General features: G+C 59.9%; 57 protein-coding genes and 1 pseudogene (2 of these 58 running past the window's edge). 32 read left to right on the forward strand and 26 right to left on the reverse strand.

Annotation, left to right across the window (positions count from 1 at the left end):
- Positions 1–207, reverse strand: the 5' portion of a protein-coding gene (locus PSJ8397_RS01655; RefSeq protein ID WP_085862817.1) for a DUF1127 domain-containing protein. It extends 21 nt beyond the left edge of the window; 207 of the gene's 228 nt are visible here — the first part of the coding sequence; it begins with the start codon at positions 205–207; its stop codon lies off the left edge, out of view.
- A 96-nt stretch (positions 208–303) separates the two neighbouring features.
- On the opposite strand from PSJ8397_RS01655, the gene PSJ8397_RS01660 reads away from it, so the two are divergent.
- The 4 genes from PSJ8397_RS01660 (at position 304) to PSJ8397_RS01675 (ending at position 3,583) form a co-directional block, all read left to right on the forward strand.
- Positions 304–1,707, forward strand: a complete 1,404-nt coding sequence (locus PSJ8397_RS01660) for an aminotransferase-like domain-containing protein (RefSeq protein ID WP_085863447.1) — start codon at positions 304–306, stop codon at positions 1,705–1,707.
- A gap of 148 nt (positions 1,708–1,855) precedes the next feature.
- On the forward strand, positions 1,856–2,317 hold the full coding sequence (gene rplM / locus PSJ8397_RS01665) for a 50S ribosomal protein L13 (protein WP_085862818.1): 462 nt from the start codon (positions 1,856–1,858) through the stop codon (positions 2,315–2,317).
- Entirely contained in the window at positions 2,317–2,802 is a 486-nt protein-coding gene (rpsI, locus tag PSJ8397_RS01670) for a 30S ribosomal protein S9 (protein ID WP_085862819.1), read from the forward strand. The genes rplM and rpsI overlap by 1 nt, the downstream gene beginning before the upstream one ends.
- 106 nt (positions 2,803–2,908) lie before the next feature.
- Positions 2,909–3,583 carry an FAD-binding oxidoreductase gene (locus PSJ8397_RS01675; protein ID WP_085862820.1) on the forward strand — a complete coding sequence of 225 codons (675 nt, stop codon included), beginning with the start codon at positions 2,909–2,911 and terminating at the stop codon, positions 3,581–3,583.
- A 117-nt stretch (positions 3,584–3,700) separates the two neighbouring features.
- Here PSJ8397_RS01675 and PSJ8397_RS01680 read toward each other — a convergent pair whose 3' ends face one another.
- The 7 genes from PSJ8397_RS01680 to PSJ8397_RS01710 all read right to left on the reverse strand — a co-directional run bounded on the left by PSJ8397_RS01680 (position 3,701) and on the right by PSJ8397_RS01710 (position 10,356).
- Complete coding sequence (locus tag PSJ8397_RS01680; protein ID WP_085862821.1) at positions 3,701–4,318, reverse strand: TetR/AcrR family transcriptional regulator; 618 nt, start codon at positions 4,316–4,318, stop codon at positions 3,701–3,703.
- Positions 4,311–5,186, reverse strand: coding sequence for a polyphosphate kinase 2 (ppk2, locus tag PSJ8397_RS01685; RefSeq protein WP_085862822.1), 876 nt, complete (start codon positions 5,184–5,186; stop codon positions 4,311–4,313). The genes PSJ8397_RS01680 and ppk2 overlap by 8 nt, the downstream gene beginning before the upstream one ends.
- A gap of 25 nt (positions 5,187–5,211) precedes the next feature.
- Positions 5,212–6,210, reverse strand: a complete 999-nt coding sequence (locus PSJ8397_RS01690; RefSeq protein ID WP_085862823.1) for an alpha/beta fold hydrolase — start codon at positions 6,208–6,210, stop codon at positions 5,212–5,214.
- Positions 6,211–6,274: 64 nt separating this feature from the next.
- Positions 6,275–7,240: a homoserine O-succinyltransferase gene (locus PSJ8397_RS01695; protein WP_085862824.1), complete on the reverse strand. Its 966-nt coding sequence runs from the start codon at positions 7,238–7,240 to the stop codon at positions 6,275–6,277.
- A 52-nt stretch (positions 7,241–7,292) separates the two neighbouring features.
- The gene (locus PSJ8397_RS01700; protein WP_085862825.1) at positions 7,293–8,150 is read right to left on the reverse strand and encodes an ATPase; all 858 of its coding nucleotides are present in this window, start codon (positions 8,148–8,150) and stop codon (positions 7,293–7,295) included.
- Positions 8,151–8,242: 92 nt separating this feature from the next.
- Complete coding sequence (locus PSJ8397_RS01705; protein WP_085862826.1) at positions 8,243–9,352, reverse strand: OmpP1/FadL family transporter; 1,110 nt, start codon at positions 9,350–9,352, stop codon at positions 8,243–8,245.
- A 149-nt stretch (positions 9,353–9,501) separates the two neighbouring features.
- On the reverse strand, positions 9,502–10,356 hold the full coding sequence (locus tag PSJ8397_RS01710) for a DMT family transporter (protein ID WP_085862827.1): 855 nt from the start codon (positions 10,354–10,356) through the stop codon (positions 9,502–9,504).
- 75 nt (positions 10,357–10,431) lie between these two features.
- Here PSJ8397_RS01710 and PSJ8397_RS01715 point away from each other — a divergent pair, with 75 nt between their 5' ends.
- Positions 10,432–11,040: a neutral zinc metallopeptidase gene (locus PSJ8397_RS01715; RefSeq protein WP_085862828.1), complete on the forward strand. Its 609-nt coding sequence runs from the start codon at positions 10,432–10,434 to the stop codon at positions 11,038–11,040.
- Here the strand turns inward: PSJ8397_RS01715 and PSJ8397_RS01720 are convergent.
- The 5 genes and pseudogenes from PSJ8397_RS01720 to PSJ8397_RS17415 all read right to left on the reverse strand — a co-directional run.
- A complete protein-coding gene (locus tag PSJ8397_RS01720; protein WP_085862829.1) occupies positions 11,037–11,387 on the reverse strand; it encodes a hypothetical protein in 351 nt (116 codons plus the stop codon). The two genes, PSJ8397_RS01715 and PSJ8397_RS01720, sit on opposite strands and share 4 nt — an antisense overlap.
- Before the next feature lie 22 nt (positions 11,388–11,409).
- Entirely contained in the window at positions 11,410–12,069 is a 660-nt protein-coding gene (locus PSJ8397_RS01725; protein ID WP_085862830.1) for a YdcF family protein, read from the reverse strand.
- Between the two features lie 221 nt (positions 12,070–12,290).
- Positions 12,291–13,868, reverse strand: a complete 1,578-nt coding sequence (gene guaA / locus PSJ8397_RS01730) for a glutamine-hydrolyzing GMP synthase (RefSeq protein WP_085862831.1) — start codon at positions 13,866–13,868, stop codon at positions 12,291–12,293.
- 107 nt (positions 13,869–13,975) lie between these two features.
- Positions 13,976–14,152 (reverse strand): NUDIX hydrolase, encoded by a 177-nt coding sequence (locus PSJ8397_RS17155; RefSeq protein WP_235000539.1) that lies wholly within the window; start codon positions 14,150–14,152, stop codon positions 13,976–13,978.
- Positions 14,153–14,165: 13 nt separating this feature from the next.
- Positions 14,166–14,441: pseudogene (locus PSJ8397_RS17415) on the reverse strand (NUDIX domain-containing protein); the annotation flags it as partial.
- 126 nt (positions 14,442–14,567) lie between these two features.
- On the opposite strand from PSJ8397_RS17415, the gene PSJ8397_RS01740 reads away from it, so the two are divergent.
- Positions 14,568–16,124: a trimethylamine methyltransferase family protein gene (locus tag PSJ8397_RS01740; RefSeq protein ID WP_085862833.1), complete on the forward strand. Its 1,557-nt coding sequence runs from the start codon at positions 14,568–14,570 to the stop codon at positions 16,122–16,124.
- Positions 16,125–16,161: 37 nt separating this feature from the next.
- Here PSJ8397_RS01740 and PSJ8397_RS01745 read toward each other — a convergent pair whose 3' ends face one another.
- Entirely contained in the window at positions 16,162–16,476 is a 315-nt protein-coding gene (locus tag PSJ8397_RS01745; protein WP_085862834.1) for a DUF6477 family protein, read from the reverse strand.
- A 297-nt stretch (positions 16,477–16,773) separates the two neighbouring features.
- Between PSJ8397_RS01745 and PSJ8397_RS01750 the strand changes: the two genes are divergently transcribed.
- Positions 16,774–17,721, forward strand: coding sequence for a DUF6456 domain-containing protein (locus PSJ8397_RS01750; protein ID WP_235000541.1), 948 nt, complete (start codon positions 16,774–16,776; stop codon positions 17,719–17,721).
- A 95-nt stretch (positions 17,722–17,816) separates the two neighbouring features.
- A complete protein-coding gene (lipA, locus tag PSJ8397_RS01755; protein WP_085862835.1) occupies positions 17,817–18,803 on the forward strand; it encodes a lipoyl synthase in 987 nt (328 codons plus the stop codon).
- Between the two features lie 116 nt (positions 18,804–18,919).
- Here the strand turns inward: lipA and PSJ8397_RS17085 are convergent, their stop codons facing one another.
- Both PSJ8397_RS17085 and hpt read right to left on the reverse strand, forming a co-directional pair.
- Positions 18,920–19,096, reverse strand: coding sequence for a hypothetical protein (locus tag PSJ8397_RS17085; protein WP_200811273.1), 177 nt, complete (start codon positions 19,094–19,096; stop codon positions 18,920–18,922).
- Positions 19,093–19,629: a hypoxanthine phosphoribosyltransferase gene (gene hpt, locus PSJ8397_RS01760; protein ID WP_085862836.1), complete on the reverse strand. Its 537-nt coding sequence runs from the start codon at positions 19,627–19,629 to the stop codon at positions 19,093–19,095. Before hpt ends, PSJ8397_RS17085 begins: the two co-directional genes overlap by 4 nt.
- Before the next feature lie 84 nt (positions 19,630–19,713).
- On the opposite strand from hpt, the gene PSJ8397_RS01765 reads away from it, so the two are divergent.
- Together PSJ8397_RS01765 and PSJ8397_RS01770 are read left to right on the forward strand one after the other, a co-directional pair.
- Positions 19,714–20,157: a type II toxin-antitoxin system RatA family toxin gene (locus PSJ8397_RS01765; RefSeq protein ID WP_085862837.1), complete on the forward strand. Its 444-nt coding sequence runs from the start codon at positions 19,714–19,716 to the stop codon at positions 20,155–20,157.
- Between the two features lie 24 nt (positions 20,158–20,181).
- Positions 20,182–21,516, forward strand: coding sequence for an MmgE/PrpD family protein (locus tag PSJ8397_RS01770; protein ID WP_085862838.1), 1,335 nt, complete (start codon positions 20,182–20,184; stop codon positions 21,514–21,516).
- A 60-nt stretch (positions 21,517–21,576) separates the two neighbouring features.
- Here PSJ8397_RS01770 and PSJ8397_RS01775 read toward each other — a convergent pair whose 3' ends face one another.
- The 4 genes from PSJ8397_RS01775 to PSJ8397_RS01790 form a co-directional block, all read right to left on the reverse strand.
- Complete coding sequence (locus PSJ8397_RS01775; protein ID WP_085862839.1) at positions 21,577–22,758, reverse strand: ammonium transporter; 1,182 nt, start codon at positions 22,756–22,758, stop codon at positions 21,577–21,579.
- A gap of 157 nt (positions 22,759–22,915) precedes the next feature.
- Positions 22,916–23,383 carry a CinA family protein gene (locus PSJ8397_RS01780; protein ID WP_085862840.1) on the reverse strand — a complete coding sequence of 156 codons (468 nt, stop codon included), beginning with the start codon at positions 23,381–23,383 and terminating at the stop codon, positions 22,916–22,918.
- Positions 23,380–23,880, reverse strand: a complete 501-nt coding sequence (locus PSJ8397_RS01785) for a phosphatidylglycerophosphatase A family protein (RefSeq protein ID WP_085862841.1) — start codon at positions 23,878–23,880, stop codon at positions 23,380–23,382. The genes PSJ8397_RS01780 and PSJ8397_RS01785 overlap by 4 nt, the downstream gene beginning before the upstream one ends.
- Positions 23,877–25,007 carry a bifunctional 2-C-methyl-D-erythritol 4-phosphate cytidylyltransferase/2-C-methyl-D-erythritol 2,4-cyclodiphosphate synthase gene (locus tag PSJ8397_RS01790; protein WP_085862842.1) on the reverse strand — a complete coding sequence of 377 codons (1,131 nt, stop codon included), beginning with the start codon at positions 25,005–25,007 and terminating at the stop codon, positions 23,877–23,879. Before PSJ8397_RS01790 ends, PSJ8397_RS01785 begins: the two co-directional genes overlap by 4 nt.
- A 160-nt stretch (positions 25,008–25,167) precedes the next feature.
- On the opposite strand from PSJ8397_RS01790, the gene dusB reads away from it, so the two are divergent.
- The 9 genes from dusB (at position 25,168) to hflX (ending at position 37,000) form a co-directional block, all read left to right on the forward strand.
- Positions 25,168–26,145: a tRNA dihydrouridine synthase DusB gene (gene dusB / locus PSJ8397_RS01795; protein ID WP_085862843.1), complete on the forward strand. Its 978-nt coding sequence runs from the start codon at positions 25,168–25,170 to the stop codon at positions 26,143–26,145.
- Positions 26,142–27,236 carry a two-component system sensor histidine kinase NtrB gene (locus PSJ8397_RS01800; RefSeq protein WP_085862844.1) on the forward strand — a complete coding sequence of 365 codons (1,095 nt, stop codon included), beginning with the start codon at positions 26,142–26,144 and terminating at the stop codon, positions 27,234–27,236. Before dusB ends, PSJ8397_RS01800 begins: the two co-directional genes overlap by 4 nt.
- Entirely contained in the window at positions 27,236–28,594 is a 1,359-nt protein-coding gene (locus tag PSJ8397_RS01805; protein WP_085862845.1) for a response regulator, read from the forward strand. The genes PSJ8397_RS01800 and PSJ8397_RS01805 overlap by 1 nt, the downstream gene beginning before the upstream one ends.
- Before the next feature lie 93 nt (positions 28,595–28,687).
- Positions 28,688–30,946: a sensor histidine kinase NtrY-like gene (locus PSJ8397_RS01810; protein WP_407691734.1), complete on the forward strand. Its 2,259-nt coding sequence runs from the start codon at positions 28,688–28,690 to the stop codon at positions 30,944–30,946.
- Between the two features lie 7 nt (positions 30,947–30,953).
- Positions 30,954–32,363 carry a nitrogen assimilation response regulator NtrX gene (gene ntrX / locus PSJ8397_RS01815; RefSeq protein ID WP_085862846.1) on the forward strand — a complete coding sequence of 470 codons (1,410 nt, stop codon included), beginning with the start codon at positions 30,954–30,956 and terminating at the stop codon, positions 32,361–32,363.
- Positions 32,364–32,435: 72 nt separating this feature from the next.
- Complete coding sequence (gene trkA / locus PSJ8397_RS01820; RefSeq protein WP_085862847.1) at positions 32,436–33,812, forward strand: Trk system potassium transporter TrkA; 1,377 nt, start codon at positions 32,436–32,438, stop codon at positions 33,810–33,812.
- Positions 33,813–33,816: 4 nt separating this feature from the next.
- A complete protein-coding gene (locus PSJ8397_RS01825; protein WP_235000542.1) occupies positions 33,817–35,334 on the forward strand; it encodes a TrkH family potassium uptake protein in 1,518 nt (505 codons plus the stop codon).
- A 133-nt stretch (positions 35,335–35,467) separates the two neighbouring features.
- Complete coding sequence (gene hfq, locus PSJ8397_RS01830) at positions 35,468–35,701, forward strand: RNA chaperone Hfq (protein WP_085862848.1); 234 nt, start codon at positions 35,468–35,470, stop codon at positions 35,699–35,701.
- Between the two features lie 3 nt (positions 35,702–35,704).
- Positions 35,705–37,000, forward strand: a complete 1,296-nt coding sequence (gene hflX / locus PSJ8397_RS01835) for a GTPase HflX (RefSeq protein ID WP_085862849.1) — start codon at positions 35,705–35,707, stop codon at positions 36,998–37,000.
- A 195-nt stretch (positions 37,001–37,195) separates the two neighbouring features.
- Here hflX and PSJ8397_RS01840 read toward each other — a convergent pair whose 3' ends face one another.
- On the reverse strand, positions 37,196–39,661 hold the full coding sequence (locus PSJ8397_RS01840; protein WP_085862850.1) for a penicillin acylase family protein: 2,466 nt from the start codon (positions 39,659–39,661) through the stop codon (positions 37,196–37,198).
- Positions 39,662–39,773: 112 nt separating this feature from the next.
- Between PSJ8397_RS01840 and PSJ8397_RS01845 the strand changes: the two genes are divergently transcribed.
- Positions 39,774–40,643 (forward strand): NAD(P)-dependent oxidoreductase, encoded by an 870-nt coding sequence (locus tag PSJ8397_RS01845; RefSeq protein WP_085862851.1) that lies wholly within the window; start codon positions 39,774–39,776, stop codon positions 40,641–40,643.
- Here PSJ8397_RS01845 and PSJ8397_RS01850 read toward each other — a convergent pair.
- Genes PSJ8397_RS01850 through PSJ8397_RS01860 form a run of 3 tightly spaced genes read right to left on the reverse strand, consistent with a single transcriptional unit; the run spans position 40,640 to position 42,469 of the window.
- Positions 40,640–41,023 (reverse strand): hypothetical protein, encoded by a 384-nt coding sequence (locus tag PSJ8397_RS01850; RefSeq protein ID WP_085862852.1) that lies wholly within the window; start codon positions 41,021–41,023, stop codon positions 40,640–40,642. The genes PSJ8397_RS01845 and PSJ8397_RS01850 overlap by 4 nt on opposite strands.
- Entirely contained in the window at positions 40,999–41,439 is a 441-nt protein-coding gene (locus PSJ8397_RS01855; protein WP_085862853.1) for a hypothetical protein, read from the reverse strand. Before PSJ8397_RS01855 ends, PSJ8397_RS01850 begins: the two co-directional genes overlap by 25 nt.
- A 28-nt stretch (positions 41,440–41,467) precedes the next feature.
- Positions 41,468–42,469 carry a GlxA family transcriptional regulator gene (locus PSJ8397_RS01860; RefSeq protein WP_085862854.1) on the reverse strand — a complete coding sequence of 334 codons (1,002 nt, stop codon included), beginning with the start codon at positions 42,467–42,469 and terminating at the stop codon, positions 41,468–41,470.
- 197 nt (positions 42,470–42,666) lie between these two features.
- Here PSJ8397_RS01860 and PSJ8397_RS01865 point away from each other — a divergent pair, with 197 nt between their 5' ends.
- On the forward strand, positions 42,667–44,037 hold the full coding sequence (locus PSJ8397_RS01865; RefSeq protein ID WP_085862855.1) for a class II 3-deoxy-7-phosphoheptulonate synthase: 1,371 nt from the start codon (positions 42,667–42,669) through the stop codon (positions 44,035–44,037).
- Positions 44,038–44,085: 48 nt separating this feature from the next.
- Here PSJ8397_RS01865 and PSJ8397_RS01870 read toward each other — a convergent pair whose 3' ends face one another.
- Positions 44,086–44,763 carry a PAS domain-containing protein gene (locus PSJ8397_RS01870; protein WP_085862856.1) on the reverse strand — a complete coding sequence of 226 codons (678 nt, stop codon included), beginning with the start codon at positions 44,761–44,763 and terminating at the stop codon, positions 44,086–44,088.
- Between the two features lie 205 nt (positions 44,764–44,968).
- Between PSJ8397_RS01870 and PSJ8397_RS01875 the strand changes: the two genes are divergently transcribed.
- From PSJ8397_RS01875 to phoB, 11 genes are all read left to right on the forward strand, one after another.
- Positions 44,969–45,859 (forward strand): YicC/YloC family endoribonuclease, encoded by an 891-nt coding sequence (locus PSJ8397_RS01875; RefSeq protein WP_306372128.1) that lies wholly within the window; start codon positions 44,969–44,971, stop codon positions 45,857–45,859.
- Positions 45,860–45,862: 3 nt separating this feature from the next.
- The gene (gene gmk, locus PSJ8397_RS01880) at positions 45,863–46,510 is read left to right on the forward strand and encodes a guanylate kinase (RefSeq protein WP_085862857.1); all 648 of its coding nucleotides are present in this window, start codon (positions 45,863–45,865) and stop codon (positions 46,508–46,510) included.
- Entirely contained in the window at positions 46,500–47,024 is a 525-nt protein-coding gene (locus PSJ8397_RS01885) for a gamma carbonic anhydrase family protein (RefSeq protein WP_143515319.1), read from the forward strand. Before gmk ends, PSJ8397_RS01885 begins: the two co-directional genes overlap by 11 nt.
- Positions 47,017–48,213: a trans-sulfuration enzyme family protein gene (locus PSJ8397_RS01890; protein WP_085862859.1), complete on the forward strand. Its 1,197-nt coding sequence runs from the start codon at positions 47,017–47,019 to the stop codon at positions 48,211–48,213. The genes PSJ8397_RS01885 and PSJ8397_RS01890 overlap by 8 nt, the downstream gene beginning before the upstream one ends.
- Before the next feature lie 3 nt (positions 48,214–48,216).
- Positions 48,217–49,269: an ATP-binding protein gene (locus tag PSJ8397_RS01895; RefSeq protein WP_085862860.1), complete on the forward strand. Its 1,053-nt coding sequence runs from the start codon at positions 48,217–48,219 to the stop codon at positions 49,267–49,269.
- Positions 49,270–49,423: 154 nt separating this feature from the next.
- Positions 49,424–50,452: a PstS family phosphate ABC transporter substrate-binding protein gene (locus PSJ8397_RS01900; protein ID WP_085862861.1), complete on the forward strand. Its 1,029-nt coding sequence runs from the start codon at positions 49,424–49,426 to the stop codon at positions 50,450–50,452.
- 100 nt (positions 50,453–50,552) lie between these two features.
- Complete coding sequence (gene pstC, locus PSJ8397_RS01905) at positions 50,553–52,031, forward strand: phosphate ABC transporter permease subunit PstC (RefSeq protein ID WP_085862862.1); 1,479 nt, start codon at positions 50,553–50,555, stop codon at positions 52,029–52,031.
- Positions 52,028–53,335: a phosphate ABC transporter permease PstA gene (gene pstA / locus PSJ8397_RS01910; protein WP_085862863.1), complete on the forward strand. Its 1,308-nt coding sequence runs from the start codon at positions 52,028–52,030 to the stop codon at positions 53,333–53,335. The genes pstC and pstA overlap by 4 nt, the downstream gene beginning before the upstream one ends.
- A 25-nt stretch (positions 53,336–53,360) precedes the next feature.
- Entirely contained in the window at positions 53,361–54,122 is a 762-nt protein-coding gene (gene pstB, locus PSJ8397_RS01915) for a phosphate ABC transporter ATP-binding protein PstB (RefSeq protein WP_235000579.1), read from the forward strand.
- 10 nt (positions 54,123–54,132) lie between these two features.
- A complete protein-coding gene (gene phoU, locus PSJ8397_RS01920; protein ID WP_085862865.1) occupies positions 54,133–54,840 on the forward strand; it encodes a phosphate signaling complex protein PhoU in 708 nt (235 codons plus the stop codon).
- 1 nt (position 54,841) lies between these two features.
- Positions 54,842–55,528, forward strand: a complete 687-nt coding sequence (gene phoB / locus PSJ8397_RS01925; protein WP_085862866.1) for a phosphate regulon transcriptional regulator PhoB — start codon at positions 54,842–54,844, stop codon at positions 55,526–55,528.
- 52 nt (positions 55,529–55,580) lie between these two features.
- On the opposite strand, the gene PSJ8397_RS01930 is transcribed toward phoB, so the two are convergent.
- Positions 55,581–56,018, reverse strand: partial view of an ABC transporter permease gene (locus tag PSJ8397_RS01930; RefSeq protein ID WP_085862867.1) — the 3' portion only. Its footprint extends 378 nt past the window's final position; 438 of the gene's 816 nt are visible here — the last part of the coding sequence; its start codon lies beyond the right edge, outside the window; the stop codon is at positions 55,581–55,583.

Genomic DNA, 56,018 nt, shown 5'->3' on the forward strand with positions numbered 1-56,018 from the left:
GGCGGCCTCACGGGCGGCGGTGACCGGATCGAGGCCGACGTCCGACAGCAGATGGTGTGGCATTTTCGACAGATGTTTGCGCGTGCGGTGGCGGGCATCCCATTTCGTCACCGCAACCGCGACGACCACCGCCCAATTGGCGAGCGCGGGGAGGCGGTCGGCATTGGACAGAACGGACAGGCGGATATCGGTGAGAGCGTGTGACATGGGATGTTCCTTTTCGGTCACGGGTTGATTGTATGGATACAAATTGGCATTGTGCCTGATATAGAGATACAAAGCCGCAAAGCGTGGGTAAACGAAATGATTGTACCTGATACAAAATGGCTCCCGAAGATCGAAGGCACTGGCCGATCCAAGTATAAGGCGCTGGCTGAAACCATCCGTGCGGGCATTGTATCGGGACAATTGCAACCCGGTGTAAAACTGCCCCCGGTGCGAGAGTTGGCCTATCAGATCGGCGTGACCCCGGGCACGGTCGCGCGGGCCTATCAACTTATGACAGATGAGGGCCGATTGACGGCTGGCGTCGGGCGCGGCACGTTTGTGGCGGATCGCACGGCGCCGCCCCATCACGCCCCTGACGTGCCGCTGATCAACACCGTTGACGAAACGATCGCAGATTTCAGGTCAAGTCGCGTGCCGGATGTTGGGCAGGGGCGGGCCATTGATGCGGTGATGATGGAGGTCGCGGCGTCTCATCGACGGCGGCACATCAACTACCCCACGCAAGAAACGGATCTTGAGGCGCGAGAGGCCGTGATCGATTGGATGGCCGGAACGGATTTAGGGGCCGTGGATGCCGATCATATCGTTCTGGCCAATGGCGCGCAGAACGCGGTTGTCTTGTCTCTTCTGAATATCCTCAGCGGGCCTGCGCCTGTGATCCTCACCGAAGAGTTGGCCTATCCCGGCGTGCGCCATGCCGCCCGTTTGCTCCGCGCCAAGGTCGTTGGTGTGGCAATGGATGAGGATGGCATTATACCGGAGGCTCTGGCCGCGGCTTACCGTGAGCACGGCGGGCAGGTCCTGATTACCTCGCCGTCGGTGCATAGCCCTACGGTGATCCGGACGCCTTTGGCCCGTAAGCTCGAAATTGCAGAGGTTGCGCGGTCCTTGAACCTGTCGATCATTGACGATGATTGCCATGCCTCGCCCAAGGCAGACGTGCCCAGCTACCGCGCCATTTTGCCGGAACAGACCTATTACGTGTCGTCGCTTACGAAATCGGTCAGCGGCGCATTGCGGTTCGGATTTGCGGTGGCCCCGCTGGGGCAGGGGGTGGCCCTGCGGCAAGTGGCGCAAAGTGCCCATTACGGCGTGTCACAGCCCATCACCGATATTTGCGCGGCCCTGATCCAGAACGGGCAAGCGGCGCGCATCCGAGGCCAGGTGGCACAGGCCATCGCCAAACGGGTGCGCATCGCTGTCAATATATTGGGCCGTTGGGACATCCGTTGGCGCGAAGACGCGCCGTTCATCTGGCTGAGCCTGCCAGTGGGGTGGCGTGCCTCGCGGTTTATGTCGGCGTGTGAGGCCCAAGGGATCGAAGTGAAACCTGCGGATGAATTCGCTTTGCCAGACGATCGCGCGCCCAATGCGGTGCGGCTTGCCATTGGCACCTGCGTGTCGGATGCTCTTTACACCCAAGCCTTGCGCCAAATGGACACTTTGCTGGCAAACCCGCAAGGGGGGATGGAAAGTTGATGGGGTAAAATAATACCTTTTTTATAACCCTTTGAAATTGCAGTATTCTTTCATGTTCGGTCCTGTTGACCACGCCCCCGCAGCCCCCTAAAAGCAGCCCATCGCATGCGGGCCCCTTTTGGGGTCCTTACTCCACTAGGACAGATACATGAAAACTTTCTCTGCTACTCCGGCGGATATTGACAAGAAATGGATCCTGATCGACGCCGAGGGTGTCGTGCTGGGCCGTCTTGCCTCTATCATCGCCATGCGGCTGCGCGGCAAGCACAAGCCGTCCTTCACGCCCCATATGGACATGGGCGACAACGTCATCGTCATCAACGCCGACAAGGTACAGCTGACTGGCAACAAGCGCGAAAAGCCAAACTACTGGCACACGGGCACTGTGGGCGGCATCAAGTCGCGCACCACAGGTGAGATCCTTGAGGGTGACCACCCTGAGCGCGTCGTCATGCAGGCCGTCAAGCGCATGCTGCCTGGCAACCGTCTCTCCCGTAAGCAGATGACGCACCTGCGCGTCTTCGCGGGCACCGAGCATGGCATGGACGCCCAGAAGCCAGAAGTTCTCGACGTCAAAGCGATGAACAAAAAGAATACGAGGACCGCATAATGGCCGATCAAGTGAACTCCCTCGAAGAATTGGGCGCGGTCGCTGAAGGCGCTGCCCCAGAGGCCGTGACCATCAACCGTGAGCCCGTCAAGGACGATCTCGGCCGGTCCTACGCCACCGGCAAACGCAAAGACGCTGTGGCCCGTGTCTGGATCAAGCCGGGCTCCGGCAAAGTGACCGTGAACGGCAAGGATCAGGACGCGTATTTCGCACGTCCCGTTCTGCAGATGATCCTGCGTCAACCGTTTGACGTTGCAGGTGTGTCTGGTCAGTTTGACGTGGTTGCCACCGTCAAAGGCGGCGGCCTGTCCGGTCAGGCCGGTGCGGTCAAGCACGGCATCTCCAAGGCGCTGCAGCTGTTCGATCCGTCCTTGCGCGCAGCCCTGAAGGCCGCAGGCTTCCTGACCCGCGACAGCCGTGTGGTTGAACGTAAGAAGTACGGTAAAGCCAAAGCCCGTAAGAGCTTCCAGTTCTCCAAGCGTTAATCCGCTGGACATCAGAATTGCGAAAGGGCGGCCCACCCGGGTCGCCCTTTTTGGTTGGCGGAACAGGGATGGGGTGCTGGGCGTTGGATGATCAAAGGAGACAAGAATGCCCTATGACATCATCCTGCGCCACGTCGAACAGGTGACGCCCGACACCCGTAAGTTGACATTTTCCAAACCAGATGGCTTCACCTTCACTCCAGGCCAGGCCACAGACATGGCTGTCCTGCGCGAGGGGTGGGAAAACGAACAACGCCCCTTCACCATGACGTCCTTCCCCGACGATGATCACCTTGAATTCGTCATCAAAAGCTATCCTGACCACAACGGTGTCACCGAACAGATCGGCGCGTTGCAGGTGGGCGAACATGTACGCATCACGGATCCATGGGGCGCGATCAAGGACAAAGGCAATGGTGTTTTCTTTGCGGGGGGCACCGGCATCACACCGTTCATTCCCATCCTGCGTCAACGCGCGAGAGAGGGCACACTGAAAGGGTGTACCTTGGTGCTTGCGGCCAAAACCGAAGACGGCCTGATCCTCAAAGACGAATGGGACGCCATGACGGACCTCGATACGGTCTACGTGCTGAGCGATGAAAACAAACACCCCTTCGACCATGGACGGATCTGTCTCGAGGTCGCCAACGAATTCGTCGCCGGCCATGGTGAGGGCACCCACATGTTCTACATCTGCGGCCCATCTGGAATGGTGTCGAACGTCAAAGACAATTTGACCTTCATGCGCGTCGCCCCGGAGCGGATCGTCACCGAAGGATAAAGTGCCCCGTTTCTTTGGGTCACAAATACCTCGGGGGGCAGACCGCAGGTCTGCGGGGCAGCGCCCCCACTGCGCCCCGACAGGGGCGCGGATCGGATGAGCAAAGCTCATTCGAACTCATTTATCCGGCGGCACCAGCCCCAGCCCGCGCAAATACACCCCGATCCCCGTTTCCAGCAAATCTTCCGGCGGGAAGGGGGACTTTGTGCCAGGGGATCCACGGGCAAACAATTCTACCACACCATGGGACATGGCCCAAATATGCGCACTGAACATCTGGGGCGGCGGGCGTTTTTCTTCGGGAATATGCTCTGACAACTCGACCGCCGCCCGTTCAAGCACCCCCATGGCGCGGGTCGCCACATCGTTCAGTTCGGGCGTGCGTTGGATGGAAATGCCACTTTCAAACATCGCCACATAGTGGCCTGGATATTTGCGGGCAAAGGCCAGATAAGCGCGGCCCGTCGCCTCGAACGACGCCAACGCCGAAGGTTGCCCCTTGTCATAGGCGTATTCCATCAGATCGGCGAAAATCTCATACCCCTGACGGGCGGCTTCCGCGATCAGATCGTCGCGTCCGTCGAAATGGCGGTACACGGCGGCGGGGGTCACGCCGGCCTCCCGGGCGGCCTCGGACAAAGTGAACCCAGTCGGGCCCTTGTCCTCGATCAGGCGCAGGGCGCCGTCGACCAAGGCCCGTTTCAGGTCGCCGTGATGATAGCCGCGTTTAGCCACCCAGCATCTCCGGCCCGCCCAAAATGGCCCGATCAATCTTGCCTAGGGCGTCCGCGTCCTTGCCGGTGTAATCCAGTTGCGACAGCACGCAGCGGATCGCATTCACGCGGGCGCGGCGTTTGTCGGCGCTGCGGATCACATGCCACGGGGCGGCGGTGGTATGGGTACGATCAAGGGTTTCGGTGATGGCGGCTGTGTAATCGTCCCACTTTTTCAGGCCCTCAACATCAATCCAAGAGAGCTTCCACTGTTTCAGCGGATCCCCCTCACGGTCCAGAAACCGCGACAGCTGCGCTGCCCGGTCCACGTTCAGCCAGACTTTGAACAGCTTGATCCCTTCATCCACCAACATCTGTTCAAAGGGGTTCACCTGTTCGAACCACTTGGCCCGCTGCCGATCGTCGCAAAAACCAAAAACCTTTTCCACGACACCGCGATTGTACCAACTGCGGTCAAAAAAAGTGATCTCACCCGCTGTGGGAAAATGCTGGATGTAGCGTTGAAAATACCACTGGCCTTGTTCCGTCTCCGTGGGTTTGGACAGGGCGACAACCCGTGCGCCGCGCGGGTTCAGGTTTTCGCGAAACCGCTTGATCGTTCCGCCTTTGCCAGCAGCATCGCGGCCCTCGAACACGATTGCCACGCGTTGACCGGTGTCTTTCACCCAAGCCTGCATTTTGACCAATTCGATCTGCAGCCCGTCCAGCGCGGCCTCATACGCGCTGCGTTTCCAGCGTTTGTCGTAAGGAAAGCCTGAGGCCGAGAGGATTTCACCCTTCTTTGCTGTTTCAATCTCTTTGCGGACGGCATCGGGCGCGTCTTCGCGAAAATAGCGGGTGATTTCACCGTCAAAGGGCAGGTTGGGCATAGGGCTCTCCTTTTGGGCTGCCGCGTCAGCCTAGGTCGGCTGCGACGGCAATGCGATCAATCGCTTGTTCGACCAAGTCAGGGGCTGCGTGGTGTGGCATATGCCCCACGCCCTCCAGGACAGTCAAAGTCGCATTGGGTGCCACCCGTTCCAGCGGGATGGAGTGGATGTCGAGGGGGACGGTTGTGTCCTTGTCGCCGTGTAAAATTTCAATCGGCATCGTCAGCTCCTCCGCGTAGCGGCGGGACATTTCCACAATATGGGGCCGCAGGGTGTTCACCTGCCGTGTGTTGGCGCGGAAGCTGTCAGGGCGGATCGTGAGCGTCGCCCCGATGTGATCAATATACCCCTCAGGCACCGGCTGCGGGGCGAAGATGCCTGCCACGGCGTCCTCAATTCGCGCGTCCGACGCAAAGGCCGCGATCAAGGGGGGCACGACCGCGCCCCCGACGGCAGAGCCGTTGACCGTATAATAGGCCCCCAAATCCCCCGGCCAGGGGTGGGAGACACCGGCCAGATTGACGACGCCCGCGGTTTGCTCGGGGTGGTTCAATGCCCACGCCAGCGCAACGGCGCCACCGTAGGAATGGCCGACCACAATCGCGCGTTCTATGCCCAGCTGACGCGACGCTGCGTGCAGCATGGCGGCCTGTTCTGCAGGGCTTTCGGCGGCGGCGGTGAACGCGCCTTCGTAGTCGGCCGATGCCCGGTCGGTGTAGCCCATGCCAGGCCGGTCAAAGACGGTGACACGGTATCGGTCTGTCAAACGGTCCATGAAACTAAAGGTAAATTCACGTGTGTTGCCGCCCGCACCGTGGATCAAAATGACATCCGGGCCGCGGCCAGCAACCACCGCATGGACCTGTCGACCGTCCACATTGATGAACTGGCCTTCGGGCGGGAATTCAGTTTCAGCCGCTTGCGTGCGGGACGAGGCCTGACGGTCCGTCAGAACCGCACAGCCCGCAAGGGCAGCAACAGAGAGTGTAGCAATAAGTTTCAGGGCCAATGTGCGCACCTTCATGATGTGTCACCTTTTAACATAAGGGTGGAAGGAAAGAACGCAAAGGGCCCGCCACAAGTTTCACTTATTCCGCTACGGCACCCGTTTTTCGCAGATCCGTGCTGCTGAGGCCGATCTGGTCGATGTCATAGGGCGTCGTCAGATAAATTTCGCTGATCCAGTTGCCGTACAGAAGGTGCGCATGGCTGCGCCACCGGTTGGGCGGCGTTTGAGACGGATCATTGTTCGGGAAATAATCCACAGGCAGTTGAATTTCAGCGCCCTCAATCTGGTTTGAAGCCAGATCACGTTCGTATTCCTGCGCCAGCGTGTCACTGTCGTATTCGAAGTGGTTGAAGACATAGATCGCGCGGTGGGCTGGGTCTTCAACCAAGGCGGGACCGACATCGCCGGAATGCAGAAGGATCGGAAGGCCCGCAGCCTCAATCTCGTCTCGGCGCATTTCCGTCCAGCGACTGACGGGCATGGCCAATTCATCAGAAAACCCCCGCAAATAAGGGCTTTGCGGCGCAAAGTTCATGTGGCGGTAACAGCCGAACAACTTATGATCGAGGACGTATTTCTTGACACCGTGGAAGTGGTTGATCATCGCCATGCCGCCCCAGCAGACGCCGAAGGTGGAATGCACGTTGGTCTGGGTCCAGTCCATGACCTCGGTCAATTCATCCCAGTAGGTCACATCCTCAAAATCCAGATGTTCGATGGGGGCACCTGTGATGATCAGCCCGTCAAATTTCTGATCCTTCACCTCTTGAAAGGTGCGGTAGAATTCTTCCATGTGCGACGCTGCGGTGTTGCGGCTTTCGTGTTCAGACATGCGGATCAACGTCAGTTCAATCTGCAATGGCGTGGCCCCGATCAGCCGCGCAAATTGGTTCTCCGTCTGGATCTTTTTGGGCATCAGGTTCAGCAGGCCAATGCGCAGCGGACGGATGTCTTGTTGATCCGCCGCAGACTGGCCCATCACCATCACACCTTCATCCGACAGGACGTTATAGGCGGGCAGGGATCGGGGCAGGCGGATGGGCATTGATTTGGGTCCTGTGACTGACGTGAGAGAGAGGGATGTAGGCCTTTGCGCGCTACCCCTCAAGGGCTGCGGCGATGACTTGGGTAAAGTCTGCTTGATCGCGCACAGTGGCCATATCGGCGGCCTCAACAGTGATGCCCCAGTTTTGGGCGATGGCAGCATACAAGGGGTCGCGATGGGCAAGCGCGCGCGCATAGGTCCAGCGGACGAAGGCATCAGGATCGACATCCGCCTCGGCCTGTCCGGTCTCGTCCAGATAGGTTATCCAGCCGGTTTCCAGAAAGTCTGGGCGGTAGGCCATGGGTTTCGGGGCCTTGTCAAAGCGGCGGATCAGGTCGGCGGTATGGGCGTCGGACCCTTTGATCCAGACCATCAGGCAACGGTCGGACAGATGGGTCAACACCGGATCCTTAGGGTCGGCAGGATCCACCCATTCGCACAGGGACCCGCCGGTGTCGCAAACAAAATGCGGATAGCCATAAAGCGCCTGCGCGCGGTCGATGAAATAGCCGGTGTCCATCAACGCGTTGATTTCGGCCTGTTCGAACTGCTGTTGGCGGCGTGTATATTCCTGCATCGGAAGCCCGCCCAGATCCGGATTGCCCGGCTTGCCCAGATAGGTGCTGACAGGCGTCAGGTTGTCGAAGCTGATGTTGGATTTGATGTCGATACTGTCCGACATCAGCAAATCGCGCAGGAACGGGTTCTTCATCGCCTCACGCTTGGCATTGTCGGCGATGTATTCGCCCATGTAACGCGTGCCGATGCGGTAATCGACGGAGTAGTGAAACCAGTCGCCCGTGTCGCGCAACATGTTGGACACATGGGTTTTCCCAAGGCCCGACATGGCGAAAATCACGACACGTTTTTGTGCGGCTGCGGTCCAGTCAGAGGCGGAAGAATACAACATATCCCCTGCTACGGCGGCGCGAAGGTGAGGGCAATAAAAAACCCCGAACGCAATGTTCGGGGTTCTTTAAGTGTGGATTTTCGGGCGACGACTTAGAAGTTGTAGCCGATGCGGAAGCCTGCGCCGATGGCGGAGTTGTCTTCGAAGTCAAAGGCCAGCGTCTCGCTTGCGTTCACGACCTGATCGCCCAGCTCAACGTAGGAGATACCGCCGGTCAGTTCCAGCTGGCCCATGGTGTAGGTTGCGCCGATGCCCACGCTGCGCGTCCCTGTGGTGGGGGCCAAGGCTGTGGTGGACGGGCGCACGCCCGCATCTTCAAAACCGATGGTCGCAAAGACAGACAGGCTGTCGGACAGGCGACGGCCAACGCCCACGGAATACGCTGTGGTGTCGTCCGCAAAGCTAACGAATTCAGCATTGTCCGTCGTCAGGTTATAGCCGTCATACATCGCGTGACGGATAGAGCCGAACAACAGCGTGTCTGCGGCGATACCTGTCTGGAATTCCAGATTGATGCTTTCCGGTGAGGTCACCGTGAACGCTGTCCCGACCGTCGCTGTTGGATCCGCTGGCGTGTTGTTTTCGATCCCGGTCAGGTCGTTGTCGATTTCGCTGTTGTAGGTCACAGCGATGCGCAGCGCGATGTCGGGACGCTCATAGGCGGCACCGACCAAATACCCGAAATCAAAATCGGATTCAGCGCGCAGGAAACCAGCGCCCGCCAGGATTTCACCACCAATTTCCTGGGCACGAACACCGCCGTGCACCGAGAAGCCGTTGTTCAGTTTATAGCGCAGAACGCCCGTCACAGCGGTTGACCCGATGTTGGCGCGGCCGTTGTCCAGATCGGTCAGCGGGCTACCGCCAAAGGCGCCGTCAGTATATTCGACGTTCACGCCGAAGGGCTCATCGATGATCAAAGCCGCGGACAGCTGATCGCTCAGATCCGTTTTGTACGCAAAGCTCAGCGATGAATAGGACGACAGCGGATCGCTGGGCACAAAAGCGCTCGCTGGACCTGGAATGTCGTTCGCGTTCGCCTCGGGGCTGACGTAACCGAATGAGAATTGGAAATAGCTTCCGGTTTCGCCGCCTTCTTCGAACAATGGGCCCAAGAACTGGCCCGACCGGTCGATCCCGCCGGCAACGGCAGCTGTGGTTGTCAAAAGCAGTGCTGCGCCTGCCGTCATATACGTTTTCATTACCCTATCCCTTATCCATGAGTGTTGGACGTCTCCTGCCCGCACCCTATGAAGGGCGGTCCAAACCGGTCAATTCTTTCCCTACGTCACTTAAGCATCGGGCCGAGTACTGCGTCTCATTTGTGACACAGATCGGGGCGACGCCTGCCTCAGCGGGATCCGAACCGGATGTTCATGTAATTCGCCCCGAAAATCAGCGCAGCGCCAGCAAAAACAAGAGGATCCAGCGGTTCGGCATAAACCTGTGCTGCGACGATGGCAATGACTGGAAGGCGAATGAAATCAATCGGCATCACAATGGAGGCCGGGGCCAAGGACAGGGCCGTCGTCAGACAGAAATGCGCCAACAGCCCCGCGCAGCCGATCAAGACCAGCCATGGAACCGAGGCCGCGGACGGCACCGCGATATCGCCGTCATAGCCCGCAGCGATCAGCCCGAACACCGCCTGCATAGTGGTCAGCCAGAACAGAATGCAGGTGATGGTCTGGGTGCGGGTGAGTTTGCGGGTGAAAATCGCCGTCAGGGCAAAGCCGATGGCGGCAGTCGCAGCAGCGATCGTGCCGCTGGATATCGCGGTGGCGCCCGGCTGGGTCACAATCATAACGCCTGCGAACCCTAAGGCTGCGGCCACCGCGCCAATGGCCGTGATCCGTTCCCCGAGAAGCAGCGGGGACAGCAGGATAACCCAGATGGGTGTGGTGAATTCCAACGCGAAGACCTGCGCCAGTGGAATGACCGTCAGGGCGTAAAACCACAGGTTTTGGCCCGTGAAATGCGCCAGATTGCGGATTCCGTGCAGGCCCAATTGGGCGCTGTTGACTTGGCGCAAGGTGCCCGCAAAGGTCCCCACGGCCAGAACAATGACGATCCCTGTCAGCGACCGGAACAACATAATCTCAAAGGTATCGAGCTCAAAACTCACCGCGCGGCCCGCAATCGCCATGGAGGTGAAGGACACAATCGCCCCGATCATCCAGAACGCCGCACGCAGTGTGTTTGACATGAAATGAAGCCTTTCAATCGCGTGCCGAAGGCTTGGCAGGTTGACACCCGCGCCGCAAGAGGGCTGGGTGGGTGCATGAGGTTGATTTTCGCACTGACATTTTGCGCCACACCTGTTGTGGCAGATCCGTACGCCGTTGTGGACACAGCGCGGGCTATGTTTGACCGCATGCCCGAGGTGCAGATGGCCGATCCGTTGGCGGCGCAATGCGGCGCGGGGGCGCAGACCAACCCGCAGGTGTTTTATTGCACCTCAGACAACACGATCTACCACGGGCCCGACTTCCCGACCCGCCCGCAAGCGGGCTATGAAATGGCGCATCTGTTGGGACATGCGGTTCAGGTCCAACATGGCGTGGCCGATGTGGCGCTGCGGACCATCACCCGCAACCGCGACCGAGAGGCAGAGCTGCGCGGCATGGTGGAACGTCAGGTGAATTGCATTGCGGGCGTTTTGATGGCCCGCGCGGGCCAGCCCGGTTTGGATATTGCGACTGCATTTGACGGTGAGCCGTTCCAGAATGCCCATTGGGGCAGATCCCCCGTAGACGATGGCCCGCATCTGCCCATCGGCGTGGCCGCTGTGCAAGAATGGCTGGACCGTGGCTATCAAGCGCAAGACGTCAGCGTTTGTGCCGTGGGGGAATTTGGGTCGGAGTTGTTGGTTGAGGCGCTGAACGATTAAGACAGACAACAGCCCGTCAGCAAAACGGGTGTTTCGCCGCGCTGCGTCAAAACCATAGCATCATAGCCGCCTGCGTCTGTGCCAAACCGGCAGGCATCTGTCTTTTCCAAAATCAAGATGGCGCTGTCGCCGCGTCCGATGAGTGTCAAGGCGCGCGGTGCAGCCTCGCCCACTGCAGGCGTGTCCAGCATGAGCGTCAGATCGGATGTGCGACGATAGTCAAACTCCACCGTCTCACCGTTCAGTGTCAGGGACCAGTCAGGCGCAGTGCCCGTGCAGGCCAGATCAAGGGTTTGGGCAACGGCAGGTGTGCCAGCAAGGGTCAGCAAGGTGAGGGCGTATTTCATGGGATGAGCCTAGACGCAGACGTCAGTGAAGCCAATTCACATCCGGGTCAGGGGCCACGGAATAGGCCACCGCGCGTCCAAGGTTGAACCAGATCGCAAGGCTTTCGCGGGCCAGGATGCGCCAGTTGGGGGTGCCGCTTACCGGATCACGGCGCACGGGTTCGGACATAACCAATGAGATCGAAGGGCTGGGCAGGCCCACCTCCCACGCGGCCCATTTGTAGGAGGCGTAGCTGCGCGGCAGATGGAAGGCTTCGGTGACCAGAACGATCCGGCGTGGCGCAGGGATCATGTCAAAGGTGAACAGCGCGTTTTGTAAGGTGGATTGCGCACGTCCTTCGACGACTGCGGCGTCTGTTGGCAGACCAAGGGTCGCGGCGAAGCGTGCCATTTGCGTGCCAGCATCGGGCCCGTTTTCAGCCGCCGTGCCCCCCGTGAAGACAACAAAGGGCGCGATGCCGGCCTCATGCAGTTGGACGCAACGCTCAATTCGGGTCAGAACCGCCTGAGCTAGCGTGCCATCAGGGGACATTCCGCCGCCCAGACAGACAATGGCATCCGCAGGCTGGACCGCATCGGGATCGGGGTCAGGCCACAGAAATGTCCACGCCAACAAGGCCGCCGACATGAGTAAGTAAGCGCGGAGGCCATACCGGATCACACGAGAGAGAAGACGGATCATGGATCAATCAACGTACTTTGCTGGCATTTGCCATGGCCTGGGACATGGTTTCGGCCTGCGCGCTTGAGCGCAGAAACCGAAGCCAAACAGCCGGGGCTCCGCACGTGATCTGTTCAGAAGATCCACTGGACCGTTTGTCGGCTTTGCCGAACCGCTGGGCTCCGCCCATGATCCGCCCAAAAGGTCCCCCGGACCTTTTGTCGGCATAGCCGAACCGCAGATCATTCCCACTCAATCGTTCCGGGGGGTTTTGACGTGATATCGTAGGTCACTCGGTTGATGCCGGGCACTTCGTTGATGATCCGCGTGGCGGTTTCGCCAAGAAATTCATGGCTGTAGGGGTAGTAATCCGCCGTCATCCCATCGACAGATGTGACCGCGCGCAGCGCACAGGCGTAATCATACGTCCGCCCGTCGCCCATGACGCCGACCGTGCGTACGGGCAGGATCGCCACAAAGGCCTGCCAAATCTCATCATAAAGGCCATGCTTGCGGATCTGGTCGATGTAGACTGCATCCGCTTGGCGCAGGATGTCCAGCTTTTCGCGGGTGATCTCGCCCGGACAACGGATGGCAAGGCCAGGCCCGGGGAAAGGGTGACGGCCGATAAAGGAGGCGGGCAGGCCAAGTTCACGACCCAAGGCGCGCACTTCGTCTTTGAACAGCTCTCGCAGGGGTTCGACCAGCTTTAGGCCCATCTTTTCGGGCAAGCCGCCCACGTTGTGGTGGGATTTGATGGTAACAGACGGGCCGCCCGAAAAGCTGACGCTTTCGATCACGTCCGGATACAGCGTGCCTTGGGCCAGAAACTCAGCACCCTCAATCTCATTGGCGTATTTCTGGAACACGTCGATAAAGAGGCGCCCGATGATCTTGCGCTTGGTTTCGGGGTCGGATTGGCCTTCGAGCTCACCCAAAAACAGCTCCGTCTCGTCGGCGTGGATGACCTTCAGGTTCATGTGGTCGCGGAACATGGTCACGACCTCCTCCGCCTCATTGAGGCGGAGCAACCCGTGATCCACGAACACACAGGTCAGTTGATCGCCAATCGCCTCATGCAGCAGGGCGGCAGCAACGGAGCTGTCCACGCCACCAGACAGGCCACAGATGACCTGTTTGTCGCCCACCTGCTGCCGGATTTTCTCAATCGCGATGTCTTTATAGGCGCCCATGGTCCAGTCACCGGAAAAGCCGGCCAGACGCACGAAATTTTCAAAGAAGGTGGCGCCGTTGGGGGTGTGGTGGACCTCAGGGTGGAATTGCACCGCGTAGAATTGACGGCTGAGATCGGCGGTGATGGCATAAGGCGCATTTGGGGAGGTGCCGTAAACCTCAAACCCTGGGGCGAGTTTTGCCACGTGGTCGCCATGGGACATCCAGACCTGTTCTTTTTCTTCCAGGAACCAACCGGCGAGGGCGTCGATCCGGTCTTTGGTGGGTGTCACGTATGCGCGGCCGAATTCAGCCGTGCCACCGCCGCCGGTGATCTTGCCGCCGTGTACCTCACCGCCCAGCTGTGTCATCATCACCTGCTGGCCGTAGCAAATGCCCAAAATCGGCACGCCCATCGTCCACAGGCTGTCGGGCGCGCGCGGCGAGCCTTCGCGGGTCACACTGTCCGGGCCACCAGACAGGATCACGGCCTTGGGCGCGATTTCGGCCAGCTTGGCGTCGGTGACGTTCTGGTAGGGGTGGATTTCACAATAGACGTTCAATTCCCGCAGGCGGCGCGCAATCAGCTGCGTGACCTGGGATCCGAAGTCGATGATGAGGAGGCGGTCGTGATCAACAATATCCATGATGCTCGTTAAATCGCGAGGGCACGGAGGGCAAGGATTCGCAGGTGGGGGCCATGGTGGAGAGCGACCCTGCGGGACGAGTTTTTCCGGTCAGATGAAGCGGGGCGTCAGAGAAGATCTAGAAGGCCTGAGGGGAACAGTCGGGTTTTGCCAGTGCGAATGACCGTCAAGGGAATCCAAGCGGCGCGGTGGTTGGACCCGTCGTCTTCGGTCAGAATGAAGCTGTCGGCGGATGCTTGGCCGGGGTCGGTGAGGGTGACGGCATAGAGCAAAGACGACCTCATGTCCGGTTTCGCCGTGGTGGGTGTAGATGTTTTCGAGCACACCGCGCAGGCCGATGATCTCTGCTGTGGCGGAGATTTCTTCGCGTATTTCGCGCAGCACGGTGTCCGCCGCCCGTTCGCCAAATTCGACAGTGCCGCCCAAGGGGCGCCAGCCTTTGACGCTGCCATCGTCGTTTCGAATGGCGCAGGCCAAAAGGCAATCGTCGCGCCATGCCACCGCCAGCGCTTTGATGCTCACACCAGGAGCGGGTCGGCAGTGGGTTTGAATAGGGGTGCTGTGATCGGCCATGGCCTTGGCTAACGTCGCGCAGGGGGTATGGCAATGTCGCTTTCGCACGTCAGAGGGCGGAAACCATCCTAGGCGTGCCACGCCCGCGGTGTAGCACAGGACCAACGGGATTCTATGAGGTGAGCCATGACGGATGCAGCAGCAACACCAGCACGCGGACGCAGAGGCCGGGGCGGCGGCGGGGCCGCGCGGCGGGCCGAACGGTCCGCGGTGTCGTTTGAAACTGCGCCCACAATCACACGCAACATCCCCAACCTTGAGATGTTGTCCGAGCGGACGCTGGAGATCATCGAAGCTAACGCAGAGCAGGTGTTGGAAGAGATCGGCGTGGCCTTTGTGGACAATCCGGCCGCGTTGGAGCGGTGGAAAGAAGCGGGGGCCAATGTCGATGGTGAACGCGTGCGTATCCCCAAGGGACTGGCGCGGAAACTGTGCAGCACCGCGCCGTCGCAGTTTACACAACACGCACGCAACCCTGCCAAATCCGTCATCGTGGGCGGTGACAATCTGGTGCTGGCCCCCGTCTATGGCCCGCCCTTTGTGCGCGATGCGGACGGCGGGCGGCGCTATGCGACGTTGGATGACTTCCATAAATTCGTGAAGCTGGCCTATATGTCGAAGTGGCTGCATCATTCGGGCGGCACGGTGTGCGAGCCCACGGATGTGCCCGTCAACAAGCGCCACCTTGATATGTTGATGGCCCATATGACGCTGAGCGATAAGCCGTTTATGGGATCAGTCACCGATCCTGTACGTGCACAGGACAGCATTGAGATGTGTGAGATCCTGTTCGGTGCGGATTTTGTGCGCGACAACACGGTGATGACATCCCTGATCAACATCAACAGCCCGTTGACCTTTGATGAAACAATGATGGGCGCGCTGGAGGTGTACGCGGCGCACAATCAAGCATCGATCATTTCGCCCTTTATTGTCGGCGGGGCGATGGCGCCGGTGTCGGTGGTAGGCACGCTGACCCAAGTTTTGGCCGAGGTAATGGCAGGCGTGGCCTATAGCCAGATCATCCGCCCGGGGTCCCCCGCGATCTTTGGAACGTTCGTGACATCCATAGATATGAACAGCGGCGCGCCGACCTTTGGCACACCCGAAGCGGCGAAGATCACAAACGGGGCGGGCCAACTGGCGCGCCGCATGGGTCTGCCGTATCGCTCCGCCGGGTCGTTCTGCGGATCGAAGTTGCCGGATGCGCAGGCAGCTTATGAAACGGCGAACAGCCTAAATATGGGGCTGCTGTCCGGCGTGAACTTTATGTTGCATTCCTGCGGGTGGCTCGAAGGGGGGCTGGTGGCCGATTTCGAGAAATTCGTGCTGGACGCCGATCAACTGGGCACCCTGCATTCCATGGCAGCCGGGGTTGAGGACGACGAGAACGCCCAAGCGATGGATGCCATCCGTGAGGTCGGCCCGGGCGGTCACTATCTTGGCTGCGCCCACACGCAGGCCAACTTCAAGACAGCCTTCTGGCGGTCGGAGGTGTTCGATTACAAACCCTTCGAGACCTGGGAAGAGGAGGGCGCCCGCGACAGCCAGGCCCTTGCGGCGGCCCGCGTTGCAAAACTCTTGTCAGACTATCAGCCGCCCGCCCTTGATCCTGAGATCAAGGCGAAGCTGGAGGCCTATGTGGCCGACAAAAAAGCGTCCATGCCGGACAGCTTTATGTAGGCCGCAATCGGGGTGGCCCTGCGTGGGGCCGCCCGACTTAGCCTTCGGCCATGGCCGCGGACCTCGCTGATTTTTGCGACTTCAGGATCCGCGCCTCACACATCAAGGCCACCAGAATTTCAACGTGATGGGCCACCGAATACTCGGCGCGTTTGGTTTTGCGTTGCTGATCGACAACAGCCTCGATCTCCATCAGTTTGATGATCGCCTGGCCCGGGCCGGGCAAAGTTTCGGCCTTCAGCGCGCGGCGCAGATGCACCACACGGTTGTAATCGGCAATGCCGTGGCGGGCCGTGCGCACCAGTAAAGTTGGGCGTTTTAGGCTTGAGATCAGTGTCAGAACGTCTTGCATGTGCAGTCTCCCATGAACGAAGTGCCACAAAGATGACACAACCATTAAGGGTGTTGCGTGTGGATAACTTGTAGCGAACGCAGCGTTTACAATTATTTACACTTTGGAAACAATTTTGGTGTCTGTGGATAATGTTAACATTTCGGAAACAATTACACGCAAGGGTTGTGTCACCCCGAAATGCTGGGTTGGGGCAAATGGGAAGATGGTGCGGACATGAGAGATGCAAAAAGAGTATCGCTGGCGGTGCCTGCGTGGGTGCCGGCGGACGTCAGGAATTATGTATTTCACACAGAGATGGGTCAGCCGATCCGGGCGCTGGCGCGGTCACAGTCGTGCCATGCGTCCACAATCATGCGTCAGATCCGCAAGGTGGAGACACGCCGCGATGACCCTCTTGTTGACAGTGCCATCAAAGCGCTGGCCGAGGCGGACGGTGCAGACGCAACCCCGTCAGATATAGAGCTGATGCAGGCGTTGCGCCGTCTGGCAGCTCCCAAAGCCATGCTGGCGATTGCAATTGGCATGGATCAGGGTGTCATTCTCCAAGACACCGCCACGCAGGAGCCTGATCACGCAAGTAAGCTGGCCTCACAGACGGCAATGACCCTTGCGTTGCAGGGGTGGATCAGCTGCGGCAATACCATCGGGCGGGTGCTGCGATACCGGATCACATCTGCTGGGCGGGTGGCCTTGCGTGAACTGGTCGCGCGTACGGAAAATCAGGCGCGCGCCATGGCCGAAGCACCAGAGGCCTTCGTGGGGGCGCCCGCAGGTGTGGGAACATGGCAGGCCGGTGCAATGACACGGATGCCCCAGCAAGACAGCCCCGTGGTTTGCCTGTCGCGCCGAAAAGACAAGGACGGCAATCTGTTTTTGACCCGTGCCATGGTGCGCGCGTCCGAGCGCCTGCGCGAAGATTACGAACTCGCACGTGTTGACGCCCAACGTGACGGCAAAACGCCCCCAGACTGGCAACAGCTGTTGCAGGCGATCGACCGCCATGCGGGCGTCGACACCGAAGGCGCATCCGCTGGGGCACAGGTGCGTGCCGCGCTGTCGTTTCTGGGGCCAGGTCTGGCGGAGGTCGCATTGCGGTGCTGTTGTTTGCTCGAAGGGTTGGAGACCACGGAAAAGCAAATGGGATGGGCGGCACGGTCGGGTAAAGTGGTGTTGCGCATCGCGTTGCAACGGCTGGTCCTGCACTATGAACAGACCGGCGAATTAGGCCCGCGCATCGGATAAGACATGCATCTGGCGCAACCCTGATGCCTGCGCCAGCATGACCCTTGGACAAAAAGGATACGCTTGCCTACATAGGGGACCAAGAGGAGTGCACCATGTCCCCAAGTGATACAAACACGCGTGATCTCAAAACACGGGATCTGAAAATTCCAGCGCAGCGTCATCCTGAAAAGCAACGGCGCCCGGATGCACCTCAGCCCAAAAAACCGGACTGGATCAGGGTGAAAGCCCCCACATCCGAAGGCTACCGCGAGACCCGCGACATCATGCGGGAAAACAAACTCACCACCGTGTGTGAAGAGGCCGGTTGTCCCAACGTGGGCGAATGCTGGAGCCAGGGCCACGCAACCATGATGATCATGGGGGAGGTTTGCACACGGGCCTGTACCTTCTGCAATATCGCAACGGGCAAACCGCCTGAGGCGTTGGACGTGTTTGAGCCGGGCCGTGTGGCCGATGCGGTCAAGAAACTGGGGCTAAACCATGTGGTGATCACCTCCGTTGACCGCGATGACGTGGAAGACGGCGGGGCGGAGCATTTCGCCCAAACCATTCGCGCCGTGCGCCGCCAATCCCCGGGCACCACCATCGAGATTTTGACACCTGACTTTATCCGTTGCGATGACAGCGCGCTGGAGATTGTCGTGGCGGCCAAACCCGACGTGTTCAACCACAACCTTGAAACGGTGCCGGGCCTGTATCCGGAAGTCCGCCCCGGCGCGCGGTATTTCCATTCCTTGCGTCTGCTGCAGCGGGTGAAAGAACTGGACCCCACGATGTTCACCAAATCGGGCATCATGGTCGGATTGGGTGAAGACAAACAGGCGGTGGTGCAGGTCATGGACGACATGCGCGCCGCCGACATCGATTTTCTGACCATCGGGCAATACCTACAGCCCACACCAAAGCACCACGCGGTGGACCGATTTGTGACGCCCGAGGAATTTGCGGTTTATGAAAAGACCGCCTTCAACAAGGGGTTCTTGATGGTGTCGGCCACGCCATTGACGCGGTCAAGCTATCACGCAGGCGATGACTTTGCGAAATTGCAAGCGGCACGGATTGCAAAACTAGGATCGTAGGGCGCCTGCGGCGGGCGGGGCCAAAATCTGATCAGATTTTGGGTACAAAGTCTCTTTGAGACTTTGTTTTTAGGTATTTTTGACCCAAAGAAACGGGGCGGCGGCGCATTGGACGGCTAGGGGCGGCCCTGTAACTTTTCGACGGTGGCCCAGTCTGGCCAGCCGATGAATTTTTCGATCCCGACCAGGATCAGGCAAACCACGACGACACCGATAACCAGTTTGACGCGGCCTTCTGATGGTGGGTTGCGGGCCCACTGGCTCATCTTCAAGAACATGCGGGTGACGTTCATGTGAAACGGACCTTACCGATAAAGGGCAGGTTGCGATTGCGTTGGGCGTAGTCGATGCCGTAGCCCACCACGAATTCGTCGGGGATTTCAAAACCTGTCCAGGTGGCTTTCATGTCGACTTCCCGGCGGCTTGGTTTATCCAAGAGGGCGATGGAGTTCAGCTTGGCGGGGTGGCGCGTGTTCAGCATGTCTATGACCTGATGTAACGTATGGCCTGTGTCGACAATGTCTTCGACCACAAGGACATCGCGGCCTTCAATCTGGCCGCGCAGATCTTTGAGGATGCGGACCTCTCGGCTGCTTTCCATGCCATCCCCGTAGGAGCTGGCCTCCAGAAAATCGACTTCGACGGGCAAATCCAATTCACGCACCAGATCGGCGATGAACACAAAGGAGCCGCGCAGAAGACCCACGACGATCAGTTTGTTTGTGTCTTTGTATTCGGCCTCAATCTCAGTGGCGAGGTCTTCGATGCGCGCGGCGATCGATTTGGCTGAGATCATTTGATCGATCACATAAGGCTTTTGCGTCATTGGGTCACGACCCCGTTCGAGTGGCTTGTAATTTTGCCCTGACCATACGACATGAATTTTAGAAGTCACGACTGAAAGCCACCTATGCCCGCCCATTCCGAGACCAAGCGCCTGCCGTACACACCGGACCAGATGTATGATCTGGTGGCGGATGTTGCGAATTATCCGAAGTTTTTGCCGTGGACAGCGGCCGCACGGATCCGGTCCACCACCGACAAGGGCGATCATGTTGAGATGTTGGCCGATCTGGTGATCAGTTTTAAGGTGTTTCGGGAACGGTTTGGAAGCCGTGTGACCCTCTGGCCCGAGACCAAACGCATCGACACGGAATACATCGACGGTCCGTTCAAATATCTGGAATCCACATGGACATTCACCGAGGCCGAGGGCGGCTGTGATGTGCATTTCGAAGTGGATTTTGAGTTTCGCAACAAGTTGCTTCAGGGGGCTGCGGGCATGTTTTTCAATGAGGCCATGCAGCGGATCGTGCGCGCTTTTGAACGTCGCGCAACAGAGCTTTACGGCTAGCGCGCACTGGGGCAGGGTGGCGCTATGTTAGGCCCTTTGACCCCCATCCCTTCATTTGTGCATGCGTCTTTGGCAGGGGACATCCCCGACACGGCGCTTGAAACGATGCGGCTGTGTGCCTTGGATTGGGCCTATTGCGGATTGGCTGTCGCAGATGAGGACAGCGGCATCCCCGTGGCCATGGCCGATTATGCCCGCCATTGCGGAGCAGGGCCAGCGTCCGTGTTCTGGACATCGAATGTCATTCAGCACGGCGGGGCGCATCGTTTGGCAGCGCGTGATGCGGCGTTGATCAATGGGACACTCGGGCATGCGCTGGATGTGGATGACACGCATTTTGCCCATATCGGCCACGTCAGCACTGTGGTTCTTCCTGCCGCGATGGCAGTAGCCGAAATGAAGGGGCGCAGCTTTGACGACGTGATCATGGCCGCGCGGATCGGGGCCGAGGTTGCGGTGCGGGTTGGGCTGTGGCTTGGCCGATCCCATTATCAGGCGGGCTGGCATCAGACGGCCACGTCTGGGGCTTATGGGGCAGCGGTCGCCGCGACCTGTTTGCTGGCCGAGGACGCCGTCGAGCCCAAGGTCACATCCGCCATCTTGAATGTCGCGGGAATGGCTGGGGGGCTGAAAGCACAATTCGGGAGCCCCATGAAACCGGTCAATGCGGGCCTTGCTGCGTCCCAAGGGGTTGAGGCCGCCTTTTTGGCCCACTCAGGTCAGGGTCTGTCTGGTTCGACTGATGTTCTGGACGCGGTGTTGGCCACCCAAGCGGGGGAAGGCAACGCGGACGCGTTCGACACTTTGGGGCAGGCCTGGTTGTTTGATACGGTCAGCCACAAATATCACGCCTGCTGCCATGGCACCCACGCCATGTTGGAGGCCTTGACGGCGCTTAACTTGCCTCGATCGGCGCAAGTGGACCGGATCGACATCACGACCCATCCCCGTTGGATGACTGTCTGCAATAAGCCCGCACCGACCACCTGGCTTGAGGGCAAGTTCAGCTATAGATTTTTGGCGGCCATGTATCTGGATGGGCAGGACAGCTTTGGTGCGGGGCCGACACTTTATTTCCCGATCCCGCCGCATGTCCAAAGCACGATGGATCGCACCAATGTCGCAGCGGACGAAACCATGGCAGAAACCAGTTGCGCCGTGGCGGTGACGCTGCGCGATGGAACGCGGCATGACGGATTTTACGATCTGCAGCGGCCTGAGACATTGGATCAGCGGCGCGATAGGCTCGTGCAAAAAGGGCGGGCGCTGCTGCACCCAACCCTTGCCCAAGAGGTCGCCGCTGCGGTGTCGGCGCGTGATATGGCGGCGTTTACCCGTGCCATCCGACAGACCGCTTAAAGGGCACCATAAAAAACGGGCGCCCTTGGGCGCCCGCTTTCGGTGTCCGTGATGACGGCCTTAGCTTGACATATCGTAGGCGCGTTCGCCGTGCGATGTCAGATCAAGTCCGGTGTGTTCGTCTTCTTCGCTGACGCGGATCGGGAAGACCGCCTTGGCGACCAGAACGATCACGGTGGTGGTTACGATCGTCCAGATGCCAACCACGGCCAGACCACCCAGCTGGGCTGTCCAATCGGCATAGCCGAAGACGGCCAGCATGATGATGCCGAACATCCCGCCCACGCCGTGCACCGCGAACACATCCAATGTGTCGTCGATATTCAGGGTGTTTTTGACAATCCCGCACAGCTCTTGGCACAGAATACCGGCCACACCGCCGATGATCAGCGCCTCCACCGGGCCGACAGACCCGGAGGCCGGGGTGATCGAGGCGAGGCCCGCAATGGTACCCGTCACCAAGCCCACAAGGGAGGTTTTGCCGTAGCGGATGCGTTCCCACAAAATCCACGTGAGCGATGCGGTCGCAGCCGACAGGTGCGTCACGGTCAACGCCATCGCAGCCGAGCCATTGGCCGCCAGTTCAGACCCGCCGTTAAAGCCGAACCAACCGACCCAAAGCATCGCCGCACCGATCATAACCATGCCGGGATTATGGGGCGGTTTGCCCTTGTCCCGACGCCCACCCAGGAACGCGGCCACGATCAACGCCGCGATCCCTGCGGTCTGGTGCACCACGATGCCACCGGCAAAGTCATTCACACCTTCGGCAAACAGCGCACCTTCGCCACCTGCCAATAGACCGCCGCCCCAAACCCAGTGGGCCACGGGCGCGTAGCAGATCAACATCCACAACGCAGAGAACAGCATGACAAACCCAAACCGGATGCGTTCCACATAGGCGCCCACGATCAAGGCCGGCGTGATGATCGCAAAGGTCATCTGAAACGCGAAGAACAGCACTTCGGGGATGTTGCCCGCCATGGTTTCTTCGTCCACGCCACTCAGGAACGCTTTGCCAAGGCCGCCCCAGTAGGCGTTGCCGTCCCCGAAGGCGATGGAATAGCCCGCAACAAGCCACAAAATACTCATCAGACAGGCGATGCCGAAGCACTGCATAAACACGCTGAGCACGTTGCGTGCGCGCACAAGGCCGCCATAAAACAGTGCCAGACCCGGCAGGGTCATAAACAGCACAAGGGCTGTGGCGACGATAATCCAAGCGGTATCCGCTGCATTCATGTGAGTATCCCCCTCATTAATATTCAAGTGGCGTCAAACACGGATTCGCCGCGCTTGAAAAAGAGGCCATGGCGCACAAAGGCGCACAACAGACGGGCACATCGCAAAGTGATTAAATTTTAGGCTAAAATATCAGCGATTGCACAGAAATGCGCCATCAATAGGTTGAGGCCCGAAGAAGGATCGACAGGGCATGATCAACAGTGGCTTGCCGCACCTCGGCGCGCCCCAGGGGACCAAATTCGACGGTCTGCGCTGTCACACCCTGCGCTGTGGCCAGACCAAAGCACACGCGCCCTTCGGGTTTATGGTCTGACCCGCCAGGGCCTGCGATACCCGTCACTGAAACGGCGATCTGGGCATCAGAACGCGCGAGAGCACCCGCAGCCATGGCCCGCGCCACAGGCTCAGACACCGCCCCGTGAGAGATCAGCAGGCCCTGCGAAACGCCAACCATGTGCATCTTGGCCTCGTTGGAATAGGTGATGAACCCGCGATCAAACACCGCAGACGATCCTGCGACATCCGTAACAGCGGCCGCAATCAGGCCGCCTGTGCAACTTTCGGCGGTGGCCATCATCCAGCCGCGCGCCTTGAGCGCCTCAATCAGCGCCGCCGCGCTCACCCGACCGCACCGTGGAACAGGCCCGCCAGCGCGCCCACGCAAATTGCGGCCAAAACGCCGGCGATCACATCATCAAGCATGACGCCCGTTGCATTGTCCTTGCGGTCGGCCCAGCCCACGGGCCCGGGTTTGGTGATGTCGAACAGCCGGAACAGCACAAACGCCGCGACCCAGCCGGGCCAAAGGGCAAGAACATCCACACCTGCATGGGCCGCACCGACGAAAACGGGCAACAGGGCAATCCACTGACCCACGACTTCATCAATGACGATCTCGGACGGGTCGTGGTTGTCTTGCCCTTGGGTCATCCAAAGGGTGGCGTAGTAGCCTTTGATATAGGCCGCTGGAATTGCCAGAACGAACAGCCATAGCCCGCCCAGCGTGTAGATCAGCCACGCCATAGGCAGGGCCGCCAAGGACCCCCACGTGCCAGGTGCCGGCTTCAGGTAGCCTACGTAAAACACTGTGGCCGTGATCTTGGCCCACGCGTCTTTCATGATTTCACCAATGTGACCGTCGCCAAAGCCGCGATACCTTCGCCGCGCCCGGTGAAGCCCAGACGTTCGGAGGTCGTGGCCTTCACGCTGACGCGGTCCACATCCAACTGCATGATCCGCGCCATTTCCGCACGCATAGCCGCAGCAACTGGGCCGATTTTGGGGAATTCGCAAATCAGCGTGCAATCAACATGGGTGAGGGTGAACCCCATGTCACGGGCCATCTGGCAGGCATGTTCAAGGAAAATATAGCTGGCCGCACCTTTCCACTGCGGATCACTTGGCGGAAAATGCTGCCCAATATCGCCCCGCGCCAAAGCGCCGTAAATGGCGTCTGTCACGGTGTGCATGCCCACATCCGCGTCCGAGTGGCCCTGCAACCCGCGCTCATACGGCACCTTCACACCGCACAGCACCACGTGATCCCCGGGACCAAAGCGGTGCACATCAAAACCGTTGCCTGTGCGAATATCCATGGGGACCTCCAGATGGTGGGCGGCGCGGGCGAAATCGCCGGGCGTCGTGATTTTCAGATTGCGTTCGTCGCCTCCTACGATGGCCACGTCAAGGCCTGCACTGCGGGCGATTTCCACGTCGTCGGCCGCGTCTTGCGCGCAGGCGCCGTGGGCCGCCAGAATGGCTGTCCGGTGAAACCCTTGTGGGGTTTGTGCGCGGAACAATCCAGTGCGGTCCCGCACGCCGGACACCAGCCCCTGCGCGCCTGTCCACAACGCATCCGTCACCGCAAGGGCAGGGGCCGCGCCGTCGTGCGTTTGCAGGGCATCGATGACACGGTCAATGACATCCGCAGGAACAGCGCAGCGCGCGGCGTCGTGGATCAGTACGTAATCGGCGTTGGTTCTGGCCAGCCCTGACAGCACTGATGCGGCCCGTGTTGACCCGCCATGGGCGATCGTCGCGCGCGCCTCAAGGCCAAGGGCGTCCACAAAGTCGAGGTCTTCGGCGGCAACAACCAAAACGATGTCATCGACGTGGGGGTGGGCCGCGAACCTGTCCAAGGTGTGCTCCACAACCGTTTGACCTGCAATCACCTGCCATTGTTTGGGCACATCACCGCCCGCACGCGTGCCGCGCCCTGCGGCGACGATGATGGCGGCGGTTGTCATGGGGCATTCCTTTGGTGGTTCTGGTGTTTTGTAGTCCTTGCCGCAAAGCGGGGGAAGGGGTCGCGGACGAACGCTGAAATTTTAGGCACAACATGTTTTGCGCCTATATTTTCAACGCTCGCGCATTGCGAAGCGCGCCACAGCAGTTTAATTATTGGGCATGCGGCGCGATATTCCTCTTCCAGACCCGGACAGCCCAGTGGCCTTGGCCCCCCTTGCGGGGATTACAGACTTGCCGTTTCGCAAGCTGGTGTCGTCTTTTGGCGCCGGATGGGTTGTCAGCGAAATGGTGGCCTCACAGGAAATGGTGCAGGCCAAACCGGGGGTGCGGGAAAAAGCAGAACTTGGGTTCGATCAGGCGAACACAGCGGTGCAACTTGCAGGCCGCGACGCCTATTGGATGGCCGAGGCCGCGCGCACGGTTGAGGGCAATGGCGCGGCCATGATTGACATCAACATGGGCTGCCCGGCCAAGAAGGTCACCAACGGCTATTCAGGCTCCGCGCTGCTGCGCGATCTGGATCACGCGTTGACATTGATTGAGGCTGTGATCGACGCGGTTGATATCCCCGTGACACTCAAAACGCGGCTCGGGTGGGATGATACTTTGCACAACGCGCCCGATCTGGCGCGGCGGGCCGAAGCTGCGGGCATTCAGCGCATCGTGATCCACGGGCGCACGCGGTGTCAGTTTTACAAGGGCCATGCGGATTGGGCGGCGATTGGCGCAGTGAAACGCACCGTGGACATACCGGTGATCGCCAATGGTGATATCGTGGACACGCAGACAGCCAAGGCCGCACTCGATCAATCGGGCGCGGACGGTGTGATGATCGGGCGCGGCGCGCAGGGGCGGCCTTGGGTTTTGGCGCAGGTAGCGGCCGAACTTCAGGGCAGGGCCGCGCCGCCCGCCCCGACGGGGCGCGCCTTGGTGGACATGGTCTGCGCCCATTACGAGGACATGTTGTCGTTCTATGGCAACGAGCTGGGCGGCAAAGTCGCCCGCAAACATCTGGGCTGGTACATGGATCAATCGGACCCGGCCCCTCAGCTGCGCAAAGAGGTCCTGACAACCCGTGATCCGTCACGTGTGATGTCTTTGCTGCCCGATGCTTTGACAGAAAGGGCTGCCGCATGAATGCGCTTTGGAATTCGCTGCCCGTGCCTGCGCTGCTGTTGAACGCCGATGACACCATCGCCGAAAGCAATTCCGCAGCCGAAAGTTTTCTCAACCTGTCGGCCAAATCCCTGAAGGGCGGGCTGGTCTGGGATAAGGTCATGATTGACGCACCGATCGAAAAGGCCTTTGCCCGCGCCACCGCGAACCGGTCGTCCCTGTTTGTGAATGACGTGGATGTGGGCAGCGGCGAAAGGGCCCCGTTGCAATGCAACATCCAGTTCGCACCGCTGATTGATGAAAGCCAGGCAGGTGGCGGCGACCAGATGCTGATGATCTTTGAGCCGCGAGAGATGGCCACGCGGATGACCAAATCCGCCCAATCCGTGCGCGCCGCGAAATCCGCCATTGGTATGGCCGAAATGCTGGCCCATGAAATCAAGAACCCCTTGGCGGGCATCACGGGGGCGGCACAGCTGCTGTCGATGACGCTGTCCAATGGGGACCGTGAATTGACGGATCTGATCGTCGAGGAATCGCGCCGCATCGTCAAACTTCTGGAACAGGTCGAACAATTCGGCAATGTGCAGCCCCCCAACCGCGCGCCTGTGAACATTCACGATGTGCTCGACCGCGCACGGCAATCTGCCTCTGTGGGGTTTGGGGCGCATATGATGATGATCGAGGATTATGACCCGTCCTTGCCGCCGACCTATGCGGACGGTGACCAGTTGTTGCAGGTGTTTCTGAACCTTTTGAAAAACGCGTCCGAGGCGGGCAGCGCAGGCGGGTCCATCCGGATACGGACGTTTTATGAACCCTCGTTGCGGGTGCAGCGCGTTGATGGCAGCGGCGCGCGGTTGCCTTTGCAGGTCGAAATCATCGACGACGGTCCCGGCCTGCCGCCAGACATCGCCAGCGACGTGTTTGAACCCTTTGTGTCGGGCAAGGAAAACGGCACAGGGCTAGGCCTTGCATTGGTCAGCAAGCTGATCGCGGACTTGGGGGGCTGGATTTCGGTCGACAGTGTGCCGGGCAAAACCGTGTTCCGCATCTCATTGCCGACGGTGCCGAAAGAAGCTGAATACATGATGACGGATGGAGAAACCTAATGGACGGAACTGTACTTGTTGCCGATGACGACCGCACCATTCGCACGGTCCTGACCCAAGCTCTCACGCGGGCGGGGTGTAAGGTGCATGCGACCTCTTCGCTTGTGACGCTGATGCGCTGGGTCGAAGAGGGCAAGGGCGATCTGGTCATTTCCGATGTGGTCATGCCGGACGGAAACGGGCTGGAACAGCTGCCCAAAATCGCTGAGGCCCGCCCCGGGTTGCCTGTCATCGTGATCTCTGCCCAAAACACCATCATGACAGCTATTCAAGCGGCTGAGGCGGATGCCTATGATTATCTGCCCAAACCGTTTGACCTGCCCGATCTGATGAAACGGTCTGCCCGTGCGTTGGACATCAAACAACGCGCCCGTGTCCCGCGCACGGATGACGCCGAGCCTGATGACCTGCCGTTGGTGGGGCGCACGGCGGCCATGCAGGCGCTTTATCGGCTTGTGGCGCGGGTGATGAACACGCCGCTTTCGGTGCTTGTCACCGGCGAAAGCGGCACCGGCAAAAGCCTGATCGCACGCGCCATTCACGACTTTTCCGACCGCCGGTCGCTGCCCTTTGTTGTGGCTTCTGCCGCTGATCTGGAGGGGATGGACGGCCCGTCTGCGCTGCTGTCACGGGCCAAGGGTGGCAGCCTTGTGTTTGATGAGGTGGGCGATCTGCCCATGGACACGCAGGCCCGTATTGTGCGCATGCTGGATGCCTTGGGTGACACCGCCCCTCGGATCATGGCGACGTCGCGGTCGGATTTGCTGGAATCACTGGACGAAGGACGGGTGCGCGAAGATCTGTATTACCGTCTGGCAGGGGTCACCGTCACAGTGCCCGCTCTGCGCGACCGCGTGGATGACATCCCGCTGTTGGCCGAACACTTTTTGCTGCGCGCCGAACGTGACGGCGCGCCACAGCGTGTGCTTGGAAGCTCCGCTCAGGATCTGATGCGCGCCTATACGTGGCCTGGCAACGTGCGACAGCTTGAAAACGTGGTGCGCCGTCTTGTGGTCACCGCCACCAGTGATGAGATCGGGCGGACGGAAGTCGAACAGGTTTTGGGGTCCCAACCCGCCGTTGAACCTTTGCAGACCGGCAATTCGGACAAGCTGTCCGGGTCTGTGGCGCAGCATCTGAAACGGTATTTTGATTTGCACGGGGGCATGTTGCCACCGCCCGGTCTGTACCAACGTATCCTACGCGAGGTGGAGGCCCCGCTGATCGAAATCGCCCTAGATGCGACCTCCGGCAATCAGGCTAAATGTGCGGACCTTCTCGGCATCAACCGCAATACCTTGCGCAAAAAGATCACTGATCTGGATATTCACGTGACACGCCGCCGCAAATTGATGTAAAACGGCAACATAACCGTGGCCCATCGGACGCAGCCGTCCGATGCAGGACCATATCAACAGGCGGTGGGGGCGTACATCAGGCGTTTCCCTTAAATGAGTGGGGCGTTTCGCGTGCAGCGATCCCTCTTGGGTATCAACATGCTGGCGTTTTCGCGCTGGCGCAGGTTGCGTCGCGTGCGCAATGCCGCGACGGTGATGCTTGTTGTGCTGGCGCCGGTTCTGGTTGTTCTGACCATTTCCGCCCTCAGGCCTCTCGATCAAACGGGGCGCACGGATACCCTGCGGCTGATCTTGCTGGCCGATATCACCTATGTCCTGATTATTGCCGCACTGGTGTTCAGCCGCGTGTTTGCCATGGTTGCGGCACGACGGGCCAAATCGGCAGGGTCGCGCCTGCACCTGCGTCTGACGGGCGTCTTTGGCCTTTTGGCCCTGATCCCGACCGTGGCTGTGGCCGTCTTTGCGGTTCTGACCATCAACATCGGGCTTGAGGGGTGGTTTTCCGAACGGGTGCGGGATGTGGTCGGCAATTCACTGGCCGCGGCTGAGGCCTATGAAGAAGAACACCGCCAAGAGGTCGCCCGCGATGGTAGGGCCCTCGCTGGATACCTGAACACCGAACGCCTGCAGACGTTTTTCATGGAACGCGGCGAAGTGCGGCAAGCCCTCGAACGGGTCCAGGGCCAGATTGAACGGGGCCTGACAGAGGTGTTTGTGCTGGATGGCACCGGCGAGATTTGGGCCCGCGGAGAGCAATCTTACGAATTCTACTTCGAACGCCCCACGGCCCTTCAGATGGCCGAGGCCCGCGAAACCGGGCTCTTGGTGATCGAGGACTGGGAAAACAACGAATTTCGCGCGTTGATCCCGCTGGAGGCCTTCAGCGACAATTACCTTTATGTCACCCGTGAGGTCGATGGCGAAATTCTGTCCCTGTTGGATGACACCCAGGCCACCGTGGCTCTCTATGATCAGTTGGAAAACGATCGGGGGCGGGTGCTGTTTGATTTCGGCCTGTTTTATCTGGGTTTTGCGCTGATCCTGATCATCGCCGCTGTTTGGGTGGGCCTGTGGTTTGCCGAACGGCTGTCGCGCCCCATCGGGCGGCTGGTGGGGGCCTCCCAACGTGTGGGCGCAGGTGATTTGAACGTGCGCGTACGCGAGGAAGAGGGCGAGGACGAGATCGCACAGCTTGGCCGCTACTTTAACCAGATGACCGCCCAATTGCGGGGCCAACGAGAAGAGCTGTTGGACAACACCCGCCAGATCGAACGCCGCCGCAGATTGTTTGACAGTGTCTTGTCGTCTGTCCCGTCCGGCGTGGTCGGCGTTGATCCCGAAGGGCGCGTGACGTTTGTGAACCGCTCTGCGGATCGGCTGTTGCAGACGGATGGCGGCGATCATGCGGCCCTCGCCGTGATGGTGCCAGAATTCGCGCCCCTGTTTGAAGAAGTCCAGACCGGCGCAAAACGTGTGGCACAGGGTCAGGTGAACCTTGTGCGCGGTGGCCAGCAAGAAAGCCTGCTTGTGCGCATGTCCCCCCGAAAACGCGAAGACGACACGTTGGAAGGCTACGTTGTCGCGTTTGAGGACGTGACCGATCTGGTGTCGGCCCAACGCATGGCCGCATGGGGCGATGTGGCGCGCCGGATTGCCCATGAAATCAAGAACCCGCTGACCCCCATTCAGCTGTCCGCAGAACGCATCAAACGCAAGTACCGCACCGTGAACGAAAGCGAAACGTTGACCCAGTTGACCGACGTTATTGTGCGGCAAACCAATGACTTACGGCGCATTGTTGATGAATTTTCCAAGTTCGCCCGCATGCCGGAACCAGACCGCCACACCCATGATGTGACCATGATTTTGCGCGACGCGGTGGAATTGCAGATTTCCGGCCAGCCCGAGGTGTCGTTCGACATTGATATTCCGGATCGCGTGGTCTGGGCCAATCTTGACAGCACAATGATCACGCAGGCCCTGACAAACTTGATTAAGAACGCAGGCGAAGCCATTGAAACCTTACAACAAAAGCAGCCTGACATTGCTGTTTCGCCGCAGATCCGCATTACCATGACCGTGGTTGAGGACACCGCAGAAATCCGCATCGCCGACAATGGCATCGGACTGCCAGAGGACCGCGCGAAGCTGTTTGAACCCTACGTGACGACACGCGACAAGGGCACGGGGCTCGGCCTGCCCATTGTCAAAAAGATCATCGACGAACATGGCGGCACGCTGACCCTTGCGGATGCGCCTGCCTTCGACGACAGCGACCGCCGTGGGGCGATGGCGGTCATTTCCCTTCCAATCGACGCCGCTGCAAGCGCGTTGCAACAAGAAACTGCATGAGGTTCCTATGGGCGATATTCTGATCACTGACGACGAACGTGACATCCGCGAATTGATTTCCGACATCCTCAAGGATGAAGGGTTCACCACACGGCTGGCGGGCACATCCGACGAATGCATGTCCCAGATCGAGGCCGAGACACCAGCGCTGATGATCCTGGACATCTGGCTGAAAGACAGCCGGATGGACGGCATTGATATCCTCAAACACGTCAAACGCGACCACCCTGAGGTGCCGGTGGTCATCATTTCCGGCCATGGCAACATTGAAATCGCCGTCGCGGCGATCAAACAGGGGGCTTATGATTTCATCGAAAAGCCCTTCAATATTGACCAGTTGATGGTGGTGATCCGCCGCGCGATGGAAACCAGTCGACTGCGGCGCGAAAACATCGCGCTGAAACGGTCTGACACGGCGCCCACCGATATGATTGGCGAAAGTGCGGCGTTCAAAACCTTGATCGGGCAGCTGGACAAGGTGACGAAATCCAACGGTCGCGTGATGCTGACTGGCGAAGGCGGCGCGGGCAAGGAAACCGCCGCGCGCTTTATTCACGCCAATTCCGACCGCTCCGATATGCCCTTTGTGTCGGTCAATTGTGCGACGATCGAACCCGATGGCATGGAAGAGGTTCTGTTTGGCCGTGAAACCGATGGCCGCGGGGTGGAACGGGGCCTGCTCGAAGAAGCCAACGGCGGGGTGATCTACTTTGACGGTGTGGCCGATCTGCCGCTTGGCACGCAATCCAAACTCTTGCGCGTCTTGGTGGATCAAAAGTTCCAAAGGGTGGGCGGCGTCGATAAAATTCAGGTTGATGTGCGCGTTATTTCCAGCACGAACAGTGATTTACAGGCCGCAATTGAAGCAGGCGTCTTCCGGCAGGAGTTGTATCACCGCCTGAATGTTGTGCCGATCCATGTGCCGAGCCTTGAAGAACGCCGCGAGGATATTCCCCTGCTGGCCAGCCATTTCATTGCCGAGTTACACACCACACAAGGGTTGAGCTCCCGCACGTTAAGCGAAGAGGCGGGCGCCTTGTTGCAGACCATGCGCTGGCCGGGCAACGCCCGTCAGCTGCGCAATGTGATGGAACGGGTGCTGATCCTTGGCGACGACAACGGCCCGATTGAGGCAAAGGAGCTGCCGGATCAGGCAGACGCCGGGGGGGACGACGGACGGGTCATGCTGTCGGGCAGCCTTGCGACCTTGCCGCTGCGCGAAGCGCGGGAGCTGTTTGAACGTGAATACCTGCTGACGCAAATCAACCGATTTGGCGGCAACATCAGCCGCACGGCCAGTTTTGTTGGCATGGAACGCTCGGCGCTTCATCGCAAACTCAAGACCCTCGGCGTGGTCACCTCCAACAAGGCGGGGGCACGCGTGGCCCATGTTGAGGATGACGTCGAAGCCACGTAAGGCGAACAGATCGTTGACCTGACTGCGCGCATCTGTCACCACGGCTGAACCGATACGATCAGGGATGTCTCTATGAAGGTCATCATTTGCGGCGCAGGGCAGGTGGGGTGGCAGATTGCCCGTCACCTCGCGTCAGAGCGCAACGACGTCACGGTTGTCGACAACAACCCCGATCTGGTGCGCCGCGCTACCGATACCTTGGATGTGCAGGGCATTGCGGGCTTTGCGAGTTATCCTGATGTGCTGGAAAAAGCCGGTGCGAACGATGCCGATATGATCATCGCCGCGACCCATTCCGATGAGGTGAACATGGTCACCTGTCAGGTGGCCCATTCGGTCTTTGCCATCCAGCGCAAAATCGCGCGTCTGCGGGGGCAAAGCTATCTGAACGCGATTTATTCCGACCTGTATCGGCGGGATCATTTGCCGATTGACGTCGTGATCTCCCCCGAGGTTGAGGTGGCAGAGGCCGCGTTGCAGCGCCTTGCGGCCCCCGCAGCATTCGACACTGAGAGTTTTCTGGAAGGCAACGCCCAGCTTTTGGGGATCTCCATCGACGAAGACTGCCCGGTCATCAACACGCCACTGCGCCAGCTGAGCGATCTGTTTTCAACCCTCAAGGCGGTCGTGGTGGGCATCCGGCGCAAAGGCACTCTCTTTGCGCCGTCCCCCGGCGATCAGATTTTCCCTGACGACGATTGCTACGTCATGACGGAAAACACCGACATGGCCCGCACGTTGGAAATTTTCGGCAAAACCCAAGGGAAGTTGGAACGGGTTGTGGTCATCGGTGGCGGCAATGTCGGGCTGGCAGTTGCACGCGCGTTGGAGACCCGCACCGACCGCGTCCGCGTCCGCGTCATCGAACGGGACCGCGCCATTGCTGAGGCCACGGCCGACCAATTGGAACGCACTATTGTTCTCAACGGCGATGGGCTTGATGCTGGGCTTTTGGACGAGGCCAACATTGCCAATGCCGACGCTGTTCTGGCCGTGACGGACGACGATAAAACCAACCTGCTGGCCGCTGTGCGCGCCAAGGGCATGGGCTGCCCGATGGCGATCTGTCTGGCCAATGATCCGACGCTTGTGTCGCTGATGGCCCCCTTGGATATTGACGCCTACATCAACCCGCGCGCCACCACCGTCAGCTCAATCCTGCGCCATATCCGTCACGGGCGCGTGCGATCCGTTTACTCCATTGGCGATGCCGAGGCTGAGATGATCGAGGCGCAAGTGCTGACCACCAGCCCCATCGCGGGCAAAAAGCTGCGCGATATCGACTTTCCCGAAGGCGTGCTCGTGGGCGGTGTTCTGAAAGCCGGACGCATGCACAAACCGCGTGGCGACATGCGCATTGAAGAAGGCGATATCGTCGCGATTTTCGCCATGGCCGATCAGGTGTCTGCGGTTGAGGCACTTCTGCAAGTCACGATCGATTTCTTTTGATCCGATGATCGCGCGCCTTTCAAAACGGCCCTTCTTTGTCATCCTGATGGGTCTGGCCTGTGTGGCGATGATCATCCCGTCAGTCCATGCGCTGATGTTGGAGGACTTCGCCGTCAGCCGTGCGTTTTTGTATTCGGCGTTGTTGTTCTTTGTCCTGACGTTGTTTGTCGGGTTCGCCACGGCCAATTACCAGGTGGGCGCGTTGCGGGGCTATCTTGTGTCGCTGGTGGCCGCGTTTCTGGTGTTGCCGCTGTTGATGGCTGTGCCGATGTACGAATCCGTGGCGCGGATGAGCTTCGTTGAGGCCTGGTTTGAGGCCGTAAGCTCATTCACCACCACAGGGGCCACACTTTACGACAACCCGCGCCAATTGCCGCCGTCTGTCCATTTGTGGCGGGCCTTGATGGGATGGCTGGGCGGGCTGTTGATGTGGGTTGCAGCGATTTCGATCTTTGCGCCTCTCAACATCGGCGGGTTTGAGGTCCGCGCCCTGCGGGGGGGATCCGCCAGCAGCCAAAGCCTGACCCAGATCGGGCGTGTCACCGACCCCTCTGCACGCCTGGTCCGGTTCGGCGCGAAACTTATCCCGCTCTATACCGCCCTGACGGCGCTGTTGTGGTTGGGCCTTATTGCCGTGGGGGAGGTTCCCTTTGTGGCGCTTTGCCATGCGATGTCGGTGCTCTCCACCTCTGGTATCTCGCCGGTGGGCGGGATCGTTTTCTCCTCCGGCGGGTTTCTGGGGGAATTGATCATCGCAGGCTTTTTCGTCTTCGCCTTGTCGCGTGTCGCCTTTTCGCGTGGTCTTGCGGGACAAGAATTGAACCCCCTTCACAAGGACAGCGAATTCCAGATGGGCCTTGCCCTGATCGGGATTTTGGCGATGGTGCTGTTCTTGCGGCACGGATTGTTTGCCTTTGATGAGGGGGCCAACAATGACATTACGATTGGCCTTCGCGCCATGTGGGGGGCGCTGTTCACCATTGCCAGCTTTCTGACCACCACAGGGTTTGAATCCGCCGATTGGACCGCCACCCGCCAATGGTCCGGCCTTGGCACACCGGGGCTGATGTTGGTTGGCCTGTCCCTCATCGGGGGCGGCGTGGCAACGACGGCGGGCGGTATCAAACTGCTCCGCGTCTACGCACTGTGGAAACATGGCCAGCGCGAGGTTGAACGGTTGGTGCATCCGTCGTCCGTGGGCGGGGCCGGGGCCGCGGCCCGCCAGATCCGCCGGCAAGGCGCGCAGATTGCCTGGATTTTCTTCATGCTGTTCGTGATTTCGATTGCCGCGGTCATGGTGCTTTTGGCGCTGACGGGTGTGCAATTTGAAACGGCGCTGGTGCTGTCTGTGGCGGCGCTTTCCACCACAGGGCCCTTGGCGGCTTTGGGCGCCGAAACACCCATTTCCTATGCGGGCATTCCCGATTTGGCCAAGATCGTTTTGGTCTTCACCATGGCGCTGGGACGACTTGAGGCGCTGGCGATTATTGCCCTTTTGAACCCCGAATTTTGGCGCAGGTAGCACCGTTTTTACGCAGTCTGGACAAGCTGTTGTTTTTGGGGTGGAATTGGGCAGCGTGTCACGACATAGTATCGCGTGATGGGAACGATTGGCCGGGATTGCGGTCACAAGAAGAATAAGGATGGGACAACCAATGGCCTCAGACAAACAGAACTTGCAGGACGCGTTTCTGAACAACGTCCGCAAAGCCAAGGTTCCGGTAACGATTTTTCTGATCAATGGTGTGAAACTTCAGGGCGTGATCACGTGGTTTGACAGCTTTTGTGTGCTGCTGCGCCGCGATGGTCAAAGCCAGCTGGTGTATAAATCCGCCATCAGCACCATCATGCCGGCCCAGCCCATCAGCCTGTACGACGGCGAAGAATAAACCATGGGTGACGAACGGCCCGTGACGCGGGCGTTTGTCCTGCATCCCGAAATCAAATCGGATCTGAACCGCCGCGATGCGCAGGCGGGTCTCGAAGAAGGGGTGTCTTTGGCCCGCGCGTTGCCCGAATTGGATGTGGTGGGCGCGCAGATTGTTGGCCTGCGCGACGTGCATCCCGGCATGCTCTTCGGCTCCGGCAAAATTGCCGAGATCAAAGAGTGGCTGATTGAGGCCGACGCCGGTCTGGTTCTGATCGACGGCCCCGTGAGCCCCGTACAACAGCGCAATCTGGAAAAGGAATGGAAGGTCAAACTTCTGGACCGCACCGGCCTGATTTTGGAGATCTTCAGCGACCGCGCACGCACCCGCGAAGGGGTCCTTCAGGTTGAGATGGCAGCGCTGAGCTATCAGCGCACGCGGCTGGTGCGCGCCTGGACGCACCTCGAACGTCAACGCGGCGGTTTGGGGTTTGTGGGCGGTCCTGGTGAAACTCAGATCGAGGCCGACCGCCGTGCCATCGACGGGCAATTGAACCGGCTGCGCAAACAGCTAGAGAAGGTCGTCAAAACACGCGAGTTGCACCGCAAGGCACGCGCCAAAGTGCCGTTTCCGATTGTGGCGTTGGTGGGCTACACCAATGCGGGCAAATCAACGATGTTCAACCGCCTCACGGGGGCGGAAGTCTTCGCCAAAGACATGTTGTTCGCAACACTGGATCCGACCATGCGCAAGGTCGAATTGCCCACCGGCGATGATGTGATCCTCAGCGATACGGTGGGGTTCATCTCCGAATTGCCGACCCAACTTGTCGCCGCCTTCCGCGCCACGCTGGAAGAAGTCCTGGAGGCGGACGTGATTTTGCACGTCCGCGACATCAGCCATCCCAATTCCGAAGATCAAAAGGCCGCCGTTCTCGACACCTTGCGCGCGCTGGATGTGCGGCCCGACGTGCCCATGCTCGAAGTGCTGAACAAAATTGACCTTCTTGGCCCAGAGGATGCGGCCCTCTACGACAACATCCACCTTCGTGACGAGGGCACTTTTGCCATGTCGGCGGTCACAGGGCAGGGGATCGACACCCTGCTCAGCCATGTCAGCGATCTTTTGCGCGGCCAAACCCGTGTCCAGACCCTCACATTGACATGGGCGCAAGGGGCCGCGCACAGCTGGCTGCAACGTGAAGGCGTGATCGAAGACGAACGACAGACAGAGACGGGCTGGGGCCTTGATGTGCGATGGTCCCCGCGCCAGCAGGCGAAATTCGAAAAATCATATCCGGACGTCGTGTCCGGCGACTAGGTCGCGCACGGCCTCTGCCCCTCTGTCTTTGTTTCACAAATATCCCGGGGGAGGCGCGCCTCGCGCCGGGGGCAGCGCCCCCAATATAATTTCCACATTGACGCCTGACCGCGACCCGGCCCCATAGACGTTCCTAGTCTCAAGCGCCCGTCAGGGCGCGCGGGTCGGATGGGCAAAGCCCATTCGATCACAGGGTCAATTGGCAGGCAGCAACGTCATTTCCCCCACCGCCCCACCGCGGGCCAACGCGGGATCAAGGGACATGGGAATGTATTCCCCACGCCGCCACAAATCGCCCAGATCATCGTAATAACGCGACAGGAAATGCCCGGACTGACCGGTGGATGTGATGAACACCGAACTGTCCGGATCGGCGAAATCATAGACCCCGCGGAAGGCTGCCGCATGGACATTCAAAAACGGGTCCGGTCCGGTGCCCAAGGTCCGCCCGCGCATCAAGGTGTTGTCCCCGCCAGAGGTCGATTGGCGGATATTCACAAACCATTTCAACACAGGTGCTTCGCCCAAAACAGGATGATCATGGGTGGCCTCATGGGCGTCGCCCCACCGTAAGGATTCAAGGGCCGTCCCGTGGGTCTCCGCCACCCAAACGAGGGCATCATCCAAGGCCAGCCGCGCAATATCGCTGCACGTCTCGGTTGGCGCGGATTGCAGGACATCGCACCAGACGGACGCCCCATCGGTATCGCGGTACACCCGTTCGATAAACAACGGCTCCACATGGGTAAATTCGCGCGCCAACGGCCCCAGTTCATCGCGGATCAGACGATCCTGCAGCGCCCGCAGCCATGCTGCATAGATCAAGGGTTCGGGCAGATGTTCATTCATCTCCCCGTTCCATTCAGCCAGCAGGGACAGCGCACCTTGGCGCAGGCGTTCGGGTGTGCCTTCAGGTGCGGCTTCGCCGGTGAACCACAGGTCCGCACCGATGAGGGGCAAGATCGACCGCGCGGTGTAGCTGACGGTATCGAGCTGGGCTTCGATGAAACTCTCACGGGTGTGAACCTCACGCGCTTGCATCAACAACCGCCAACGGTTCACCCGTTGGCTGTCGCCCCATGAATGGCTGACATGGGCCGGAAAGGGCGCTTCGATCACCTTGTTGTTGGTGTTGCCAACGATCCCACCGATGGGGTCGATCCATTCGGGGTTCGTGTCATAGGGGCGGCGCCCATCCCACCGGTTTTGCGGCAGATAGCCGAAATGCGGCAGGCGGCCTTGGGTGACATGATCGGCGCTGCGGTTCGGCACATGTCCCACCAGTTTCAGCGCCACCGAATTGCGATCGGCCAGTGTGACCATCTGGGCAGGCGCTACGTAATCCTCCAGCGCTGCGATGCCCGCCTCGACGTTCGTCGCCCGCATCAGCTTCATGGCTGCCTGCAACGTCGTGTCCTGACCTGAAAGGGCGGTCCATCCCAGGGCGGTCACATGCCCCGGCGGGCGGATCGTGGCCAGATCGTATTGATCGGGCGGCAGCACGGGCCCATTTGTTGTCCACTGCATCTGGATGGTCACGGGGGCCGCATCGGCCACGCGGATGATGCTTTCGCGGGTCTCAAAGGTGGCCCAACCCTCAGGGGTGCGGTATTGGCTCGCGTCGGTGGGGTTCACCTCTTCGATAAAGACATCCTGATCATCGAGGTAGGACGACGTCAGACCCCACCCCAGATCAGCGGACCGACCGACCATGATGACAGGGATCCCCGGAATGGTTCCGCCAATGACGCCACCGTTTTCCAACTCCAACCGTGCAAGATACCAGATCGACGGGGCCGTCAGCCCAAGATGCGGATCATTGGCCAGAAGCGTCGATCCCGTAGCAGACCGCGAAATGGCCGCAGCCCAGGCATTTGACGCCCCCGCCAAGGCCCGCGGCACGACGGGAGAGACCGGATCAAACGCCATCCGACGGTTTGGTGTATAAAGCGGCACATCCGGCACCAGATCGGCGTATTGGGGCAGGGCGGCCAGACCGGTGCCTGGAAAATCGGGCAGAATGTCCGCCAGACGATCATCATTGTTCAGAAGCAGAGAGGTGCGCGCGCGCAGCACCTCTTCCTCAAGATGACCGCTCAGTTGCAGCGCCATGACCTTGACCACCGCCACGCTGTCGGCGGGCTGCCAAGGGGCGATGGCGTGATTGAACACCCACATCTCGGGCGCGCCACGGCCCCGCGCGCCTTCGTTCACCTGATTGATCCACGCGTTTACTCCGGCCGAATAGGCCTCCAGGGCGGCCTGCGTGTCGTCATCCAACGCCCCAACAGAGGTCCGGGACAAGGGATACAGATCAAGCCTGCGGATCAGGCTGTCGATGGGCAACGTGCGTGCGCCAAAAAGCTCTGACAGGCGGCCTTGGGCGGTACGGCGCAGCATCGTCATTTGCCACAGCCGGTCCTGGGCATGTGCCAGACCAAGGGCAAAAAAGACATCCTCGTCGGTTTGCCCAAAGATGTGAGGCACATTGGCGTTGTCACGCACGATTTCGACCGGCGCGGTCAGTCCCGCGACCTGCAAGGTCTCATCATAATCCGGCAACGATCTGGAGGCGAAATAATAGGCCAAACACATCACGGCGACGGTCAAAGCAATCAGGCCCGATGCAATCCGGACAAGCCAGCGAAACGCAAATGCCATGGGGCGATCCTTTGTTCTGTCGTCGAGCCCACAAAGCCCCCCATTGACGGCGGGCCGCGGTTGGTTACCTATCACGCAACACGATTAATGATGCAAGCATGAGGGGTCGCACATGGCAAAGGTCGCATTTCTGGGGTTGGGCGTGATGGGATACCCGATGGCGGGGCATTTGGCCAAGGCAGGCCATGAGGTGACGGTCTACAACCGCACCGCTGCCAAGGCGGAGGCTTGGGTGGCCGAACATGGCGGTGCCATGGGCACGACCCCGGCCAAGGCCGCTCAGGACGCCGATTTTGTTATGGCCTGCGTCGGCAATGACGATGATCTGCGGTCTGTTTGTCTGGGGGACGACGGCGCATTTGCCGCCATGAAGGCCGGTGCGGTTTTCGTGGATCACACCACCGTGTCGGCCAAAGTCACGACCGAGCTTTATGCCGAAGCGGCCAGCCGTGACGTGTCGTTTGTGGATGCGCCCATCTCAGGCGGTCAGGCAGGGGCCGAGAATGGGGTGCTGTCGGTGATGTGCGGTGGGGATCAGGCAGCCTATGACGCGGCCCTGCCGGTGATTGACGTCTATGCCCGCATTTGTCGCCGCATCGGGGACAGCGGTGCGGGCCAGATGACCAAGATGTGCAACCAGATCGCCATTGCGGGCCTTGTGCAGGGCCTGTCCGAGGCGTTGCATTTTGCCACCAAGGCCGGTCTGGACGGGCGCGCGGTGGTCGAGGTGATCAGCCAGGGCGCTGCGGGGTCATGGCAAATGCAAAACCGCTACGAGACGATGTTGGACGATCATTTCGATCACGGCTTTGCCGTGGATTGGATGCGCAAGGATCTTGGGATTTGCCTGGACACCGCCGATGAAACGGGGGCCTCGTTGCCGGTTACGGCTTTGGTCGATCAGTTTTACAAAGACGTGCAAAAGATGGGCGGCGGGCGCTGGGACACCTCAAGCCTGATCAAACGGCTCAGCGATGACTAATCCGATTTGACGCACTGACCTGTCCATTCCGTATTCTGGGGGCGCAGCGTTAATCGCGCTGTGCCGTCAGGACGCACGATCATCAACCGGCTGCCAAGCGCACCAGCGTCCTCGTGAAACCCCTCAACGCCGCCGGCCATCAAAATGGCTTGGGCCACAAACGTCGCGTCGTCCATGGTCACGGTCGTGACCTGTCGGCGCGGGGGATCATTAGGGTTTTGGGGATTTACGAATTGGTTGCGATCCACCTCAAATGCGACCTGCATGTCAGGGCAGATCAGATCGCAGCCCACTTGGGTCAGGCGGCACGTCCAGTCTGCCTGCCCCGTTGTGGCGGGCAGGGCTAGACAGACGGCTAAGGTTCGACCAAGCGGTCGCATTGGCCTGAGGCGTAGTGTTCAATAGGATCGTCTTCCGGTGTCGGCTGCGACGTTGCGACGAAATCCAACGCGCGGTCACGGTAGATGGTCAATGTGCCCTTGATGTTGCCGGTGGTGGAGGCATAGATCAGCGCCTCATCCGTTCGGGTCAGGTCCGTCAACGTACTCATCCCCGGAACCTCAAGCCGTGGGCGGCCATCGACATAATTCATGTAGGCGATCACATAGATCGGCGTTGAGGTGCAGACCGCACCCGCGCAGTAGCGATCAAAGGTGCAGACATGGTGGGGGTAATCAGGATTGCCCGCGATGGGTGGTGCATTCGTGCGGCCCGACAAGGCGATAAAGCCGACAACAAGCGTGATCATCAGCACCACAAGGACGGGCAATAAGGTCGAAGACTTTTTCTTGCGCATAAGGCCCCTGCGTTCCGTTGCTGCCCCGTCAGACCGACAGCCGCGCGGCATGGGCGCCACGCTCTCGGTAGGGGGTCGTGTCGTAGTGTGACCTGTAACACTTAGAAAAATGTGAAGGCGAGGCAAATCCGCAGGCCAAGGCCACATTAATCACGGACATATCCGTCTGCATCAACAGGTTGCGCGCCTTTTGCAGGCGCAATTCCATGTAATACCGCTTGGGGCTCCGGTTCAGATAGCGACGAAACAGACGTTCCAGCTGCCGTGTGGACATGCCCACGTCTTTGGCCAGAATGCTGGGGCTGATCGGCTCTTCGATGTTTTGTTCCATCGCTTGGATCACGCGGCTCAGCTTGGGATGACGCACCCCGATGCGTGTCGGGATCGACAGACGTTGCGTGTCCTGATCGGTGCGGATCGCAGAATAGATTTGCTGATCGGCCACGGAATTGGCCAAAGCCTCCCCCTGATCGTCAGCAATGATCTGCAAGAACAGATCAATAGACGACGTGCCACCGGCGGTCGTCCAGCGGTTTCCATCTTTAACAAACACCGATTTCGTCAGCTCAACCTCAAGAAATTCCTCGGTAAAGCTGTCGTGGTTTTCCCAGTGGATCGTGGCGCGTTTGCCATCCAGCAGACCGGCCTTGGCCAAGGTATAGGCGGCCGTACACAGACCACCGATCACCAATCCGCGCCGCGCCTCACGGCGGACCCAGCTGACAACGCGTTTGGTCGTCGCGGCCTGCACGTCGCGCCCCCCGCAAATGATAACGCAGTCGTCTCGGTGCAAGTCTTCCAGATCACCATCAAGCGCAAAGGACGTGCCCGTCGAACACGACACGCTTTCCCCACCTTCGCCAATCAACCGCCAAGAATACAGCTCCTGCCCACTCATCTGGTTGGCCAGCCGCAGACAATCCAGCGCAGCCGCAAAGGACAGCAACGTAAACTGATCAAGCAACACAAAAACGAACCGGCGCGTCTTGGCGTCGGGATCGGCGATATCAACTGAAAACTGTGTCTGCATGGACTTCACTGGCGTTGGTTGCCGAACAGGCTGATCACTTTTGTGCCCCTTGATCAAGGCAAATAGATGTCAAAAGCGGCCCATCTGTCCGGATTTGCCGTTGGACCTTATCCACAACCACGTTATAAGCGGCTCTGGTATCGCTAACCTCTCGTCTGAGGGGTGCGACCACAACCTTTTCAATCGGAGCAAGAACAATGACGGACTGGAACAAATCTGACTGGCGCAGCAAGCCCCGGGTGCAGATGCCGGACTATACCGACGCGGAGGCTTTGGCCGCTGTAGAAGGTAAGCTGTCTTCCTATCCACCACTGGTTTTTGCAGGCGAAGCCCGCCGTTTGCGCGAAGAGCTGGCCGCCGTTAGCCGCGGTGAGGCGTTCTTGTTGCAGGGCGGCGATTGCGCCGAAAGCTTTGCCGCGTTCAATGCCGATGCGATCCGTGACACATTCAAGGTGATGTTGCAGATGGCCATGGTGCTGACCTACGGTGCCAAGGTGCCTGTGGTCAAAGTGGGCCGTATGGCGGGCCAGTTTGCCAAGCCGCGGTCTGCCCCAACAGAGACCGTGAACGGGGTGGAGTTGCCCAGCTACCGTGGTGACATCATCAATGATCTGGATTTCACGCCAGAGGCCCGGATCCCGAACCCCGAAAAGATGCTGCAGGCCTACACGCAGGCAGCCGGCACGCTGAACCTTCTGCGCGCGTTTTCCACGGGCGGCTATGCCGACGTGCATCAGGTCCACGGCTGGACGCTGGGCTTCACCGGCGCACCCGAGGCCGAGAAATACCGCGCCATGGCGGAACGTATTTCCGACACGCTGGATTTCATGCAGGCCGCCGGTCTGACAACAGAAACCAACCATGAGCTTCAGACGGTGGATTTCTACACCTCACACGAGGCGCTGTTGCTGGAATATGAAGAGGCGCTGACGCGCATCGATTCCACGTCCGGCAAATGGCTGGCAGGCTCTGGCCATATGGTCTGGATTGGCGACCGCACCCGTCAACCTGACGGTGCGCATGTGGAATTCTGTTCCGGCGTTCAAAACCCCATCGGTCTGAAGGCAGGCCCGACGATGACGTCCGGCCACCTCAAGGCGCTGATGGCAAAGTTGAACCCCAACAACGAAGCAGGCCGTCTGACACTGATCGCGCGCTTTGGTGCGGGCTCAGTGGGCGAACACCTGCCACGCCTGATCAAAGCGGTTGAGGAAGAGGGCGCCAAAGTGACTTGGGTGTGTGATCCCATGCACGGCAACACGATCAAATCCTCAACGGGCTACAAGACACGGCCCTTCGATTCAGTGCTGCGCGAGGTGAAAGAGTTCTTCGCCGTCCACAACGCCGAAGGCACCATCCCAGGCGGTGTGCATTTTGAAATGACAGGCGCGGACGTGACCGAATGTACCGGTGGTGTACGGGCTGTGACCGATGAAGATCTGTCTGATCGGTATCACACGGCGTGTGATCCACGTTTGAACGCGTCGCAGTCTCTGGAACTGGCGTTCTTGGTGGCGGAAGAACTCTCCGCACGTCGCGAAACCATGCTGGCGCAGCAAAGCGCGTAAGACAATCGGTCAGGCCAGAGTGATCCGGCCCGACCAGAACCAGCCCCTTTAGGGGTTTGACACGACAAGGCGAAGGGCAGGGGTGTCTTTCGCCTTTTGTGTGTCTCCATCCACAGCAGCAACGCGCAACGAGGGGCGGCGTCCACCGTTGACCGCGCGCAGATTTGACAAAGCCTCAACACGGGGCGGGGACAGGTCGGAAATCTCAAACCGGCGACCGCCCATGCCGCGCCGGCCCGACATCACCAAAATACCCAACATCCGCGTCACATCACCGTCCTCATCGCGCAAGGGAAGCAGCAAAAGCTTGCCCTGCAACGGCGGTTGCCCCACCGCACGTGGCGATTTCAGCGGCAGTTCCACCACCGATGGGGTGTTGAACGCACGTTCGATGTACTCCGACAAGGTGGCGCGTGAATTGGGCGTCATCACCGTTGTCAGGGGCAGGCCTCGCGGTTCGAGCCCGATCAGTTTCCCGATGTTGCGCCCTGCAACACGGATGCGCGCCACCCCGGGGGCCACACGTTCGAGGATTAGACTGTCCTCCAACTGTCGGCCCATGGCCACTGGGTCAAGATCGGCACGGGCAGGGACACCACGGCTGCGGGGCAGGCTGCGCCAATAGGTTTCCAGCTCCGTCAGAGCGGTGGGGTTGGTCAGCAGGACATCTTCGGCTGACGTGACGTCTTTGGTTCCCAGCTTGTAGGGATCAAATGTCATGCTCATGGCTCTTCGTCCTTTCTCATTAAAACGGTTGGTCTTAGGTCTGTCGACTTTCTGACACATTTGCGTCGTATTTTCTCTAAACAAAGTGTTAATGGGTTAACGGGGCTGACGTATTCGATCTTTCGGCGGGATCTTGCGTATGGTGGCAACCCTTGCCTCACCCCCGTGATTGCCTTTAGACCGCAGGCATACCCTATCGAAAGGCATGCCCGTGATCCGTTCCATGACAGCTTTCGCAACCGCGCAAGGGACAGCCGATGCCACCACTTGGGTGTGGGACATTCGGTCCGTCAACGGGCGGGGCCTTGATGTAAAGGTCCGCCTGCCAGACGGGTTCAGCACGCTTGAGGGCGAGGTCCGGCGCAAAATCAGTGCTGTCTGCGCGCGGGGCAATATTACGGTTGGATTACGTCTGAACCGCGCGGCCTCTGACGGGGTGCCCGAGATGGATCAGGACCGCCTCGATATCATTCTGGGTGCTTTGGACCAGATCCAGGACCGCGCCTTTGAAAAAGGCGTGACATTGGGCCAACCCACAGCAGCGGATGTGCTGGCGCAACGCGGCGTGCTGGTCACACGCCCAACCGATGACACGGACGCGTTGATTGAACCGCTGACCACGGACTTTGATGCAGCCCTCTCAGCCTTCATCGACATGCGCACCGCAGAAGGCGCCACACTGCATGACCTGCTGACTGGCCAGCTAAATGAGATCGAGACGTTGACAGCGCAGGCCGCCGAGGCGGCCAAAACCCGCACCACTGCGCAGAAATCCCAGATTGATGCGGCGCTGGCGCGGATTGCAGACCAAACGCTGGTTGAGCCCGACCGCATCGCACAAGAACTGGCGCTGATTGCAGTCAAATCCGACATCACCGAGGAAATCGACCGTTTGGGCGCCCATGTCGCCGCCGCCCGCGATCTGATTGCGACGGGGGGCGTGGTGGGGCGGAAACTCGATTTTCTCGCGCAGGAATTTAACCGAGAGGCAAACACTTTGTGTTCCAAGGCCCAGGATAAAACGCTCACCCAAATCGGGCTTGCCCTGAAGGCGGTGATCGATCAGATGCGTGAACAAGTCCAAAATACGGAGTAAGAGATGGCGCGCCGCGGCCTTTTGATCATCCTGTCGTCCCCGTCGGGGGCGGGCAAATCCACCCACACCAAACGTCTGCGCGCGTGGGATCCGTCGATCCGCTTTTCCGTCTCCGCGACCACCCGCGCCCCGCGCGAAGGTGAAGTGGACGGGGTGGATTACCATTTCAAGGCCGAGGATGAGTTCAAACGTCTGGTGGCCGACGACAAGATGCTGGAACACGCCCATGTGTTCGGGAATTTCTACGGCTCCCCGATGGAGCCTGTGCAAACGGCGATCAACGAAGGGGTCGATGTGCTGTTTGATGTGGATTGGCAGGGCGCCGAACAGATCAAGGACAGCCCACTTGGCCAACATGTCCTCAGCGTGTTTTTCCTGCCGCCCTCAATTGCTGAGCTGCGCCGCCGCCTTGAGGGACGCGGACAGGACAGCGCCCAGGTGATCGACAAACGCATGGCGCAAAGCTGGGATGAGATCAGCCACTGGCGGTCCTATGATTACGTGCTGGTCAACGATGATCTGGACGCAACCGAGGCGCAGCTGCGCACGATTGTAGAGGCCGAACGCCAACGCCGTGATCAGCAACCCGATCTGGCGCACCACGTGCGCGGCCTTCAGGATGAATTCGCAAAGGGCAGTGATGTTGTATAGCTTGGGGGCCGCGCGGCCCGTGATTGACGACAGCGCATGGATCGCGCCGGGCTGTCATGTGATGGGCCACGTGACGGTCCGCGCAAAGGCGTCCGTGTGGTTTGGCACAACGATCCGCGGCGACAATGAGATGATCACCGTGGGCGCGGGCAGCAATGTGCAGGAAAACTGCGTGCTGCACACCGATATGGGGTTTGCGCTGACCATCGGTGAAAACTGCACCATCGGGCACAAGGCCATGCTGCATGGCTGCACCATTGGCACCAACAGCCTGATTGGCATGGGGGCAACTGTGCTCAACGGGGCTGTGATTGGCGACAACTGTCTGATCGGGGCTGGGGCCTTGATCACCGAAGGCAAAGTCATTCCTGACGGATCGCTGGTCATGGGGATTGGCAAAATCGTGCGGCAGCTGGACGCAGCCGCCATTCAGGGCCTGACGGCGTCGGCCCTTCACTATCAAGAAAACGCGGCGCGTTTCGCGGCCGAGTTAAAGGAAATCCAGAATGTCTGACGCCCCGAAATCCACCGCGCCCAAGTCTTTGGCCCGCCGGCCTGCGTGGCCCACATCCGTGTCGCGCCCGGTGGTGACGCCTTTGCAGCCGTCTGTCGTCTACAGCTCCCCCGATCCGGACGGGCTGGACCAACAGTATGAAGACGGCTCTGGCTTTACCTATGCCCGCGAAGGGCACCCGAACGCCACCGTCTTGGCCCAAAAGATAGACAGCCTCGAAGGTGTTGATGGCGGGATCATCACAGGGTCCGGCATGTCGGCCGTGGGCGCCGTGTTCTTGGGTGTGCTGCAAGCGGGGGATCATATCATCGGGGCAGATCAGCTCTATGGTCGCACCTTGCGGCTGATGACCGAAGACCTGCCAAAGTTCGGGGTGGACACCACGCTGGCCGATCCAACAGACGCAGACGCCATCGCCGCAGCCATCCAACCCAACACGAAAATGGTGGTGGTTGAGGTCGTGTCAAACCCGACCATTCGTGTGGCCGACATGGAGGGGATTGCGAAACTCTGCCACGATCGCGGGCTTCTTTTGATGGTCGACAACACCTTTACCACGCCGCGCAGCTATCTGCCGTTTGAAAACGGCGCCGATATTGTAATTCATTCCGTCACCAAATTGCTGGCCGGTCACTCGGACGCGACGCTGGGCTATGCCGTCGCCAAAGACCCCGCGTTGATGGACAAAATCAACGTGGCCAACGTCACATGGGGCCTGACGCCCAGCCCCTTTGACTGCTGGCTGGCCGAACGTGGCCTGCAATCGTTTGATCTGCGCTATGACCGCGCCGAGGCCACAGCCACGGCCCTGTCCGAGGCGTTGTCAGGATTGGACGGTGTGACCAAGGTTCTGCATCCCAGCCGCCCCGATCACCCAGACCACAACCGTGTGGCACAGGTTTTGGGACATCGCCCCGGCAACATGATGTCGTTTGAGGTTGCAGGTGGGCGAGCCGCGGCCAATGCGCTGACCAATGCCGCACGTGATCTGCCCTTTGCGCCCACGTTGGGCGATGTGGGCACCACCCTCAGCCATCCGGCCTCGTCCTCGCACCGTGCGCTGACGGAAGAGGGGCGCGCGGCCTTGGGCATTTCCGAAGGCTTCTTCCGTGTCTCTGTCGGATTGGAAGACCCACAGCTTTTGATTGATGAGCTGACGCACGCCATCGCGGAAAGCCAAAAGGCCTAAGCGATGTCTGATGTCCGGTCCTTGATTGCAAGCCTGCCCAATCCGGTGATTGTGGTGGGAGGCGATCACCGGATCAGGGCGATCAACAGCCCCGCACAACGGCTGGTCGGCACCGATTGCAACGGCTGGCATTATGTAACGGCCCTGCGACAGCCAGCCTTGCTTGATGCGGTGGAACAGGGCCTGTCGACGGGGGGCCAACAAACCACGCGGTATCTGGGCAATGACGGCGCGCGTCCGACCACTTGGGACGTCTCCGTGCGGCCCGTGATGCTGAATGAGGGCCAAGTGGTGGTGCTGTCGTTTCAAGACATCACCGCCCTGGAAGACGCAGGCGAGATGCGGCGCGGTTTTGTGGCCAACGTGAGCCATGAGATGCGCACGCCGCTGACGTCCCTGTTGGGGTTCATCGAAACCCTGCGCGGCCCCGCCCGCAACGATCCCGAAGCCCAACAGCGTTTTCTGGGCATCATGGAGCAAGAGGCCGGGCGCATGCACAATCTGGTCGAAGACCTGTTGTCGCTCAGCCGTGTTGAGGATCAAGAACGCATGCGACCCACAGGCGCTGTGGCGCTGGACCGCTTGATTGGCGAAGTGGGCGAAGCCTTGGCCCCGGTCGCAGCCGCAGCCCAGGTCGACCTGATCTATGATCTGCCACAAACAAAAGTGGAGGTCTTGGGCGATTGGGGCCAGCTGTGGCAAGTCGTCAGCAATCTGGTTGAAAATGCCATCAAATACGGAGGTGACGGGGCACAGGTGACGGTGGCCCTCACGCAGCCCGCCCATGATCCGGTTTTGCGCGCCTCAGGCGTCAGGCTTATTGTGCGCGACGAGGGCGAAGGAATCGCAGCCCATCACATTGCCCGCCTGACGGACCGATTCTACCGTGTCGATACCCACCGCAGCCGCGAAATTGGGGGCACGGGGCTGGGATTGGCCATCGTCAAACACATCATCAACCGCCATCGGGGACGCTTGCGCATCGAAAGTCAGCTGGGGCAAGGCTCTGTTTTTACGGTGATTTTGCCAACCGGGGCGGCCGCACCTGCGGAATAAATCGCCCCCCAACGCGGGCTGTCACATAACTTTTACAATAGTGTCACAAAAGCGTTTTGCGCGAGGCTTAGCACCCACCTCAAGGACGCACGGTTCGCGGGCGTCCACACCCCGAAAGATCGGGGGGATGAACACGACGTACAGGAGCATTCAAATGTCCTTCATCAAAACCGCCGCCTCGACATTGGCGATCACCGCAGTCACAGCAACAGCCGCCGCCGCACGCGACAATGTGCAGGTGGCCGGATCGTCTACCGTGCTGCCCTACGCCTCTATTGTGGCCGAAGCCTTTGGCGACAACACCGACTTTCCAACACCTGTCGTTGAATCCGGTGGGTCCTCCGCCGGTCTGGCCCGTTTTTGTGAGGGCATCGGCGAAAACACCATCGACATCGCCAACGCCTCTCGCGGCATCCGCGCCGGTGAGATCGAAGAATGTGCCGCCAATGGCGTGACCGACATCATCGAAGTGCGCATCGGCTATGACGGCATCGTGTTTGCCAGCCAGATTGATGGCCCTGATTTTTCCGCCTTCACCCCCTCCGACATCTTCAACGCATTGGCCCCACAGGTCATGGTGGACGGTGAACTGGTCGACAATCCGCACACACAGTGGTCTGATTTCAACGCGGATCTTCCGGCGGCCGACATCTTGGCCTTCATCCCGGGCACCAAGCACGGCACACGCGAAGTCTTCGAAGAAAAAGTGATCGCCGTGGGCTGCGAAGAAACCGGCGCACATGATGCCATGATCGCCGCCGGCATGTCCGAAGACGACGCAGAAGACGCCTGCCTCGCTGTGCGCACCGATGGTCTGTCCGTGGACATCGACGGTGACTACACCGAAACGCTGGCCTCCATCGACGCGAACCCGAACGCCGTCGGCGTCTTCGGTCTGGCCTTCTATGAGAACAACACCGACACGCTCAAAGTGGCGACAATGTCCGGTGTTGAGCCGACAACAGAAACCATCGCCGCTGGCGACTACCCTGTGTCCCGTCCGCTGTATTTTTACATCAAAGGCGCACACATCGGTGTCATCCCCGGCCTGAAGGAGTACGCACAGTTCTTCATGGCCGATGAACTGGCTGGCCCAGACGGCCCATTGGCCCAATACGGTCTGGTGTCCGACCCGGAACTTGCCGCAACTCAAGCCATGATCGAAGCCGAAGAGGCGATGTAAGACCAAACGGAGGGCGCGGCACCGGCCGCGCCTTCCCCCTTTGAAGACCTGACCTCCTGCCGTACACAGAGGGTCCAATACAAAGACGAGCGGAGCTGCCATGCCGATCCTAACCCTCCTGATTGCCCTCGCTGTGATTGCAGTGGTGGGCTTTGTGCTTGGCCGCAGGCGCGCGCTGGCCTCTGCGTCGGGGGACTCGCGTAAGCTGCATTCGCTGCCCAGCTACTATGGATACAACGCGGCGCTGACGGGGCTGGTGCCGGCACTGTTGGTGCTGGCGGTTTGGTCCGTGGCCCAGCCCATGGTGCTGGAAAACCGCGCGCAATCGCTCATCACGCAAGAGGTTGCGGACGATGGCGCGATGAACCTGATCATGGCCGATGTGCGCCGTCTGGCCGATGGGCTCAGCACCGCCGTGGCCCAAGGCGCGCTGGCGCCGGGTGAGGCCGCGACATTGACCACCGACAGCACGGATGTGCGCGCCATTCTGGCCGACGTGGGCGTCGCCCTTGGGTCTGACGTGGGCCCTGACACCTTGCAAGCCGCGCAGGCCTACCGCGCGGGCGCCCTGTCGGGGGCGTTGTGGAAATCTGCACTGGTGCTGCTGATCGCCATTGCAGGCACGGCCTTCGCCCTGATGAAGACCAACGCCGCCTTCCGCGCCCGCAACACCGTGGAACGGGGTGTCATGGCCGTGCTGATCGCTGCGGCCTCCATCGCGATCCTGACAACCATCGGGATCGTGTTGTCCCTCATCTTCAACACCGTCGAATTCTTCAAGATGTATCCGGCGGCCGACTTTTTCTTTGGCACCGTCTGGCAGCCCAGCTTTTCAGGGCGCGGCGGGGCGTCTGAATTGGGGCTTCTGCCGCTTTTGTGGGGCACGCTTTATATTTCGTTCGTGGCGCTTTTGGTGGCCGTGCCCATTGGCCTCTTCGCGGCCATTTATCTCAGCGAATATGCAGGCCCCCGTGTTCGCGCCTTTGCCAAACCCCTGTTGGAGGTCTTGGCGGGCATCCCTACCATCGTCTACGGCCTCTTTGCGTTGCTCATCGTGGGTCCAATGCTCAAGGACGTGTTCGGGGCCGACGGGGCCTTGGGTGTCGCTTGGATGACCGGCGACCGCGCGGTGATCACCGCAGGCCTTGTCATGGGCATCATGTTGATCCCGTTTGTGTCGTCGCTGTCGGACGACATCATCAACGCAGTCCCCCAAGCCATGCGCGATGGTTCACTGGGCCTTGGCGCCACCCCGTCGGAAACCATCCGCCAGGTCGTTCTGCCTGCCGCCTTGCCGGGCATCGTGGGGGCGATCCTCTTGGCCGCGTCCCGCGCGATTGGTGAGACCATGATCGTGGTGCTGGGGGCAGGGGCCGCGGGTCGCCTTGACCTCAACCCGTTTGAGGCGATGACCACCGTCACCGCCAAGATCGTCAGTCAGCTGACCGGCGACAGCGACTTTTCTTCGCCGGAGGCTCTGGTGGCCTTCGCCCTTGGCATGTCGCTCTTTGTGATCACGCTGGGGCTGAACGTCTTCGCCCTCTATATCGTCCGCAAATACCGTGAGCAGTACGAATGACCGATACCCCCAAAACATCCCTGCTGACCGTCGATGCGCGCACACGCAAACGCAACGCGGCTGAGAAGCGGTTCAAGGCCTACGGCATTGTGGCCATCGCCATTGGCCTGCTGTTTCTGGTCGTGCTGCTGACGTCCATCCTGCGCTCCGGCCTGCCCGCGTTCACCACAACCGTGGTCGCATTGGAGGCCACAATCACCCAAGAGGACGTGGACGCCGCCGAAGGGCAATTGCTTAAAACCGCAGCCTATGAGGCGTTGCTGGTCGCCAAAGTGAACGAGTTTCTGGTGGAACGCGGATCGACCATCGAGGTGGACGAAGATTTCATCACGGACCGTCTGGTGCCCAAAACCGGGGCCACGATCCGTGAATTCTACAAGGAAAATCCCGACCAAATCGGTCAGACGGTGACGTTTGATCTGCCCGCGTCCACCCGCATCAGCCGCTATTTCGAGGGCGATCTGTTGCGCGAAGACGTGACCGACAGCCGCTTTCTTGAGGTGGCCGATCTGGACGTTGTCGATGTGATGATTGACGCAGGGCTGATCACCACGGCCTTTGACTGGAACTTCATCACCGGCACGGACACCGCCGTGGACAATCCCGGTGGTGCGGGTATCGGGGCCTCCGTGATCGGGTCGTTCTTCATGATGATTGTCGTGCTGCTTCTGGCGCTGCCCATTGGTGTCGCGGCCTCAATCTACCTTGAGGAATTCGCGCCCAAGAACCGGCTGACAGATCTGATTGAGGTGAACATTTCAAACCTCGCTGCTGTGCCGTCCATTGTCTTCGGCATCCTTGGCCTGGCTGTCTTCATCCAGTTTGCCCATCTGCCCCAATCGGCGCCTTTGGTGGGGGGCCTTGTGCTGACCCTGATGACGCTGCCGACCATCATCATCTCCACCCGTGCCTCGCTGAAATCCGTGCCGCCCAGCATCCGCGATGCGGCCCTTGGGGTGGGGGCGTCGAAAATGCAGGCGGTGTTCCACCATGTGCTCCCGCTGGCCATGCCCGGCATTCTGACCGGCACGATCATCGGCCTTGCGCAGGCCTTGGGGGAAACGGCCCCTCTGCTGTTGATCGGCATGGTGGGCTATGTGGCGCGGGAATATCCTGATGGGATCATCTCCGGCTTTGTGGACAGCAACTCCGCCATGCCTGCGCAGATCTACACCTGGGCCGCACGCGCCGACACGGGCTTTTACGAAAAAGCATGGGGCGGCATCATCGTGCTGCTGGTCTTCCTGCTGACGATGAACCTGATTGCAATCCTGCTGCGCCGCCGGTTTGAGCGCCGCTGGTAGGAGACCCGACATGAAAGAGACGAATATGACAAACGCCAAAATCTCCGCCCGCGCTGTGCAGGTGTATTACGGCGACAACCACGCCATCAAAGACGTGAATGTCGACATCGAAGACAAAACCGTGACGGCCTTCATCGGCCCGTCGGGCTGTGGCAAATCCACGTTCCTGCGGACCATCAACCGCATGAACGACACCATTGATATCTGCCGCGTTGAGGGCGACATCCTGATCGACGGCGAAGACATCTACGACGCCAAGGTTGATCCCGTTCAGCTGCGCGCCAAGGTCGGCATGGTCTTCCAGAAACCCAACCCGTTTCCGAAATCCATCTATGACAACGTGGCCTATGGCCCCAAAATCCACGGGCTGGCCCGCAACAAGGCCGAACTGGACCAGATCGTCGAAAGCTCCCTGCGCAAGGCCGCCCTTTGGAACGAAGCCAAGGACCGCCTGAATGCACCGGGCACGGGCCTGTCTGGCGGCCAACAGCAACGTCTGTGCATTGCGCGGGCCATCGCAACCTCACCTGAGGTCCTGCTGATGGATGAACCGTGTTCCGCGCTGGACCCGATTGCAACCGCGCAAGTGGAAGAACTCATCGATGAGTTGCGCCAGTCGTTCAGCGTCGTCATCGTCACCCACTCCATGCAGCAGGCCGCCCGCGTCAGCCAAAAGACCGCCTTCTTCCACCTCGGCAATCTGGTGGAATTTGGCGAGACCGACAAGATTTTCACCAACCCCGAAGACCCGCGCACGGAAAGCTATATTTCCGGCCGCATCGGGTAAGGAGACTGATATGACACAGCACATTTCCTCCGCTTTTGATCGTGACCTAGAGACGTTGCAGGCGCTGGTCGTCAAGATGGGCGGCCTTGTCGAAAACGCGATCCTTGAAGGCGCCAAAAGCCTAGAGGCCCGCGACATCGACGGTGCCAATGCCGTGCGCAAAGGCGACAAGGTCATCGATGCCCTTGAGGAACAGATCAACGAAGAGGCCGCGCGTGTCATCGCCCTGCGCGCGCCCGTGTCCAAGGATTTGCGGACACTGCTGTCGGTTCTGAAACTGGCCTCCAACCTTGAACGCATGGGCGATTACGCCAAAAACATGGCCAAACGCACGCCCATTCTGGCCGAGATGCAGCCCATCAATGGCACCGACGCTGCCCTGCGCCGCATGTCAAAAGAGGTGCAGTCAATGCTGTCTGACGCATTGGACGCCTATGTGCGGCTTGATGCGGATCTGGCCGAGGCCGTGCGCCAGCGCGACATGGATGTGGACCAGATGTATAACGCGCTGTTCCGCGAATTCCTGACCTTCATGATGGAAGACCCGCGCAACATCACTGCCTGCATGCACATGCATTTTATCGCCAAAAACGTGGAACGCATGGGCGATCTGGTGACGAACATGGCCGAACAGGTGATCTATATGGTGACCGGTGAAATGCCCGATGAGGACCGCCCAAAGATGGACAGCACCGCCGCCGCACGCACAGGACAGTAAGATGTCAGACCAACCCCACGTCTTGATTGTTGAAGATGAACCCGCCCAACGCGAAGTCCTCAGCTACAACCTTGAGGCCGAAGGGTTCCGCACCACCAAGGCAGAAGACGGCGAACAGGGCCTCTTGATGGTCGAAGAAGACGCGCCGGACGTGATTGTGCTGGATTGGATGTTGCCCAATGTGTCGGGGATTGAGGTCTGCCGCCAACTGAAAAACCGCCCCGATACGCGCACCATCCCGATCATCATGCTGTCTGCACGTTCAGAGGAGGTCGACAAAGTCCGCGGCCTTGAAACGGGCGCCGATGATTACGTGGTCAAACCCTATGCCGTGGCCGAACTGATGGCCCGCGTGCGCACACAGCTGCGCCGCGTGCGGCCCAGCACGGTGGGGCAGGTGCTGTCCTACGACGATATTCAGCTGGATTCCGAAACCCACCGCGTCACCCGCGCAGACACCGAATTGAAACTGGGCCCGACCGAATTCCGCCTGCTGACGACGTTCATGGAAAAACCTGGCCGGGTCTGGAGCCGTGAACAGCTTCTCGACCGTGTGTGGGGCCGTGATATTTACGTGGACACGCGCACGGTTGACGTCCACATCGGACGGCTGCGCAAAGTGCTGACCAGCACAGGTGGCGAAGACCCGGTACGGACGGTGCGCGGGGCGGGCTATGCCTTGGGGTAGCAAAAATTCACAGAATTTTTGTGCTCAAAGTCTCGATGAGACTTTGTCCGGCTCACCCACCCATCGCCTTTCTTTCATCCTCACGCGCCTTCAGAGCGCTGCGTCGTGAGATCAGCGAGGCGGTGATCACGCCAAGCGTCACCAGAAGGATCATGATCGTCGACAGGGCGTTGATCTCAGGCGTGACGCCAAGGCGCACGGCTGAAAAGATCTTGATCGGCAAAGTCGTGGACGATGGGCCCGAGGTGAAAGATGCAATCACCAGATCATCAAGGGACAACGTGAATGCCAACAGCCAGCCCGATATCACCGCAGGCAGGATGATCGGCAACGTCACGGAACGGAACGCATCAAACGGCGTGCAGCCCAGATCCAGCGCGGCCTCCTCCAACGATTGATCAAAGCTCACAAGGCGAGACGTCACGACCACACTGACGTAACACATGGCAAAGGTCGTATGGGCCAGAACAATCGTCACCACGCCGCGATC

The sequence above is a fragment of the Pseudooctadecabacter jejudonensis genome (assembly GCF_900172275.1).
In the GTDB taxonomy this organism is placed as follows: Bacteria; Pseudomonadota; Alphaproteobacteria; order Rhodobacterales; family Rhodobacteraceae; genus Octadecabacter; species Octadecabacter jejudonensis.

Bases quoted from the DNA above. Each gene is read 5' to 3' on its own strand.
- PSJ8397_RS01660 (WP_085863447.1), top strand. From the start codon at position 304: ATGATTGTACCTGATACAAAATGGCTCCCGAAGATCGAAGGCACTGGC.
- rplM (WP_085862818.1), top strand. From the start codon at position 1,856: ATGAAAACTTTCTCTGCTACTCCGGCGGATATTGACAAGAAATGGATC.
- rpsI (WP_085862819.1), top strand. From the start codon at position 2,317: ATGGCCGATCAAGTGAACTCCCTCGAAGAATTGGGCGCGGTCGCTGAA.
- PSJ8397_RS01675 (WP_085862820.1), top strand. From the start codon at position 2,909: ATGCCCTATGACATCATCCTGCGCCACGTCGAACAGGTGACGCCCGAC.
- ppk2 (WP_085862822.1), bottom strand. From the start codon at position 5,186: ATGCCCAACCTGCCCTTTGACGGTGAAATCACCCGCTATTTTCGCGAA.
- PSJ8397_RS01690 (WP_085862823.1), bottom strand. From the start codon at position 6,210: ATGAAGGTGCGCACATTGGCCCTGAAACTTATTGCTACACTCTCTGTT.
- PSJ8397_RS01695 (WP_085862824.1), bottom strand. From the start codon at position 7,240: ATGCCCATCCGCCTGCCCCGATCCCTGCCCGCCTATAACGTCCTGTCG.
- PSJ8397_RS01700 (WP_085862825.1), bottom strand. From the start codon at position 8,150: ATGTTGTATTCTTCCGCCTCTGACTGGACCGCAGCCGCACAAAAACGT.
- PSJ8397_RS01705 (WP_085862826.1), bottom strand. From the start codon at position 9,352: ATGAAAACGTATATGACGGCAGGCGCAGCACTGCTTTTGACAACCACA.
- PSJ8397_RS01710 (WP_085862827.1), bottom strand. From the start codon at position 10,356: ATGTCAAACACACTGCGTGCGGCGTTCTGGATGATCGGGGCGATTGTG.
- PSJ8397_RS01715 (WP_085862828.1), top strand. From the start codon at position 10,432: ATGAGGTTGATTTTCGCACTGACATTTTGCGCCACACCTGTTGTGGCA.
- PSJ8397_RS01720 (WP_085862829.1), bottom strand. From the start codon at position 11,387: ATGAAATACGCCCTCACCTTGCTGACCCTTGCTGGCACACCTGCCGTT.
- PSJ8397_RS01725 (WP_085862830.1), bottom strand. From the start codon at position 12,069: ATGATCCGTCTTCTCTCTCGTGTGATCCGGTATGGCCTCCGCGCTTAC.
- guaA (WP_085862831.1), bottom strand. From the start codon at position 13,868: ATGGATATTGTTGATCACGACCGCCTCCTCATCATCGACTTCGGATCC.
- PSJ8397_RS17155 (WP_235000539.1), bottom strand. From the start codon at position 14,152: ATGAGGTCGTCTTTGCTCTATGCCGTCACCCTCACCGACCCCGGCCAA.
- PSJ8397_RS01740 (WP_085862833.1), top strand. From the start codon at position 14,568: ATGACGGATGCAGCAGCAACACCAGCACGCGGACGCAGAGGCCGGGGC.
- PSJ8397_RS01745 (WP_085862834.1), bottom strand. From the start codon at position 16,476: ATGCAAGACGTTCTGACACTGATCTCAAGCCTAAAACGCCCAACTTTA.
- PSJ8397_RS01750 (WP_235000541.1), top strand. From the start codon at position 16,774: ATGGGTCAGCCGATCCGGGCGCTGGCGCGGTCACAGTCGTGCCATGCG.
- lipA (WP_085862835.1), top strand. From the start codon at position 17,817: ATGTCCCCAAGTGATACAAACACGCGTGATCTCAAAACACGGGATCTG.
- PSJ8397_RS17085 (WP_200811273.1), bottom strand. From the start codon at position 19,096: ATGAACGTCACCCGCATGTTCTTGAAGATGAGCCAGTGGGCCCGCAAC.
- hpt (WP_085862836.1), bottom strand. From the start codon at position 19,629: ATGACGCAAAAGCCTTATGTGATCGATCAAATGATCTCAGCCAAATCG.
- PSJ8397_RS01765 (WP_085862837.1), top strand. From the start codon at position 19,714: ATGCCCGCCCATTCCGAGACCAAGCGCCTGCCGTACACACCGGACCAG.
- PSJ8397_RS01770 (WP_085862838.1), top strand. From the start codon at position 20,182: ATGTTAGGCCCTTTGACCCCCATCCCTTCATTTGTGCATGCGTCTTTG.
- PSJ8397_RS01775 (WP_085862839.1), bottom strand. From the start codon at position 22,758: ATGAATGCAGCGGATACCGCTTGGATTATCGTCGCCACAGCCCTTGTG.
- PSJ8397_RS01785 (WP_085862841.1), bottom strand. From the start codon at position 23,880: ATGAAAGACGCGTGGGCCAAGATCACGGCCACAGTGTTTTACGTAGGC.
- PSJ8397_RS01790 (WP_085862842.1), bottom strand. From the start codon at position 25,007: ATGACAACCGCCGCCATCATCGTCGCCGCAGGGCGCGGCACGCGTGCG.
- dusB (WP_085862843.1), top strand. From the start codon at position 25,168: ATGCGGCGCGATATTCCTCTTCCAGACCCGGACAGCCCAGTGGCCTTG.
- PSJ8397_RS01800 (WP_085862844.1), top strand. From the start codon at position 26,142: ATGAATGCGCTTTGGAATTCGCTGCCCGTGCCTGCGCTGCTGTTGAAC.
- PSJ8397_RS01805 (WP_085862845.1), top strand. From the start codon at position 27,236: ATGGACGGAACTGTACTTGTTGCCGATGACGACCGCACCATTCGCACG.
- PSJ8397_RS01810 (WP_407691734.1), top strand. From the start codon at position 28,688: ATGAGTGGGGCGTTTCGCGTGCAGCGATCCCTCTTGGGTATCAACATG.
- ntrX (WP_085862846.1), top strand. From the start codon at position 30,954: ATGGGCGATATTCTGATCACTGACGACGAACGTGACATCCGCGAATTG.
- trkA (WP_085862847.1), top strand. From the start codon at position 32,436: ATGAAGGTCATCATTTGCGGCGCAGGGCAGGTGGGGTGGCAGATTGCC.
- PSJ8397_RS01825 (WP_235000542.1), top strand. From the start codon at position 33,817: ATGATCGCGCGCCTTTCAAAACGGCCCTTCTTTGTCATCCTGATGGGT.
- hfq (WP_085862848.1), top strand. From the start codon at position 35,468: ATGGCCTCAGACAAACAGAACTTGCAGGACGCGTTTCTGAACAACGTC.
- hflX (WP_085862849.1), top strand. From the start codon at position 35,705: ATGGGTGACGAACGGCCCGTGACGCGGGCGTTTGTCCTGCATCCCGAA.
- PSJ8397_RS01840 (WP_085862850.1), bottom strand. From the start codon at position 39,661: ATGGCATTTGCGTTTCGCTGGCTTGTCCGGATTGCATCGGGCCTGATT.
- PSJ8397_RS01845 (WP_085862851.1), top strand. From the start codon at position 39,774: ATGGCAAAGGTCGCATTTCTGGGGTTGGGCGTGATGGGATACCCGATG.
- PSJ8397_RS01850 (WP_085862852.1), bottom strand. From the start codon at position 41,023: ATGCGACCGCTTGGTCGAACCTTAGCCGTCTGTCTAGCCCTGCCCGCC.
- PSJ8397_RS01855 (WP_085862853.1), bottom strand. From the start codon at position 41,439: ATGCGCAAGAAAAAGTCTTCGACCTTATTGCCCGTCCTTGTGGTGCTG.
- PSJ8397_RS01860 (WP_085862854.1), bottom strand. From the start codon at position 42,469: ATGCAGACACAGTTTTCAGTTGATATCGCCGATCCCGACGCCAAGACG.
- PSJ8397_RS01865 (WP_085862855.1), top strand. From the start codon at position 42,667: ATGACGGACTGGAACAAATCTGACTGGCGCAGCAAGCCCCGGGTGCAG.
- PSJ8397_RS01870 (WP_085862856.1), bottom strand. From the start codon at position 44,763: ATGAGCATGACATTTGATCCCTACAAGCTGGGAACCAAAGACGTCACG.
- PSJ8397_RS01875 (WP_306372128.1), top strand. From the start codon at position 44,969: ATGCCCGTGATCCGTTCCATGACAGCTTTCGCAACCGCGCAAGGGACA.
- gmk (WP_085862857.1), top strand. From the start codon at position 45,863: ATGGCGCGCCGCGGCCTTTTGATCATCCTGTCGTCCCCGTCGGGGGCG.
- PSJ8397_RS01885 (WP_143515319.1), top strand. From the start codon at position 46,500: ATGTTGTATAGCTTGGGGGCCGCGCGGCCCGTGATTGACGACAGCGCA.
- PSJ8397_RS01890 (WP_085862859.1), top strand. From the start codon at position 47,017: ATGTCTGACGCCCCGAAATCCACCGCGCCCAAGTCTTTGGCCCGCCGG.
- PSJ8397_RS01895 (WP_085862860.1), top strand. From the start codon at position 48,217: ATGTCTGATGTCCGGTCCTTGATTGCAAGCCTGCCCAATCCGGTGATT.
- PSJ8397_RS01900 (WP_085862861.1), top strand. From the start codon at position 49,424: ATGTCCTTCATCAAAACCGCCGCCTCGACATTGGCGATCACCGCAGTC.
- pstC (WP_085862862.1), top strand. From the start codon at position 50,553: ATGCCGATCCTAACCCTCCTGATTGCCCTCGCTGTGATTGCAGTGGTG.
- pstA (WP_085862863.1), top strand. From the start codon at position 52,028: ATGACCGATACCCCCAAAACATCCCTGCTGACCGTCGATGCGCGCACA.
- pstB (WP_235000579.1), top strand. From the start codon at position 53,361: ATGACAAACGCCAAAATCTCCGCCCGCGCTGTGCAGGTGTATTACGGC.
- phoU (WP_085862865.1), top strand. From the start codon at position 54,133: ATGACACAGCACATTTCCTCCGCTTTTGATCGTGACCTAGAGACGTTG.
- phoB (WP_085862866.1), top strand. From the start codon at position 54,842: ATGTCAGACCAACCCCACGTCTTGATTGTTGAAGATGAACCCGCCCAA.